Below are 57671 nucleotides of genomic sequence, written 5' to 3' on the forward strand. Positions count from 1 at the left end.
TGCTCGACAAAGCGGTCCGCATGATGAATGCTGATGATCTGATTGAAACATTAGGCCTGACCCACCATGTGACAGCACCCTATTTGCCTGAACACTATGTCGAAGATATTGGCCATTATCAGATAGAACAAGTGGTGCATGTCGAAGCCAGCTGGCATAAAAATAAAGGTAAAGGCGTGATTGGTGAAACCCGTTTTATTGAATCACTGCCCTTTAACGCAGAAACAGTCAAACTCGGTGGCATTGTTGCAACTGCCGATCCACGCGACAGCAATTTCAAGAAGATTTTGCAACTGCATAAAAAAGCTTCGCCGCGCTTTAAGGGCATTCGTAAAATGGCGGCAGTACATGAAGATAAAGGAATTCGAGCCTGGGCAGATGAACCACATTTATACCGCAATAAAAATTTTTAAAGGGCTTTGAAGCCCTCGCGCAAAACAATTTAAGCTTTGATGCCTGGGTGTATTCCACACACTTAAGTGATGTGATTGCATTAGCCCAGCAGTTTCCGGAAACTTCTATTGTGCTGGATCATTTTGGCACACCTGCCGGTCTTTTTTGGCCATGTCGGTGCTCTGACCGGCTTAACCAAAGTCGCGCGGGAAAACATTCTGGTACGCTGGCAGGAAGATATTGCCGAGCTGGCCAGCTGTCCGAATGTTTATACCAAGATGTCGGGCATGTTTATGCCTGTGCTGGGTCATCAGTTCCATAAACAAAACCGACTGGCCAGCAAACAGGAAGTGTATGATCTGGCCTTTCCAATGATCGGCCATGTATTGCAATACTTTGGTAGTTACCGCGTGATGTTTGCCTCCAACTTCCCGATGGATCGGGTCAGTACCGCACTGCTGAACATTATTGATGCCTTTAGTAATGCGGTTGTGGCCTATAATCCTCATGGATTGGAACAGGTATTCCATCATAATGTGAAGCAGTTTTATCGGCTTTAATCACCTCTCCCTGGCCCTCTCCTGAATGGAGAGGGAAATTGAAAAAAGCGGATTAAGAATCATGACTTGTTTTGTGGCTTTCCATACTGGTCCGCCATGACTTCTACCAGCTGATCCAGTTTAATGTATTTCTTGATGACAGCGTCTACATCGGCTTTGCTGAGTTTTGCAAAAGCCTGATCACGTTTTTCACGGTACAGTAAGTCGCGGTTATGTTCCAGTTGTGGCATAAGCATTGCGTGAATATTGCGCTCATCTTCCAAAGCAGTTACCCGTTTTTTCAAAATATTGGCTTTGGCTGCTTCCAGCTCCTGTTCAGTCACCCCTTTAGTGAGTAAATCATTCAGCACTTTATGCACAGCTTGTGATACTTGCGCCGACTTCGCTGCCGTATAATTGGCTTCTATGCTGAGTGCCCCTGAATCAATCCATTCATCCAGATCCAGATTGCTGCCAAAACCGTACACCAGGGCATTTTTCTCACGGAGTTCCTGGGCTAAACGTGAAGACAGTTGCGAATCGCCCATAATATAGCCCAACACTATGAGTGCTGGTGCATCGGCATGATTCGAACCCACTGGCAAGGTCAAAATGGCCTGATAATTCCCAAATTCACGTTGCTCCGATAAGGCATGAATTTTTTGTGCCTGATATGCCTGATAATCAGCACTTAGACGCTGATAAGGCAATTGCGCTTTCCATCCTGAAAATTCTTTTTGCAGCAGTTTTAGCATGGGCTGAGCCTGATAATCACCCGTAATGGCAATTTGCGCATGATGACTGACAAAAAAATCTTGATATAACTTTTTCACTTGCTCAACCGTTGCCGCTTGAAGCTGCTGTTTGGACAGGTTCGGTTCAAAATGGTAACGTAAATCCCCTGGCTGATAGGTTTCCAATAAACGGGTCATCGTCAATGCGGCAACCGTTTCAGGTTCCGTATATGGACGATCCAGACTCGACAAGCTCTGTGATTTAATCAGGTCAAACTGCGATTGTTCAAACTTCGGTGTTTTCAGAACATCAAGCATAAATTTGAAATAATCGTCAAATTTGTCTTTTTTCGCCACAATCTGAATGGTAATGCTATTTGCAGATGCAGTAGCCGTTGCGCCACCACCGGCCTCAATCGACTTGTCGGCAATATCCTGCAAGCTGTATTGATCTGAGCCGCGCAGCAGTAAATAGGCCATCAAATCCAGCACTTCACCTTTATTAAACAAAGATTTGTTCGTACCAAAGTCCACAGAAATGGTGGCATAGGTTTTATCATCACGGGTTGAGGTCGGATATAAAGCGTATGCAATACCGTTTTTCAACTTTCCGCGCTGGATTTTCTTTTCAGTATCTACCAAATACTGCTTCGAGCTTTTGACGTATTCCGCAACCTCCTGCTTATACACCCTGCTGTCTTTAAGCGGTTCTTCTTGCACACTGGCCTGATCTAAGGTTTTAGGCTGCTCGGCGGCCTGTTGTTGTAATGCTTTTTTCTGATCTTCCGGGGTCGGTTTAATATCTCCAGAAATGCGATGTTCTGGTACTAAAAACCGGGTCAGGGTTTGATTGACATCGTTCAGCTTAAGCTGCTTTACATTATTCAAATCGCTAAAGTACTGCGCCCAGTCTCCCTGATACGCCACATAATAATCACTTAATCTTCCACCCAAGGCGGCAGCATTGCTGAGCACGCTGTCTGCCTGATTCTGAATCAGGTTTTTTACCCGGTTCAGTTCGGTCTCATTAAATGGCTGACTCTTTTCCACCCCTGCCACCAGTTCGGATTGCACTCTTTTTTCATCATGATTCGGGGCATAAATGGCGCCCATAAACACCAGATTAAAGTCCTGATCCAGCCAGGTGGTGGATTGAACGCCGGTACTTAAACCGGTTTCCACCATACTTTGATAAAGATGCCCACTCGGCTGCATGGTATATAAATAAGGTGTCAGTGCCAAAGCAGACTTGATCTTTTCATTTTTGCCATTCAGGTAAATATTGAATTTAGCCAGATCACTGCCCTTTTCCACGGCAAAATTTCTTTGCTGAATTTTGGCCGAATCCAGCACAGGAACCTTGGTCTGTGCTGGAACCTGGCGAGCTGCTATAGGGCTAAACTGTTGATCAATCTGTTTTAACACAGCGGCTTTATCAAACTTACCGGAAATGATCATCACCGCATTATTCGGTGCATACCAAGTTCGATAAAATTTATTCAGCTCATCCATTTTGATGGACTGCAATTCTTTTAAATCGCCAATCGGCAAACGTCCCAGATACTGGTTACCATAAGCCGATTTCCACATCTGGTCCATCATCACTGCAAAAGGCTGATCCATACGAACTTCACGTTCGCGTTTCACAATGGCAATTTCAGAAGGCACAAACTTTTCCTGCAGCACCAGCTTGTCCATACGTTCAGCTTCAAGATGAATCACTTGATTAATCGCATTCTGTTCAGGACGAATAATATTAGTATATTTAGTGGAATAATAATCGGTACTGGCATTGGTCATTAAGGTGTATTGATCCAGGCGGCGCTGAAATTCTTCACCCTTGATATTCTGTGTTCCCTTAAATGCCAGATGTTCGAGCAAATGCGCCAGACCGCCTTTGCCCTGCGGATCATTGAGCGAACCAGTCAGATAGACGGTGTTCATAAACACTTTATTTTCTTTATCGTTTTGCGCCAGCACCACACGAAAACCATTGTCTAATGTATATTCTTCAATCTTCTGCTCAGATTTAACCAAAATCGGTTGTGCCCAGGCAGTTGCACTAAAACCAACAAATAATAATGAGATAGTAAGTTGTTTGAACCGCATGAGCATAATTATTCCAATTTATTCAGTCATATGAATTTTTAAGCATCACATCTTAGAAAATGATCATGATGTTGAGTAGTCACTTTTTGCAAGCATTGCCGTTTATTTCAACAGCTTTGTCGTTCATTTATATCCATATTTTACAGATGTAGCTCTGCCTGCATATATAATTTTGCATAACCCGAAATTTCAATCCGTTCATTTTCAAGCAATTCACAATATAATTTTCCCCCACGCGCGGATGCCTGATAAGCCAGAATGTCTTTTTTGCCCAGTTTCTCCGCCCAAAGCGGTGCAATCGCGGTATGAATTGAACCGGTAACCGGATCTTCCTGAATGCCATTCGCGGGAGCAAAATAGCGCGATATACAATCATAGGGCGCAGCAGCCTGAGCAGTAATGGCCAGATCCAGGACACACTTGGGTTGGGTTTGCCCAGCTTGATGGAGTGTCCATTGTTTGAATAATTCCAGATTGGGCTTTTCATCCCGTACATCTTCCGGATTTGCATATTCCATAATGTAGGCTTGATGATTTAAATAAACATTTTTAAATGGCTTGCTTAAAATTTGCTTTAAAATTTCAGGATAATCGGTAATTTTTTTTGCACGGCGAATCGGAAAATTCATCTTGATTTTGCCATCAGCCTCCTGGCTTACCACAAAAATGCCGAGCTCTTTAACATGAAACCGAAGGGTTTTTGCAGCAGTATAATCTTTAAAGAGTACAAAACTGCTGGCTAGCGTTGCATGGCCACAAAAGTTCACTTCTGTGGTTGGGGTAAACCAGCGGATTTCATAGTTTTCTGCATCAAGCATTTTTACAAAAGCAGTTTCTGCCAGATTATTTTCCAGGGCGATATTTTGCATCAAAGCTTCATCCAGCCACTGTTCAGTCACAATCACTGCCGCAGCATTCCCTTTAAACAGTTCCGTAGTAAAGGCATCCACCTGATACATTTTCATCTTGCTTACTTCCAATAATTTAATCTCTGTTGCACTTCATTTGATAATTTAAAAAAACAAAAAGCCGATCTAGAAAGACTGTTTTTATATCCAACTACAGATCAGCAACGTTATGTATAAATACTGGCCTATTAATTGCGATTTTCCCCTGGAAAAAACCTGGCTTTAAGGCTAGCTTATTCATATCTATATCATTGATTTCTATCTCATGAATTTTCAAGTCCATATGATTGATGTGAAAAATCAATTACAGAACTATATCTGGTTATTAGAACATATCCCAAGCAAAGAAGTAGTTGCAGTGGACCCCACTGAAGCCCATCTGGTCGAAGAGTTTTGTACAGCGAACGGTTTAACGCTGGCTCAGATCTGGCTGACGCACTGGCATAAAGACCATATTGGCGGTGTACCGGAGCTTTTACAAAATCGTCATATCCCCGTTTATGGTCCCCGGGAAGAATTAAGCAAAGTTCCTTTTATCACTCATCCCCTGCAACATGAAGATCATCTTAATTTTCATGATTTAAATATTGAGATTATTGCTGTACCTGGACATACGCTGGGTCATATCGTTTATTTTATTGATGCGCTGGATGTGCTTTTCTGTGGCGATACGCTGTTTGCCATGGGTTGTGGCCGCGTGTTTGAAGGCACCTATGAGCAGATGTACCATTCGCTCAATCGCCTGGCTGCTTTGCCTGCACGCACCAAAGTCTACTGCACCCATGAATATACGCTGGCCAATGCCAAGTTTGCGTTACATGTCGAACCTGACAATCTGGCAATTCAGCAGCGCTTCGAACAGGTGGAAGCACTGCGTATGCTCGGTCAAAGCACCTTGCCAAGTAGCATTGAACTGGAACTGCAAACCAATCCCTTTTTAAGGGTGGAAAGCGTGGAAGAATTTCGGAACATACGCCAGTTAAAAGATAACTTTTAACTGATTTTATGTTAATTACGGCAGGTTTATAAAATTTGATGGGTTTCGGTATAAGCATCCAGCTCATTTTGCGTCACCACTTGGGTGACCTGCATGTCGTCAACACGAACTAACAGTAAACCGCCCAAAGCGGGTTGATAACGACGGGAGCTGCCAAAAGGCGTATAGGACACTTTGGATTGTTCTGCAAAAAATAGCCAATCCTCATGGCCCAGCATGACAGCAACAGGTACCAAGCCTTGTTGCTGCATGTGCTGAATTTGCTTGAGTACGTTCTGTTCAATGGTTTCTGTGATCATTGCAATCCAGTCTTCATCTTAATCAACATTTTACACCGACCAGAATTCAAAAAATTCCTCGGTACGGCAGTCTATACTTTATCTGTTTTTTAAATCCGAAGCAGCGTCATTTTTTGATGGCTATTGCATGGAGCATTGAGTGAATAGATCATTAACCGAGAGAGATGCTCACTTCACTTCGCTATCGAAATATCCCCAAAACAACTCCAAGATAAGAACATATCTGCAACACCGAAAATTGTGTTTAAATATTTCCATTTCAATAAATCAAAAACACCCAGATTAAAATAAATAAAAATCAATAATATATAAAATTATTTCTTTCAATACCCGATGATTTTCCATCCAAAATTCACTTATTATTTATGCATTTCCTGCATAAAAAAAATACAAAATATTTATTTTATAAAAAACCTGTTCAAGCTACCCTTTAAAAAAATACCTGCATCCCTATTAATTATTTAATTGCAGTCAGTATCTAATATACACAAGGAGTTTTTTCGTGAAGAAAGTTGTTAAGGCAAAAAATTTAATTGCATTTCGTATCTGGTTAGAAAAATTGGGCTATTCAGTAAAATCATTGACTGATAATCGTGGGTTTACCTTTAGCTTCAAAAAAGAATATGGTCTGGTCACATGTGATTTAGCAGGTAATGCGCTTGCCATGCAACTTGGTGAAGAATTCGAAGATCATTTAAAAGCTTAAAAGAGTATCGGTCATTTTGGATTAGGAAAAAACAATAATAATTTTAAATCTATTTTTAAAAGCCCATTTTTTGGGCTTTTTATTTATGTTCACTTTTTACAGGCAATAAAAAAAGCAAGGTCTATTTACCTTGCTTTAATATGGTGGGGATAGAGAGACTCGAACTCTCACGCCCAGAGGGCGCTGCGACCTGAACACAGTGCGTCTACCAATTCCGCCATATCCCCATCAGGACCAGCTTAGTGCTGGATTTTTCTTACAACAAAAAAGCAAGGTAGCTTACCTTGCCTTAATATGATGGTGGGGACGGAGAGACTCGAACTCTCACACCTTGCGGCGCTGGAACCTAAATCCAGTGCGTCTACCAATTTCGCCACGTCCCCATCAGGGTACCAACTTGATGTTGGATTTTTTAAAGCTTGGCAGAGGATCAAGGATTCGAACCTTGACGAACGGTTTTGGAGACCGTCATGCTACCATTACACCAATCCTCTATAACCTAATTATCAAACTATGCTGATAGTTAAGTGGTGGGGACGGAGAGACTCGAACTCTCACACCTTGCGGCGCTGGAACCTAAATCCAGTGCGTCTACCAATTTCGCCACGTCCCCAATGGCTGTGTATATTATAGAGATAGATTCCTCATGACAAGACCTTTTTATGAAAAATCCACTTGTTTGTTTAAATAAAAAACAAAAAACGTTTTTCTGTATTTTTCTTAAACAATTTCAGTAAGTAAGGCCTGTTTTATGGTGTAAATATCAGTAAATCGCTGTTCTTTTTGCTTCGCCAGCATTCCACGCAAATAGCGTTCAAACGGCAAAAAATGTTGTGGCAGTTCAATCGTTAACTGCTGACAATGTAAATAAGCCCAGTCCCGGTAATTTTTTGCCCTCAAACGCTGCCCGTTGAGCCATTCATAAAGAATAATGCCGAGAGCATAAATATCGGTTTGTACGGTTTTATCGGCACCCTGAAAAAGTTCGGGTGCCATATAGCGCGGTGTGGCAGTCAGACTTTTCAGAGGGTGGACTGCATTGATTTTCTGTACCTGCTCAAAATCGATTAAACATGCACGGTTTTGATATTCAACCAAGTGCTCGCGTTTTAAATCGCCATGAATCCAACCGAGCTGATGCAACTGCTCCACGGCATCCAGCAGCTTTATGAAAGTCTGTTTGATCTGCTGCAGTGACATCCCGGCACAATCATCCAGCAATAAGTCTGCATCGCTTAGAATCAGTGCTGCACTGCCCGACACGCTTGATTCAGCCAGGTTTTTAAAATGAGAAATGATTTGAAACGGCAATAAAAAATCAGGCACGCTGTTGGAAGAACTGGCTTGAGCTGAAAATTGCTGATAAAAAACCAGTTCATTCCAGAACCCGGCTTCAACGCTTGGATGGCTATTCAAGCTTTGGGTTTTTAGCCAATAGCGTTGCTGCTGATATTCAAAGGTATATAAACAACGCCCAAAAGTTAAACTTTTGGGCTTGGTCTTTAACATTAAATGGATGTTAGAAAAATCCACATCTTTAAACTGCAATAAATTCTGCGGTTTTTTTCTCTGGATCATGCTGATAACTTAAAAGTTCTAAACAGTGCTGGATGGTTTTACCTACACGGGCATGGGTTTCAATCGAGGATATTTTCGGCCAGGTTGCCCGCTCACCTTCTCTTTGCAATAACTTGAATAAATATGGCCGTGGATTCTGAAACATATAGGTATAATGGCGTAAACTATAATCCCCCACAATATTCAAATCACCATAATAACCCTGATCAATCACCCCATAGCCATGATCGAGCAAACGGCGTACAGGCGGAAACATGCCAACCCGACCGCGGGCAAAATCCATAATTCCTTTGGTAATGACTTTACCCTGCCGACGAACAATCCGTTCTGGCCAACTCATCATATCTTGACGGTAGCGCTCTACATCACTTTGCATGAATGGCACAATATGCGGATTCACCTGACTGGCAATGGTGTAATTTAAATTATACAGTCGCGCCATTTTTTCTTGCGGGAAATCACTTCTTACACTGCCGTCCACCCAACGGGTATTGGACATATAAGGGGTCAATTTACCATCATAACGCTTACTGGTGAGCTTAACCGGTGGAAACAGGATAGGCACAGCACAGGAGGCCAACACCGCACTCCAGACCAGTAAATCTGGCGAAGTATAAGTATTCATAATGCGGGCTTGTTGTGAGGTATCATAAGGTGCTACAGCGACATTAATATGTAAGCCGGAAGTTTTAAAGGCTTCTTCAAAAGTCACATCACCCAAATTTTCAATCAGGAATTTTTTCAGATATTTGACATCTGCAAAACCGCCATTACCTTTTAAAATGTCGCCAAGTTTTCGAAAATGAAAAGCTTCCGTAAAAAAGTTTTCACCGTTTAAAAGACTGGTAATATCTGAAGGTTTTGAGGTACCCAGCATGGTGGTCATGATTGCCCCGGCACTCGAACCGGATAACACCTTAGGCATTAAATCCTGTTCCAGCAGTGCTTTACATACACCAGTATGAAACAGTCCTAAAGTTGCCCCACCAGAAAACATGATTGCAGGCTGCCCATAAGCCTTTTTACACTGCTGAAAGAACTCTAATTTTTTTTCCATAGACAAGCAAATACAGCTGCTCGAAGCAATGTAAGCCAGACTTTCACTGACTTCTTCCACATAATCTTCAATGATTTTTTTAGTCCCCACATAAGTGGCATTAAAAAGCATGGGATGTGCAATATTCGCGATATCGTAGCTTAGCCCTTCACGTAATATATACATGAGATCGTGAGTACGTTTTTGAAAACGGTAGCGTTTTAACCTGTTTAACCGCTCAGAAATAATTTCCGCATCAAAATAAGGTGAACAGTTATCAAATTTCCATTCTTGAGCGCCAGATTCTTCATCTATTTTTAGGGCGATGCTCTTCCATTCTTCATATGTTTCAGCCGAGGCGAGCTGACTTTTTAATTTTTTTATACGATACGCTTGATGTGGATTAATATTTGTCGCGAAATTATTAAATAACATATTTATCCCTCAAACACTTTCATTATTATTTCCTGTCCCAGATCGGGTATCAAACATCATATTCGCACAATCCACAAATGATGAATCAATCATGATACCCCCTATTCAATTGGCAAACTATGACTATTTGATATACAGTTCCCATATAAAATGACCTTTTTTCACTTTATCCGTATAAGCTGAACCATCATGGCAACAATTGATTTACCTGACAATATCTTACAAGTTCTTTCTACTGTACTCCAACAGCTACAGCAAAACCTCCCTGAACTGAAACAAGAAACCAACTTTGAAGCTTCGGCTTATAAGTGGCAAAATCAACAATTAAAGGCCATTCAGCAGCCCAAAAAAATCTATTTGGACGATTTAAAGGGTATAGAAAAACAAAAAGAAAAAGTAATTCAAAATACCCGGCAATTTTTAAAAGGCTTGCCTGCCAACGATGTGCTACTGACTGGCTCACGCGGTACAGGAAAATCATCCATTGTACGTGCACTGTTAACCGAGTATGAATCGGAAGGCCTGCGTTTAATTGAAATTGAACGTGATGATTTGGCCGATCTGCCGATGATTCAGAAATTGATTGAAAATCGCCCGGAAAAATTTATTGTCTACTGTGATGACCTGGCTTTTAACGCAGAAGATGAAAACTATCGCAGTTTAAAAAGTGTCCTGGATGGTTCATTACAATCTGGTTCAAGCAATTTTATTATTTATGCCACCAGCAACCGCCGTCATTTATTGCCTGAATTTATGCATGAAAACACGCCCGTAACGCGTATGGATGTACCGCAATATACGGAGCTGCACCCGCAAGAAGCCATTGAAGAAAAAATTTCACTGTCTGACCGTTTCGGCATGTGGCTGTCTTTTTATCCCATGGATCAAAATTTGTATCTGGAGATCGTGCAGCACTATTTAGCCAAAGCCGGCATGTCCATGACAGATGAAGTACGCGCCGAAGCCTTAAGATGGTGTCAGGCACGTGGACAGCGTTCAGGGCGTGCAGCGTATCAGTTTTCGAAGCACTGGATTGGTTCTCAGCAGTTAAAAGCCCTTTAAAAACAGAGTGATTAAGCTAGTATAAAAAGCTCCGTCATAGCGAAGCTTTTTATATTTGAGCTTATTTCTTGTCGTTCCATAATGGTTAACCAGAGCAGATCGGAAATTTCGCTACCATTACAATAAAAAGTCGCCTTAAGTATCTCCGGCTGAAAAATAGATGATGACTTTCTCATGGAATTAAAGATGAAAAATCATCACAAAAAAACGATATCCCTACACGGGCTTCCAGAGGTTTCTTAAAAAACTTTGGCGCTGTTCCTGACGATAAAAAAGCTTAAGCGGCCCGCATGGACGTGCTGAATTACCGTATAGTCCAGAAAATCAAGAAAAGGCTGCCGCTGCGCAAAGTTTCAAGCAAAATAAACAGAGGCCAAGACACATCGCAAGTATCTTGAATTAAAAGACCAATTTAATCAGCTTATTAAGAAAAACAGTTCAAAGTCATCCTAACCAATTTTATGCTTCAGACTTGAGTTGCCGTTTATGCTCAAACATTCTTCTATCTGCTTCAGCAGCTGCTTTAAACAGTCCTTGAGCAGGATGACGCATGGCCACACCAATCGCCGCAGCAATTTTTTCCTGCTTCAAGGCTTGCATAAGGCGACTCAAGAGTACTTCTGCTCCTGCCTCATCATTTTCTAAACTTAAAATCACAAATTCATCACCACCTAACCGCGCCACAATATCATTACTGCGTGCGGTATTTCTGAGCACATTCGCCGTTTGTTGGATCAGCTCATCGCCCCGATCATGTCCCAAACTATCGTTTACTTTTTTAAGATCATTCAAGTCAATAAAAAAAACGGCTGCCGGATGTCCATAACGCTTACAGCGTTCTTCCTCTGTAGTAACCAATTTTTCCCAGGCCCGGCGGTTGTATAAGCCCGTCAATCCATCTCTTAGAGCTTCAGCTTCTAAACGCTCATGCTGACGGATTTGTTCATTTTGGCGCAGTTCAGCTTGAAGGATATTACTTAATAAATTACCGAATAATTCGACTAATTCCACCTCCTGCATAATTGCATCAGATTTGATTTGCGGATCAATGGCACAAAGGGTACCGAACAAGCTGCCGTCTTCATGGATGAGCGGTTGACCGATATAAGACTTAATATTGACTTGCTGGTTAATCGGTGCAGTCGCATATAATGGAATGTCTTCTGAACGCGGAGCAATTTTAGGACCTTTACCGGCAATCATGTGAAAGCAAAATGAATCCGCCCACTGAAATACCTGTCCGGGCTGAACATCATAACCATGGTCTTCGCTTTGCAGCACAATCCAGTCTTTACCTTCTACCCGGGTAATCATCCACAAGTTAAATCCGAAGCGTGAATGGAGAAACTTTAAAACCGCTTGCCCCGCCTCTTGAAAACTTCTGAAATTTATATGGTCCATATGAACAAACCTATGATGATGATCATAAAATAAATATTTTTTTGATTTACTTTAAAATATATTTTAATTGAGCAAAACCGATTCTAAATATAAACGCGCATATATCAAATTATATTTTGCTGCAACCGCTTCAGCTGATTATTAAAAAAGAGACGCTAAGCACCTCTTTTTTAATTCTTTAATATTTAAGCTTCGCTTGGATTGGTCAATTCCGTCATTGGCCAGCGTGGCGTCGTCGTCACAGACAAACCATCATGCTGACCTGCTTTTAAGCGCTGATAACCGGCAAAAGCAATCATGGCACCATTATCGGTACATAAAGCCGGTTCTGCATAATAAACTTGGGCTTTAATTTTAGCCAAATCTGCTTCCAGACGCTCACGTAAACGTTTGTTGGCACTTACCCCGCCGGCAATGACCAAACGCTTTAACCCAGTCTGCTTCAAGGTTTTTACCGATTTTTTAACCAGTGTATCTACCAGTGCTTCCTGGAAGGATGCAGCGATATCCGCCTCACGGTTCTGACCTTCCACTTTTTTCAGCTGAATCGAAACAGCAGTTTTTAAACCGCTAAATGAAAAATCCAGACCTTGATGCAGCATCGGACGTGGAAAATCAAAAGCTGTGGCATCACCCTGCTCTGCAAGACGTGAAATATTCGGACCACCCGGATAAGGCAAGCCCATCATCTTCGCGACTTTATCAAAAGCTTCACCGGCAGCATCGTCGATCGATTCACCCAGCAATTCATACTGACCGATGCCGTGCGCTGCCATGAGCTGGGTATGCCCACCAGAGACCAATAAAGCGACAAACGGAAACTCTGGCGGCGTTTTAGACAATAAGGGCGCCAACATATGACCTTCCATATGGTGCACACCAATGGCCGGTTTATTCAGTGCAAATGCCAGGGTACGCCCAAACAATGCACCAGTCATGAGGGCTCCCATCAAGCCGGGACCACGTGTATAGGCGACTGCATCAATGTCTGATTTTTTAATCTTGCTTTGTTCAAGCAACTGATTGATTAAAGGAATGAGCTTGCGCACATGATCACGTGAAGCCAGTTCCGGGACTACGCCCCCATATTCGGCATGCAGTTTAATCTGACTATATAACACCTGTCCTATTAAGCCGACTTCACTGTCATAGAGTGCTAACCCGGTTTCATCACAAGAAGTTTCCAAGCCCAGAACGATCATTAAACTGCCTTTTACCCGTATCTAAATATTGCTAAAGCTATTATAGACTTGTGATATGAGATGTAAATGAGTAAAATACTGTCCTTCACTTGTGATCTAAGGCAATCGTGCTATAGATCTTATCCATAACTTAATGAGGATTCTTCATGCCACAAGTTAAATTGAAAGAAGGCGAACCAGTAGACGTAGCTATCCGTCGTTTCAAACGTTCATGCGAAAAAGCAGGTGTTTTAGCTGACGTTCGTAAACGTGAATTCTACGAAAAACCAACTCAAGAACGTAAACGTAAAAAAGCTGCTGCTGTTAAACGTTACCAAAAGAAATTGGCTCGCGAATCAGTTCGTACTACTCGCCTTTACTAAGATTAATTTGTGATTGACTGCTTGGACTAAATAAATGACTACTTTAAAAAACCAAATCACTGAAGTTTTGAAAGCAACAATGCGTGCTAAAGAAATGGATAAGTTGACGGTTATTCGTAGTCTGCAGGCAGCAATTAAGCAAATCGAAGTCGATGAGCGCAAAGAGCTTGACGACGCTCAAGTTCTTGCGGTCATTGAAAAACAAATTAAACAACGTAAAGAATCGGTTAAAGCCTTTGAAGGCGCTGGCCGAGATGATTTAGCTAGTAAAGAGCAAGCCGAAATTGAAGTGTTATCTCAATTTCTACCAGAAGCTATGACTGAGGAAGAGCTTGATTCTATCATTGCGCAGACAATTACTGCACAAGAAGCTACTAGCATGAAAGATATGGGTAAGGTGATGAATTCTCTGCGTCCGCTCATAGCCGGGCGCGCCGATCCTGCACAAGTTTCAGCTAAAATTAAAGCAAAACTGAGCTAATTCCCAACTCCAGAATCATTCTTTAGCGTTGAACTGCCTTTAAGCAAAGACAGTTCAAATATTTCCCCTAATCTCTCATAAACATTTCCGATTATTTCAGATCACACTGAATATTATATTTTCTCAAAATCAGCATTTCTTTTGATGACATCACTTTATTAATGACGTCTTGCCTAGTCATTTGTCTAAATTGACGATCCAAAGCTTCCCTGTTCTGATCTGCCGCCTGATATAACCGATCAATATAACTGCCCACTATTGCACAGTACTGTGTTTGTTGCTGTGGCGTAAAGCTCGTCTGTTGCGCATTTAGACTGCTAAAAAAGTTTCTGCTCTCCTGCTTGTACTGCTCAGAGATTTGATCCACTGCTGCGACATATTGCTCCACGCCTGCAAAAGCCGTATTTAACCCCACATACCCCAATACCAATAAAGCCAATAATATTTTTTTCATAAATCGATTCTGTTCATTATTTAAAATTCACAAGGCATAAAGATTATCACAGGCCTCATCATTTCAGCTGCAGATTTTATTCATCGATATGCAAAAAATCAGGTTTATATTGGATATAGGCTTGCTCGGAAGGTACAGGTAAATGCCCTTGCGTTACCGTTCCCAAACGTAAACGAATAATATCCGGCACATCGACCCGATATGAATAAATCGGACTACCGCATTCCTGACAAAAAACCCGGGCTTTATTCGGAGTATGGAAATATTCTTTTAAAAATTTAATACCGTGGGTAATCTCAAATTCTGATTTCTGTAATGGACTATTCCAGCCAAAGATGGAACCTTGAGCCATTTGACAATCCTTGCAGTAACAGATGATGGTTTTTTCAATTTCACCCTCATAACGATACTTTACTCTTCCACACAAGCATTGACCTTCTAGCATGCGTCACTCCTTATTTTTATTATCATTGCAGCATAATCATATCCGGCTAAATTCTGAGCTGTCGCTCTTTTTGCATTTCCTGAATCCGTGCTTTTAATTTTGCCGCCAGCATCTCATTACCTTTAATCAGGCGCTGGGCATGCAATAAGGATTTAATCGCATTTTCTTCCAATCCTGACCAGTATTCCACTTCTGCCCGGTAACGCAGCACATTCACCGTTCTAAACGGTGACTGCCGGTCTATATTGGCCGCTTGCTGCATCAGGCGCCAGGCCTGAATATCGCGCGGATTTTTATTGATAAAACGCTGAATCAGACTGAATCCCTGTACAGGCTCTTTTTGACGGATATAGACTTCTGCCAGCTTAAAAGCCAAAGCCCGGTTTTCCGGCATGATCCGTGCTGCCGATTGAACAGCCTGATAGGCTTGCTCGGTTTTATTTTGTCCCAAATAAATATCGGTCTGAATTAAAACCAATAAGTTATTTGGACGCTGCTGTGCTTTCGCCTGATTCAAAACCTGCTGTGCCAGAACATAATCGCCCTGTTTTAAATAAAATGCGGACAAAGCCAGCTGGCCGGCAAAATTATTGCGATTTGCCAAAACCTGGAGTTGCTGTTCCGTCGCCTGATTTGAAATGACCCGGCTATACCATTTCAGGATTTCAAAATCTTCATCATGTAAATTTGATTTTATACGCGGAAATTGATTGGCCCTTAAACGTGCCTCACTCATCCGCTCGGTGCTGAGTGGATGGGTGAGCCAGAAATCAGGCAGAAAACTGACTTTACTGGTTGCCCGGTCCATCACTTCAAAAAAATCCGCCATACTTTGCGGATTATAGCCTGCGCTATACATATACTGCATGCCAATCCGGTCCGCTTCACGCTCCTGATTACGGCTATAATTCAGCTGTTTATCCATCATCGCTGCCTGAGAACCCAACATCACTGCAGTTCCGGCATCGCCATCCGCTTGAGAAGCAATCAGCGCACCGACCAGCAATCCCGCCAAGGTTAACAGGCCCTGCCCCTTAAAAGCTTCCTGTGAACGACTGTAATGACGTTGTGACACATGCGCCACTTCATGCGCCATCACTCCAGCGACTTCATCCATATTTCGGGCAGATATCACCATTCCCGTGTTGATGGCAAATAACCCACCCGGAACAGCAAAAGCATTGATTTGCGGATCATTGATAATCACCAGACCTATGGGCTGACCCAGCTGGGTCTGGCTTAAAATATGTGAAAATACACTCCCCAACTGATCTTCCAGCCATGGATTCTGCAAAACGGGCATTTGATGCTGTACTTCACGAAAGACTTTTTCACCAATCATTCTTTCTTTTTGCTGGTCAATCAGACCAACCCCACTGCCAATTTCAGGAACATTCAATTGCGGCGTTGAATTGAAATTTGCACTGTGCGTTAATGCCATGGCTGAAATCAAAGTGATGTTGCAAGCCCATAAAAACCGTTTCAATGTGATGTACTCAAACTGCTTTTTTTCAATTTATCCGAATATAACATTGAAAATTGGAGCAATTTGCAATGAAGTGTTATCAAATTTTAAGAAAAGGCAGGATTCACCAAATAAGGAGGTGTACGTCCTTCCAGGGCCTCAACCAGGTTACGATAAGCCAGTTCAGCCATTTTTTTACGCGTTTCCGCAGTCGCAGAACCCACATGTGGCATAGTCACCACATTTTCCAGAGCAAAAAGTTCTGATGCCTGTAAAGGTTCTTTGGCATAGACATCCAGTCCGGCAGCAAAAATTTTACCTGCTTTGAGCGTATCAATCATTGCCTGCTCATCCACCACGGAACCACGGGCAATATTGACAAAAACTGCATGTGGCTGCATTTGATCGAACTCGTGCTGCCCAATCAGAGCTTGGGATTCTGCATTTAAATCCACAGCGACCACCACAAAATCAGACTGTTTCAACAACTCATTCAAGGCACAGTAGCGGGCGTTTAAGGGCTGTGCCAGTTCCAGTTTTTCACGGCGGTTATGGTAAAGAATGTTCATGTTAAAACCATAAAAACCACGCCGTGCAATCGCAGCGCCGATATTGCCCAAACCGATGATGCCGAGCGTTTTACCAAAAATATCCTGCCCGAATTGTGCCGTCCCCACAGTGCGTTGCCAATTGCCCTGCTTGGTCCATTGATCCAGGGCAGGAACTTTACGTGCTGCGCTCATCAGCAGGCTAAAAGCTAAATCGGCCGTGGTTTCGGTTAATACATGCGGGGTATTGGATAACCAGATTTTTTGCTGGTTTAAATAGGCCAGATCATAATTGTCATAACCCACACTGACACTGGAAATAATTTTAAGCTGTTGTGCTGTCGCCAAATTATCTGCATTGAGCAAACGCCCTGCACCAATCATTGCATCGGCATCTTTCACCTGGTCACGTATCTGTTCATTCACATCACCCTGTTTCGGGTTGATGATGACCACCTGATATTGTTGTTGTAATCGCTGAAGGATATCCCGATCTAACTGGCTAAAAACCACGACTTTCTTGTTCATGTTCCATCCGTGTTGTGAGGCGATTTTTGCATAAACTGCCACAGGCGTTTTTTTAACAGGGGCTGATCCAGCATTTCCTGCAAACCCGCCAGATTGATGCTTTTTGAATGTTTAAAATAAGCACATTGTCCGAGAAAAATAATGTTTTTATCTGCACTGATTGCGTCTAAAAAGCCTTGCACATAACTTTCCGCGCCATGACCATCCTGAAAGCTCATTAAAGGAAATGGCCACTGCAATTCATAATATTCAGCCAGCACCGCATGCTGGATATTATTCCAAAGCTGCTGCTGCTCGGCGGTGATTTCGGTTGCATCAATCACAATGACACAATGCGACAAACTCAAGGCCTGCAACTGGAACGCTGCTATTTGTAGTGCTGCACGCTCTGCAATCACTTCAGCAACAAATTCAGCTTTTTCTACACTTGCTGTAACTGGAGCATTCAACGGCTCGACATGTTCAAATGCTTGATTTTGATTTTCTTGAAGCTCTAATGGCAATACAGCTGGCGTTTTTTCCAGCACAATTTCAGTCTGATATTCAGCTGCAGCCTGATCTCGCCACAGCGATGAAGATGGCATTTTTTGACATGCAACATCCCGAGGAATCCAGATATCGATCCCCAATGTTGCCAATATGTCACGCTGATGCCCGATCATCTTTTTTCATCACCAATTGAATACTGGGTATTCTAACGAGATTACTGATTTTTTGCTGTGCTTTTATTGAATCATCACCCATTTTATCGCAGCTTGTTCAGACAATCATTAAACTGTTTTTCTTCTGCATCAACTCGACAATTTCATCGGTTTCAAAACCAAAACGCCAATACAGCAGCTGCAGAACATCAAGCTCGTCCTGGGTAATAATCCGGTCATTCCACAAACATAACTCGGCAACCCCTAAAATACTTAAACGGTCACGAAGCAGCAAACCTGCAATATCATTTAATATTTCTGCCAGATCAATCGGCTCATCCGAAATTTCGGCATACATTTCCAGTTCCTGTACCGTCAATACCCGGTGGAGAATTTTTTTCCGCACATCGAGCTGATTCTGGCTATTAATCTGTTGTACATGCAACAAAGCATCAATCAGGCGTACGATCTGCGGCTTGACATCTTCCAGTGAAGTCGGGGTATGCAATGGCAGCAGATTTAATTCAAATTTCACACACTCCAGCAATAAAGCATCCAGCAGACCAATTTCCCCATCTTCCTGAATAATTCGCGCCAGTTTCATTAAAAACTGGCGTGCAATGGTCGCAGGCATCGTGCCGATATTTTTACAGGCTTCGTAAAAGATGGAGATATGCACCCGACCATCCAGATGCAGCAATGAATCGACAATGGCGCGACTGACTTCTGCCTCGGCAGGAATAAATTCACGGTATTGGCGAATCATTAAAATCGCCACCATCACCTCGCGTGAACCGGTTGCAGTCTGCAATGCCCGCTGGATCAGTTCAGGACGTTGCATGTTGTCGCGAATTTCTGGTTTTAAGGGCTTGATGGCATCATTAATCGCAAAACTGATTGGTGATAAACGCAGCAATGGCAACGGCTGTGGTGAACTCCACGGCGTATAGACTTCACTGTTCAGCTCATCAAGCGAACGAAACAGACTGAATAGTGGCTGATTACGCAATTTTTTTAAATTTTCAAGCTGCAAATCCTGCACCAGACCAGGGTTCAATTCATAAATACGCTGTTCGATGCTGGGATGAATATTCATCCAGTTTTGTGGACTTAAAGAGTTGGCAAAACACATGTGCGAAATGGATTCGGCATATTCACTGTGAATTTGCGAACCTGAATGATGGACATAAATTCTGAGTAAAGTTTGCACATTGGCATCGTTTTGAATCAGGCGCCTGGTTTTCTGGTCATTTTTAAAGGTCCGGCTACCCAGCGAAATATATTTAATCAGACGGGTAATCAACACCCCCAGGCTTCCAATCAGCCAGATTATTCCTCCCAGGGCCACGAAAGAAGTGGCAAATTTATGTGTATGTGCCTGACCATGCTTGGTAAAACCCAGTTTGGCAATTTTACTGCCCCACTGGCTTAAAGTGGTCAGACTACTGTAGAGAATTTTTAAGCGTGTGTTTTCAGCGGTTTCACCAGACAGAATTTTATTAAACTCATGACTGAGCAAACCATAAAGTTCCAATTCATCCAGATTCTGTAAAGCGCCCCAAGTCAAAATAATCACAATATCGCGCGGATAAAACCCTGCGGTCAGTGCATTCACGCCAACCTCATCGGGAAGCACATAGATTGCCGGTGCCTCAATTAAAAAAGTATCCGCCAGTTGTTCAGTAATTTTAAGGGCAATGCTTTCTTCAGGAATACTTTCGATAAGACTTAAGCGGCGAGCCCCCATCTGTTTTGCCAGTGAGTGTCCGCCTGAACGAAAGACATAAAACTCATACAATACAGAAATAGCCATTACGCTCAGCAAAAGCACAATCAGATAAGGGCTCAGTACATGCCAGAAGATGGATTGAGTCTGGTCAAAATAGAAAACGTTCAATCCGACAATAGTATTTAAAATAAATAACGAAAGCAGCACCGCAAGCAGACAAATACTTGCAGACCAAACCATATTTTTATTTTTTATGAACAAATAACCCGCACTTTTCAATGTAAATTTCCTGTATTACATTGTATTTATTCACACATCATAAATTAAAAAAGCGGGAATTTCCCGCTTTTCATGGTATGCCAGAAGAATTTATTCTTCTTTCACACCAGTCAAGTCTACTGATGCTGCATCAATATTGACATCAATATAACCATCTTGAGCCTTTTTAGCAGAGTCGTTACGCTTGCTTTCCAGTTCATCCAGATAAGCTTCATCGATACCGCCCGCTACATACACACCATCAAACACCGAACAGTCAAATTCCTGTAATGCCGGTACCTTGTTAGTACGAACTGCACCTTTTAGATCTTCCAGATCCTGGAAAATCAAACGGTCTGCACCAATAATTTCACGGATTTCCTCAACACTGCGGTTCGATGCAATCAGTTCCGCTTTTGCTGGCATATCAATACCGTACACGTTTGGATATTTCACCATCGGTGCAGCCGAAGCAAAGAATACTTTTTTCGCACCCGAATCGCGAGCCATTTGAATGATTTCGTTACAGGTGGTACCACGTACAATCGAGTCATCTACCAGTAAAACGTTTTTGCCTTTGAACTCCAGTTCAACCGGGTTGAGCTTTTGACGTACTGATTTCTCGCGTTGTTTCTGGCCAGGCATAATGAAGGTACGCCCGATATAACGGTTTTTCACAAAGCCTTCACGGAATTTAACACCCAAAGTATTTGCAAGCTCTAAAGCTGAAGTACGTGAAGTATCTGGAATTGGAATCACCACGTCGATGTCGTGCTCATCTCCCCATTCACGGATGATTTTGCTGGCAAGCTTTTCACCCATTTTTAAACGTGCTTTATACACTGAAATGCCGTCAATAATGGCATCTGGACGTGCAAAATACACATATTCAAAGATACAAGGACGATATTCAGGATTAACCGCACATTGCTTGCTAAACAACTCACCCTTCGAGGTAATGAAAATGGCTTCGCCTGGCTCGATATCACGTTCAACCCTAAAGCCTAGAGCGGTAATCGCCACAGACTCGGAAGCAATGATATATTCAGTGCCGTTTTCAGTTTCACGCGAACCATAAATCAGTGGACGAATACCATTTGGATCACGGAAACCCACCAGACCATGTCCGGTAATCATGGCAACCACACCATAAGCACCTTTGCAGCGCTCGTGTACACGTGACACCGCATTAAAGATATCTTCCGGTGTTGGATTCAATTTGCCACTTTTCTGCATTTCATGGGCAAAAACGTTCAACAATACTTCAGAATCCGAATCGGTATTCATATGACGAAGATCTGTTTTAAACAAATCTTCATGAATTTCTTCAGCATTGGTCAAGTTACCGTTATGCGCCAAGGTAATCCCGTAAGGCGAGTTCACGTAAAATGGCTGTGCCTCTGCACTGCTTGAAGAACCCGCTGTCGGATAACGCACATGACCAATACCGTAATTGCCTAGCAGTGCACGCATGTGACGCGTATGGAAGACATCTCGTACCATACCGTTGTCTTTACGCAGGAATAGCCGCCCGTTATGACAGGTTACTATTCCGGCTGCATCCTGACCACGATGCTGTAACATCGTCAATGCATCAAACAACATTTGGTTAACGGGTGACTTACCAGCTATACCAACTACTCCACACATAGCAACCTCGCAAACAAGCTAGGATTAATAAAAAGGATTATTTGTTGATTCGCCTGTACGCACTGCATGTTTCTGCGTTTTTTCAGACGATGTGTCGGAAGATGACGCTGCATCTTCAGACTTGATATGAGAAAGTGCCCCTTGCGCTGCTTCTTTAGAAAGTTCGGTCGCCCAGGGTGCATACGGAATAAGGAGTTGTACAAATTTAGACTGTTTCCAGTGCGGAGAACTTTCCACCCAGGGGCCCAGGCCCTGCATGGTGATGAGTACAATCAATAAACCTTTTAAAGAGCCAAAAGCGCCACCCGCCAAACGGTTTAACGGGCCGAGTTTCAGGCTTTTTAATATCTTGTTGAGTAAGGCAGTAATAATCCAGGTTAAAACCACCATCAGCAATACAATAAATGCAAAAGCTGCTATTTTTTGTACTACCGGATCTCCACTGAGTGAGACCATCGAAGGTGCCAGGATGGTTGCGTATTTTGCACCGACTATGAGTGCAAAAACCCATCCTACCAAGTTCGCAAAGGCTGAAACCAATCCTTGTCGCAAACCGTTGAGCCCTCCAATGAGCAAAATAATCAGTATGAAGATATCCAGCGTATTCATGGCGTGTTTAAAGCATCAATACAGTCTTTAATCAGGGCTGGACCTGTATATATGAGGCCACTATAAATTTGTACAAGGCTGGCACCTGCCTGCTGTTTCGCAACGGCCTGTTCGCCAGACAAAATCCCGCCTACCCCGATCAATGGAATCTGACCTTGTAATACTTTAGCAAAAGCGGCAAGACAAGCGGTACTTTTTTCAAATACAGGAGCGCCAGACAAGCCACCCGCTTCATTGCCATATTTCAGGTTTTCCACCCCTTCACGAGACAAGGTGGTATTGGTCACAATCAAACCATCAATTTTAAACTGGATTAACTGTTTGGCAATGAACTGAATATCTTCATTGGTCAGATCCGGCGCAACTTTCAGCACCAGAGGCACATAATGCTGATGCTCTTCCGCCAGTTCAAGCTGACGCTTTTTCAAGGTTTGCAGCAACTCGGTCAAGGCATCGCCGCTTTGCAGGCTGCGCAAATTTTTGGTATTCGGCGATGAAATATTAACCGTGATATAGGAAGCGTAGTTATATACTTTTTCCAGGCAAATCAGATAATCATCAACGGCATTCTCAACGGGAGTATCGGCATTTTTACCAATATTAATACCCAAAATGCCCTTGAATTTTGCTGCCTTGACATTTTCAATCAGCTTGTCTACCCCGTCATTATTAAAGCCCATACGGTTAATAATGGCCTTGGCTTCAGGCAAGCGGAATAAACGGGGATGCGGATTGCCCGATTGGGGACGTGGTGTAATGGTTCCAATTTCAATAAAACCAAATCCCAGTCCAGCCAGGGCATCAATATAAGCGCCATTTTTGTCTAAACCGGCCGCCAAACCTACCGGATTGGGAAATTCAATTCCCATACAGGTCACAGGTTTAGACGCTACGTTTTGACGCATCATGCCCATGCGATGAGCTGATTTCAATAACGATAGTGTGAGCTCATGTGCACGCTCCGGTGCTAAAGAAAACAACAAAGGGCGGGCAAGAGAATACAACATATCTATAAAAGTCTACTGCTTTTTAAGTCGCCATATTATAGGCATAGCCCGGAGAAAACACCATGCTTAGCAGATCTTTATTTTTACCCTTTATTGCACTGTCGCTGTTAATTTAATCTGTCCCGCCTCGGAAATTAATTCTATTTTCTCAAGACTTAGACCCATCTGCGCCAATTGGGTTAAAAAATTTGCCAAAATGGCATAATTTTCATGTGCCGCGACAATCTGGATTTGCTCGCCTGTTTGTTGGGATGCCACAGACAATCCCTGCTGCTGGGCAACGCGCTGGACTTTATCTGCCGCACTTAACTGCACATCATCTGCAGCTTTCATGGTCACTGCATTGCTTTGCATCCACACGATCATGTCTTTAAAGTCATTGACCCGATTCTGCTGTTTATTCGCAGCGGCATGCATATACCAAAGGGCTGAACCAATAGCCGCAACCAGCACAAAAATCGTGGTAAAGATCACCAGATAACGTTCACGTTGCGACAGCTGATCCAGATAATCCGTGACTCGCTCAATGAATTGGTCAATCGAGTTTTGCAGTTTTTCTGATGTATTCATTATTGTATTTTCACCAATCCAATTGCACCTGCACCATTGGGCTGAATATTGCCTAATTCTGCCTTAAAGCCTTGCTGATTGAGCTGCTGGGTCAAGTTTTGCAAAGCAGTCGCAGAGTTGGCTTTCAATTCCATATTTAAAATAGAAGCATCATAATTGATCCGATTAGCCACAATCTGATTTTGCATCAGTACCGGACCAATCCGGCTCAGTAACTGTAAAGCTTGAGTGTTGGCACTTTTATTCAAGCGTACATGACTTTCAAACTGGCTTTTTAAATTCTGCTCGGTCACACGGCTGCTCTGACCAAACCAGTACTTATACTGATCAATGGCTTGTAATGCAGTCTGATCCGCCACCTTTTTATATTTATACCAGCGTGTTGCGTCATAGCCAAACTGGACCACAACAGCAGCAACCAAGACCGCAGCACAGGCTTTCCAATAGCCCGATATACCCTGACTGTTTTTAGCTTTAGGCAAAATATTAAAAGGATGATGTTGCGCTTTTTTTAATACCGGCACTTCATAATGAAAAGATTCAATCCGTTCATGCGTCACCATGGCTTCAAGGCTTTGCATTTGTTCAGCAGTAAAATTGCTGATTTTATAAGATTGCCCCGGAGTCTGATAATCTAAAAAAAGTGCCAGATCATCTACCGAATTGCCCATAAATTCGCTTTCACGGACCAGCAAGCGTCCTGACAGATTCGCAATGATGGTTTGCCCCACCTCTGGAACCGGTAAAATAAGAAAATCCGGTAATAAGGAAACAACTTTGACCGGGATTAAGTTCAAGGCATGCTGTAAGGTTTCAACAGTGCTATTGGCTACACCTAAAATGATCAATTGATCTGGATGTTGAAAATGATGCAATATTTTCATTGAATCGATGGGCAAAACCACAAATTCTTCTAATAAATATTTGACCCCATCCGCACCCAATTTCTTGTATTGGGGCCTGGATAGACTTTGTTGCAGCATTTGTACATCGCGACTGGGAAAAAATACAATCGCTTCCTGTCCATGATAGCCTTGAATATCTTGAATTAATTGTTCAAGACTAGAGGCCTGAGACCAGCTCTCTCCAGTCGACCATTGCCAAACCCCATTGGCTTCAGGCATCCATAAATACAACATTAATGTTTTTCTGCCGTTTTAATTAATATTTTATGCGTTTGGAATAAAACTTTTTAACTGTGTTGATAAACCAGTTGCAATCACTGCCTGTTCATATATCCGCGCTTCAGCCAGAGCATACGGATGAAAAGGTTCTGCTGTCAACAATGCTGCAATATGCGCCACCACATTCATATGGCACACAACCACAATAGACTCATAAGGAAGCTGTGACAGCCAGTCCACTGCCAATTTTGCATCATCATCCGGCTTAATCTTATTGCATACCAGCACGGGTACATCACGAAAATAATGTTGCAAATGTGCCAGGGTTTCCTGCGCACGCAATAAAGGACTCACCACAAAGGCATCAGGCCGGATGATATCCTTTAAATATTCTGCGGTAAGTTGGGCCTGCGTATGTCCACGCTCGGTCAAAGGACGCTTGTCATCATTGCCATGCACCGCAGGAGCGGCTTCACCATGACGGACTAAGGTAAGTTGCATAAAAATTCCTTATTTTCAAATATGCAGCAATTATAACCAAGCTTTATGAACGCAATAAGATGATTTAAAAATTACACTTCATTATGAGGTAAAACAAACTCCACATCACTACGGTGGCCATTTTTCATGAGTGAAAGTGCAATGCTTAAAGGTGGCGCACCTTCAAAAATCACATCATATAAAGCACTGGTAATTGGCATATACACACCCAATTCTTCCGAACGGCTGCGCACCTGCACAATGGTATTGATCCCTTCCGCAGTTTGACCCAATTCTTGAGTGGCCTGTTCCAGGGTCTTACCTGAACCCAAGGCAAAACCCACCTGATAGTTACGGCTGAGCGGACTATTACAGGTAGCAAACAAGTCACCTACACCAGACAATCCCAGGAATGTCAGCGGGTTTGCACCCAGTTTCACTGCAAAACGGCTCATTTCTGCCAGTGCACGGGTCAGAATCATGCTCTTGGTGTTTTCACCCACCTTATAAGCAGCAGCCATGCCCATGGCAACCGCATAGATATTTTTTAAAGCTCCACCCAGTTCCACACCATGCACATCATCGCTACCAAAAACCCGGAACAATGCACTATGCAGCGCTTGCTGTACGGCATAACGTACCAGTTCAGATTGACTGGCAATCACCGTTCCTGCAGGTTGCCCGGCCATAATTTCCTTGGCCAGATTCGGCCCGGAAAGCACACCATAGGGAACCTGAGGCAATTCTTCACGAATAATATCGCTCATGAAATGGAAAGTTTTCGCCTCAATGCCTTTGGTTAGAGAAATGACGGCCTGCGAGCTGATAAAAGGCTTGATTTGTTTCAGTACATCTCGAAAAGAATGGCTAGGAATAGCCACCAGAATAATGTCACGATTACAGACAGCCGTTTCTAAATCCGATACCGCCTTTAAACCCGGCTCCAAAACAAAATCGGGTAAATAGCGTTTATTGATATGGGTCTGATTAATTTCTGCTGCTGCTGCCTCATCACGAATCCAGATCATGGTGTCACAACCATTGCGTACAGCAGTATTGGCCATTGCCGTACCGAAACTGCCACCACCCAACACGGTTACACGCAAGGCCGTTTTTTGATCAATTGCAACCGGTTCAACAAGATCTGAAAATTTCAACTCTGACATTATTTTTATATCTCAACTTATGATTCAATACAGTTACTTATTCCAATAACTGACATAGTTTTGTGTATCCACTGCTGTACGCGCTGGAATCGCTTTCGCTGCGGTTCCAATATAAATAATTCCAGAAATTAAATCATCTTCTGACAGCCCCAAGATTCGTTTAAACAATGGCGACTCAACCACTGCCCCGCTACGCCACATGGTTGAAAAGCCCTGCACTTGCAAAGACAACAAGAAGTTTTCAATTGCTGCGCCTGAACTTAAGGTCTGTTCAAAATTAGGCACTTTCGGATGGGGCTGAAATTGGGTTAAGGCCAAAACCAGTAATGGTGCACGAAATGGATGATTTTTTACCCGATCCAATTGAACAGGATCAGTTTCACCTAAATCCGCCAAAGCTCTGGAAAGCAACTCCCCAAAAGCTTCACGCTGATCACTCGGAATAACAACAAAACGGGTGGGCTTTAACCGATGATGGTCCGGCGCAGTCAAAGCCGCCTGAAAGGCTTTCTCCAGTTGCTCTGCATTCGGAGCAGGCTCAACCAAATGCCCAATCGACTGACGCTGATGAATATTCTGATGAACCGTATCTACCGCTGAATCCGTCATTGACTTTGATATCTGTTTACTAAAATATTTCACCAAGATTAGCATAATCTTGTTCCGTTACTCTAGAGCGTTAAGTGAATGTCTACTCCACAATGGCCGACTGAACTAAGCTTCAGTCACAGAGAGTTCATATAAAGCTGCATATTTCATACAAGCCCTTCAAAAATCATTCAAAAAATCATGTTCAAATAGCTTAAATTCTCTTTAAAACAATCCAGGGGGAAAAAGATGAAACACGTCTTTGCACTCGCTTCAACAGTTGCCGTTGCTCTCGCCTTAACTGCCTGTGCATCCAATCCGACCACATCTTTAGCGATTCAAAAAGAAAATAATCAATATGAAGTGACGGGAATTGGTAAAAGCAGTTTAATTTCTAAAAATAACGCGATTACTGCAGCAAATAATGCCTGTGGTAAAAAAGCCACCCCTGTCATCGTGAATGAAAAAACTGAATACAACGGTGCCTTAAAAGGGGTAGTCGATGAGCAAACCGGACAAATGATTCAGGCTGCAACCACGGTCCTTGGTACCTTGGCTGGCAAAAGTGGCAGTCTGGCACGCGATGAAGACTATCAAACCGTACTGACCTTCACTTGTCGAGCCAACTAGCATCTAAATAGTGGCCTGTTTCATCTTTCATTGAATAAAGCTGTCTAAAGCCCAAACAAAAAAGCCGCTTATTGAAGCGGCTTTTTGTTTTATCTATTCTTAATGCTGAAATAAATTTCTTAAAACTAGCAATAGCCTTCCAGACGGGTCAAAGGTAATTTCTGGCCAATGGCTTTTTCAATTTCCGGAAGATAGAACGCATCATCTTCAGACAGGAAACTGATACTTACCCCACGCGTTCCCGCACGACCGGTACGACCTATACGATGAACATAGTCATCTGACTGTTCAGGCAAGGTAAAGTTGATCACATGTGAAACGCCGTCCACATGAATACCACGACCTGCAACATCGGTTGCGATCATAATATTATGCTGACCGTTCTTAAACTGATCCAGCATTTTCAGGCGCTTGTCCTGTGCAATTTCACCTGAAAGCATCACCACCTTATAACCGTCTTTTTTCAGGTGATCATAAAGCTTGCGTACCTGGTCACGACGGTTGGCAAAAATCATGACTTTTTCAATCGGCTCATCCCGCAGGATTTCTTGCAACAACTTATATTTATCTGTTTTGGCAACCATATACACGCGCTGTTCTACATCGGCATTGGTTTTCTTTTCCGGCTCAATTTCCACAGTCACCGGTTCGAACAACCACTGTTGCGCCAGATTCAACACATCATAGCTAAAGGTGGCAGAGAACATTAAGGTTTGACGTTGTTCTTTACGTGGAGAAAAACGCACAATACGTTTTACCGATGGAATGAAGCCCATATCCAGCAAACGGTCTGCTTCATCAATCACCAAAAATTCAATCTGGTCCAGCCAGACTTCTTTTTGTTCTACAAAGTCGATTAAACGACCTGGTGTCGCCACAATAATATCGACAAAATTTTTATCCAGCTGGGCTTTCTGCTTATCAAAATCTACCCCACCCAGCAAAGTCACCAGATGCAGGTCGGTAAATTTGGTCAGCTCTTTGGCATCACTTTCAATCTGTAAAGCCAGCTCACGTGTAGGTGCAAGAATCAGCGCACGCGGCTCGCCACGAAAGCGTTGTTCTTTAATCGGATTATTCAGCAAATCATTAATGACACTGACCAGGAAAGCCGCTGTTTTTCCTGTACCGGTTTGTGCACGGCCAATGGCATCATGTCCAGCCAAAGTGAATTTTAAAACCTTTTCCTGAATAGGTGTCATTTCTTTGAAACCTAAAGCATCAATCGCCTGTTTCAGTTTCGGATGTAAATTTAAGGTTTCAAAACCAGATGACATATAAAGGTGCTCTAACTTAATGATCAGGAAAAATAGGAATCTATTATAAACAAAAACGCCCCAAATTACATTGGGGCGTTCTCATGAATAATCAGGCGATTAGTCTAAAGGTTGTACTTCTTCCGCTTGGAAGCCTTTTTGACCTTTAACTACGCTGAATTCAACACGTTGACCATCACGAAGTGAACGGTGGCCGTCACCTTGGATAGCGCGGAAATGAACGAATACGTCGTCGCCGCCGTTACGTTGAATAAAGCCGAAGCCTTTAGTGTCGTTGAACCATTTAACTACGCCTTGTTCACGAGCTGTCATAAGTTAATCCTCATTGTATTTAATTAAAGGACCACCCGGTGTTGCAAACAGCAGAGTAAACAAGGTTTAAAAATAATTATTATTTCTAAGCTTGTAATCATTCTGTATTACTATTAACAAAATCCCGGTTACATCCATTGCAATATTCATTTTAAGGCAGCTGAAATAGCGTCATTAATTTTGAATACGCAACGAGCTTAACACGGGTTTATGACAATTCATACTGTTTTTTTTGATTAATCTTCTTTTTGATTCCGCTTCTTTTTTACTAATTATTTCCTTATTTTAGATAAGTACTTTTATGTTTAAGTTATATAATTTTATTGGGCTTTGGCACCAAATTTGCTAAGATTTAACTAAATTGAATTAGATATTGAATGTGATGAATGATCTGGCCAATTCAGCAGTAATCATTGATGCGATGGGCAAGCCTTGCCCCATGCCCTTATTGATGCTTAAACGAGCGATCAAGAATAAATCAGGCGGCATTTTTTTACTCAAATCTTCAGATCCGCATAGTCAGCAAGATGTAACGCGTTATTGTTCCATGCATCAAATGAACTGCAATATGACCAAAATTTCTGATTTTGAGTATCACTACTTAATTGAATCTTAATTATTTTCAATTAAACTAGAACATTTCAAATGTGCATAAAAAATTACATTTCTCTACCCAAATTTCCTAATTTCAGGGAAATATTGGATTAAGATAAATTTATTAAGATGGTTATGTCATCCAACTCTCAAGGAGAACACATGAGTGACAGCAGCAATCAATTGATGCCCCTGTCATTATCGGCACCAGGGGTAAATCTCGGTGCTTATATTAGTACTGTCAATCAGATTCCTATTTTAACGGCTGAACAAGAAAAAGAGTTGGCCGAACGCTACTTTTACGACCAAGATTTAGATGCTGCGAAAATGCTCGTGATGTCTCATTTACGTTTTGTGGTGCATATTGCCCGCAGTTATGCCGGTTATGGTTTGCCGCAAGGCGACCTGATTCAGGAAGGCAACCTCGGCTTAATGAAAGCCGTGAAACGTTTCGACCCCAATATGGGCGTGCGTTTGGTATCATTTGCCGTACACTGGATTAAAGCTGAAATTCATGAATACGTGATTCGTAACTGGCGTATTGTTAAAATTGCCACCACGAAAGCCCAACGTAAATTATTCTTTAATTTACGCAGCTTAAAAAAGTCCAGTAAAAAACTTACCCTGGACGAAGCACAATCCATTGCCAATGACTTGAATGTCACGCCTGAACAGGTGCTGGAAATGGAAGGCCGCCTGACTGCCTATGATGCTGCTTTTGAAGCACAAGGTGATGATGACGATGAAGGTTCAACTCACGTCGCTCCAGCCTTGTATCTAGAAGACAACCGCTACGATCCGGCACGTTTGGCTGAAGAAGAAGACTACGAAGAACAAAGTACTTCTGCCCTGCATGATGCGATGGATCAACTGGATGACCGTTCACGCAATATTTTACAGCGTCGCTGGCTGGATGATGAAAAATCGACACTGCATGAGCTGGCTGCAGAATATAACGTGTCTGCCGAGCGTATTCGCCAGCTTGAAAAAAATGCCATGGAAAAAATTAAAGTGGCTATGTCATCCAACTAAGTGGTCGAATACATGTAGGGTATTTTGAAAAAAGGGCTGAGTGCTCTTTTTTCATCTTTAGGCTGCGGTAATGTTGCTTTTTGCCTTTCGTGCAAGTGCCAGAATATGCTAAGTTATGCGCAAATTTATTCAGGTGGTCATTGCTTATGTGGATTGCAATTTCAGCCCTCAATTTAGCTTTTGCCGTCATGCTTGGTGCTTTTGGTGCCCATGGCTTAAAAACACGTGCTACTGAAGCTCAATTGGCCTGGTGGCATACCGCAACTGATTATTTTTTCTATCATGCGCTTGGACTTTTGGCGCTTGCCATTTTAGCCAAAGTGCTTCCCCAGCTTCCCATTAAAGCCAGCTTTATCCTGATTCAGGTCGGTATTTTCTTTTTCTGTGGCTCACTGTATGTCATGGCCTTAGGCCTACCCCGCGTTTTAGGTGCCATTACTCCAATTGGCGGTGCTTTGATGATTGCTGGCTGGCTGGTTCTGGCGTGGAATGCCTTTAAATACGTGAAATAAATAAAGGGAATGAATGATGCAGATTTATTTAAATGGCGAAGCAAAAAATACCACATGCAGCAATTTATTAGAACTAATTCAAGAGCTTGAACTTGAAGGCAAACGCTTTGCTGTAGAAAAAAATGAAATGATCATTTCCAAAAGCAAACTGGCACAAACCCCGATTTGCGCTGAAGATCATATTGAAATTATTCATGCCGTCGGTGGCGGCTAATTCGGAGCTCCCATGGAAGACACCCCGCTTATAATTGGTTCTCGTACTTTTAATTCACGTTTGTTGGTCGGTACAGGTAAATATAAAGACTTAACTGAAACCGACTTGGCTATTCAGGCCAGCGGCGCAGAGATCGTCACGGTTGCCATCCGTCGGGTCAATATCGGCCAGCATCCTGATCAGCCGAATCTGCTTTCTGTAGTGCCACCAGAAAAATACACCATTCTGCCCAATACAGCCGGCTGCTTTGACGCCAACAGTGCTGTGCGTACCTGTATGCTGGCACGTGAACTGCTGGATGGGCACAACCTGGTGAAACTGGAAGTACTGGGCGATGAAAAAACACTTTATCCGAATGTCACTGAAACCTTAAAAGCAGCTCGCACCTTAATTGATGATGGTTTTGAGATTATGGTGTATACCTCGGATGACCCGATTATTGCACAAGAATTAGAAAGCATGGGCTGTGTGGCAATTATGCCTTTAGGTAGCCTGATTGGTTCAGGACTTGGCATTTTAAATCCGCATACCATTTCCATTATTAAGGAAAATGCCAAAGTTCCGGTACTGGTGGATGCCGGTGTCGGTACTGCCAGTGATGCAGCCATCGCAATGGAACTGGGCTGTGACGGTGTACTGATGAATACCGCAATTGCCGCTGCGCAAAACCCGATTTTAATGGCATCTGCAATGAAAAAAGCGGTTGAAGCAGGTCGTGAAGCCTTCCTTGCAGGCCGTATGCCACGTAAACGCATGGCCAATGCCAGCTCGCCTGAAACCGGTTATTTCTTTAAATAAAATTAAAGATCTTAAAAAGGACTCATTTGAGTCCTTTTTTTATATTCTAAGATTTCAAAATGTACCTAAGCACTTAAACCCTTTTGCATAATCCGGATTTTTACATCCAGCACGTCATCTTTAACTTGTTGCTGATAGGCTTGCATATGAGGTGTTTGTAAATGCGCATTTAAATGTTCAATACTTTGCCATTGTTCTAACATGGTAATTGAATCAGACACTTTAGTCTGATAATGAACATTTGAATCATGATCTACCAGTAATTCATAACCGTGACAGCCCTCTTCCTGTAAAACAACAGGTGTTATATTCCTAAAGGCATTTAATACATTTTCACGATGTTGAACACCCGGGCGAATCTGAATATCTGCAATCACAATCAACATAACCTACTCCCTAAACAACCCATCAATTAAGCAAAAATATTCATCAGATGTTGACGATAGTCATGTTCATATTGAGCAACATTGGGCATCTTAATCACATCATTCACAATGAAAGTTTCTAAACTTTGCATACCCAAAAATTGATTGGCTTTATGAAAGGGCAGATAAACCCCGTCGACCCCGACACCCTGAAAAAATTGCTCAGGATCATTAAACGCTTCGATAGGTGCATTCCAGGTTAAGGACAACATATACTTTTTATCGTGAATGAGACCACCCGAACCATATTTTTTCGATGCGTCCGAACGCGATCGGCCATCACTGGCATATAAAGTGCCATGCCCTTCGGTAAAAATATCATCCATATATTTTTTTACTGTCCACGGCGCACCCATCCACCATCCAGGCATTTGATAAATAATGACATCTGCCCATACATATTTTTGAATCTCTTCCTGAATTTCATAGTCACTATCTGCACGGGAAATTTTAACGCGATGCCCCAGCTCGCCAAGCACAGTATTTGCCAACTCAGTCAAGGTGTCATTTAACTCGCCATTTGAGTGTGCAAACTGTTTGGCCCCATTCACGATCAGGATATTACTCATTTATTCGCCTTGAATCATATATTTTCATGAGGCCAATATACTTAAATACCTTATTGATAAAAATTCATGTATTTGCAAAATACTATTGATAAAAAATCAATAATAAAATTATTGATCAAGCAACTTCCAATCAATTTTTAAACCTAAAAAAAGCACCCTCAGGTCACTGCTGTCCCACAATTTTTACAAGAGGAAGCTCACATGAGCTTCCTCTTGTTTGATGGGGATTTTATCGGGTGAGAATAAAGCTTTTAAAGTTTTTCTTTCAAATAAATTCACTTGAATTATTCTGAGTAAGCGTTGAACTGTCCAACCCGCTTCCCCTAAATGTTGAGCGAAACTCACCAGTAAATAGGCGATCATCGCAATCCAGATTTGCGTCTGAATCGCGTTCCTGCTTCGGCCTAAAAAGGCTTTTAATTTCAGATTCTGTTTAATCGCTTTAAAGAACAATTCTACTTTCCAGCGGTCTTTGTAAATCGCTGCAATGGTAGAGGCGGCTAAATGAAAGTTATTGCTGAGAAAGCTGAAGTGCTTGCCACTTTGACGGTCTCTATATTCAATTCTTCTGAGTACTGGTGCTTTTCTTTTTAGGGCATGTGCGCTATTCAGCTGAATGGTTTCATCTTTTAGAATGCCTTTGGACTCAAGCACGGAATGTTGCTGGATCACCTGATACACAGCCTTGGGCCTCAGACGTGTGACAAATCCAACGTTTTGAGCAGTAAGACTTGCATACCATTGGTAATCGACATAGCCTTTATCAAAGACCACAATGCTGCCAGAAGGAAACTGGAATTTTCGGCCTTGTACCATGTCATTTTCTTTGCCATTTTCAACTGCAACAAACTCAGGAATATGATTGCTGTGATTCAATCCTGTGCTGAGTTTCATACTGGCTTTTGAGTCATGAACTTTGGCCCATCCACATAAGGAAAGCGAGAGGTCAATGTGACTGGCATCAAGGGAATATAGAGGATTCTTAAAGCGAAATTTATGAGCGACTTTTGAATGTTCATAGTATTGAAGCAACTTGTAAAACAGCTTTTCATACAAGGCAGCCGGCTGCTGCTCGTTGATTCGTGCCAGCGTGCTTCGCGGAATAGATTTTGCTCCGAGATGATGAAGCTTCTCCTGTTGGCACTCCAGATTGGATTGAATATCCCGCAGGCTTTGCCGGCAGGAGAGTTGAGACATCAATATGGCAACAAACTGATCCCATCGGGAAGCCGATCTAAATTTCTGTCCAACATGATATTTTTTCACAAGGTGTTCAAAATCCTGTCGTATGACAGGTTTAATCAGCTGATGAAATACGGTATTCTGATGTGACAAAACCTGAGTCCTTGGTAGTTAAAGTGTTTGTTCGCACTTATATTTTAACTATTCGGACTCAGGTTTTTTTATTTAAAGTAAACTATGGGACAGCAGTGCCCTCAGGTGCTTTTTCAAATCAATGAAGAGAATTAAGGAATCAAGCCTTCATCTCGCATGGCAATCTGTACTGATTGACGTTCTGCCACTTTATTACGCAGGGCAATAATATTTTTATACGGCGTAAGATCATGACCAATACCATTCGACCAGTTTGTGAGTACAAACAGATAAGCATCTGCCGGACCAAAGTTATCATCTACCAGATAATCGTTATCTGATTCGCCAATTGCTTTATCGATATAAGTCAATAAACGGTCGATTTCGGCATAAGCTTTTTCTTTCGCTTCTTTTTCTAGGGGAGCCCCAAAGAAAACTGCATAAGCATCATGTAATTCTGAGTTTAAATATCCTAACCATTCCAGAACTTTGGCACGTCCTAGTCCTGATGGTGGAATCAAATCTTGTTTAGGGTCGTGCTGAGCAAGGAAAGGTAAAATGGCAACGTTTTCAGTAAGAATCAGACCCGGATTAATTTCTAAGGCAGGAACATAACCTTTAGGGTTAATCTCGTAATAATCTGTTCCTTTTTCAGTTTTATGTGTTTTTAAATCAACGCGCTCCAAGTCAAAATCAACATTAATTTCATTTAAAATAATGTGTGATGCCAAAGAACATGCACCTGGAGAATAATAAAGCTTCATACCTGATCCTTGTTATATATCTATTCACTGTTTTAAATTGCTTCTAACAAACTTTCAAGTGATCAAACCTGTAAATTGCAAAAAAGCGTAAATGTATAAAAATCACTTACTCTTTGAATATTGTATAAATCACGCATATTTTCAAGTCAAACTCGTATGCTTTTTTGACTGAACTTGTTTTACCATACGCATCTTTAAAATTTGTGAAATCAATTAGCGTGATTAACCTGAAAAAAGAACAATGGTTTTCCAATATCCGTACCGATGTATTGGCGGGTCTGGTGGTAGGTTTAGCCTTAATTCCCGAATCCATCGCTTTTTCGGCGATCGCAGGTGTTGACCCGCAAGTCGGCTTATATGCCTCTTTTTGTATAGCCGTAACGATTGCTTTTTTTGGCGGTCGCCCTGCCATGATATCTGCGGCTACGGGTGCCATGGCATTATTGATGATTACCCTGGTGAAAGATCATGGGCTGCAATACTTATTGGCTGCCACGATTTTAACCGGGATCATTCAGGTGATTGCAGCCTACTTTAAAGTGGCAAAACTGATGCGTTTTGTTTCGCAGTCCGTAGTTTATGGTTTTTTAAATGCCCTTGCCATTTTGATTTTTGCCGCACAACTGCCGGAAATGAGCAAAATGGATAGCTTAGGCTATTTATTTATGGCACTGGGTCTGGGCATCATTTATCTGTTTCCTTATTTGCCCAAAATTGGCAAAACCCTTCCCTCACCTTTAATCTGTATTGTGGTACTGAGTGGTTTAGCTATTTTACTGGGTGCCGACATGCGTACCGTCAGTGATTTGGGACAGTTTCCGGATACTTTGCCAATTTTCCTGATTCCAGGCATTCCGCTGAACTTCGAAACGCTGCAAATCATCTTCCCTTATTCCATCACTCTAGCCACGGTCGGTTTACTGGAGACCATGATGACCACCACAGTAATTAATGAGGTGACTGAAACGGAATCCGACCGTCATCAGGAATGTCGCGGCCAAGGGATTGCCAATATTGTCAGTGGCTTTATGGGCGGTATGGCAGGTTGCGCCATGATCGGCCAGTCCATCATTAATGTATCTTCAGGTGCACGTACCCGACTGTCAACTTTAGTGGCTGGCGTGTTCTTGCTTTGTCTGGTTGTTTTTTTTAAAGACTGGCTGGCTTATGTGCCCATGGCAGCATTGGTGGCGATTATGGTGATGGTAGCCTTCACCACTTTCCAATGGGACTCGGTCAAACAGTTCCGTCAGCATCCTGCTGCATTTAATGTGGTGATGATTGCTGTGGTGATTGTGGTACTGGCAACGCATAACCTGGCTTTGGGCGTGTTGACTGGTGTGCTGCTGTCTGCACTGTTCATTATCAACAAGCTGGAAAGTGAAGTGAAAGTACAATCGACCTTGCACAATCAGCAACGCCACTATGTGATTACCGGGCAAATCTTCTTTAGCAGTTCAGAAAAATTCTTCCAGTTTTTTGACTTTAAAGAAAATGTTTCCAAAGTTGTGATCGATCTGAGTCATGCCCATGTTTGGGATATTACTTCAGTGAATATGCTGAATAACGTGGTGCAGAAATTTAAAGATCAAGCTATTGAGGTTGAAGTGATAGGCTTGAACGAAGCCAGCAGCACCTTGATTGCTCAATACAATCAATCTTCATAAAAGATAAACAGCTTTCGGGTTCTTTTATTTTTAAAGCTACTTTTAGCGACCGAAAAAACCGAGAAAAGTTTGACTTGTCAGGCTCAGGACTTAAAATACCGCATTCGTATTTTTTACATTTGCCAAAATTATGTCGAACGATCCATTAGACCAGCAAGTCGTAGAGCTGGACAACTTGAATGAACATCGCGAAATTGTCACTTTTATGCGTCGTTCATCTCCGCTGAATACCTCTCAACGTACTGCGCTTGAACAATATGGTCACCTAATTTTGGAATATCCGGTGGGTGATTTACGTCAGCAGTTTGAACATCCAGAACGTCCGCTTACTGTAGAAATCGGTTTCGGTATGGGACGTTCACTGGTGCTGATGGCGAAAGCCAACCCTGAGCGTAACTATGTCGGTATTGAAGTGCATGTTCCGGGTATTGCGCAATGTGTGTATGAAGCGGGTATGGCAGGCTTAACCAATCTACGTTTGCTTGATGCCGATGCCATTCAGGTACTGCGTGAAATGCCTGACAACAGCATTAACGCGATCCAGCTGTATTTCCCTGATCCATGGCAAAAGAAACGTCATTTCAAACGTCGCTTTGTATCGCACGACCGTATGCCGCTGGTTGAACAGAAACTGGAAATGGGCGGTACCTTCCACTCGGCGACCGATTGGGAACCGTATGCTGAATGGATGCTGGATGTTTTGGATAACCGTCCAAACCTTGAAAATATGGCCGGCAAAGGCAACAGCTACCCTCGCCCGGAATGGCGCCCGCAAACCAAGTTTGAGCGTCGCGGCTTAGAGGAAGGTCATAAAATCAATGATTTTCTGTTCAAGAAAATCAAATAACCTTAATTGACAGCATAAAAATGGCTCATATCAATGAGCCATTTTTTATACTCAAAGTTTAAGCTTTTATCGCCATATAACCTTGATAGAACAAAATCTGGGTAAACCCCTGCACAGCTTCAAAACCACTCGCTTTCAGTTGTTCAAAAGTTTCCTGCTCCGATAACGGATAAAAATCATCTTCTAGACGCTCCAGCATGACCGCAGCCTGTGAAGGCGTTAAGCCATTGGCCTCACATAGATATTTGAGGGTCTGCAACTCCTGCTCCGACTTGATTTTGGTCAAGTCAAAAGTGATGAATATGCCTTGAGATTTTAAACGTGAGGAAATGGCTTTAAAGAACTTGGGCTTCTCTAGATAAGCCACAAAATGCGTAACCAGAATGGACAGTGCCGCATCGTAAGACTGGTCCGTTTTTAACTGGTCTACATCGCCCAATACGAACTCCACCCGATGCGAGGCATTCAAGGCGTGGATATGGTGTCTGGCCTTATCCAGCATGTTTTGTGACAACTCTGTGGCGGTAAAGGTCCAGTCAGGAAACAACTGGACCAGATGACCCAGCTCATAGCCAGTACCACAACCGACAATCAGCACATGCGCATATTCATCTACATACGTTTTCAATAAAGCCCGGATCTGTTGATGTACGATTTCATAGCCGGGAATTAATTTGCGGATATGTTCATCATAACCATCTACAACATACTGACTATTAAAATCTTTTGCCATCGCTGCCTCCTTTTGCAATACAGGGGCTAAATTTTTTAAGCTTAGTTCACGCTTTAGTCTGATGTGATTGCAGAATCTGTTGACTCATTAAATTGTAAACTTTTTTCAAATCTTCACGTTTAGCATCCTCCAGCATCTGCTGATGCCTGTTTAAGATATTCTGATCTCCCCGCATGGCTGGCCCGGTCTGCATCTGCTTAGGGTCATACTGTACGGCTTTCTGGGCTGTCTCCAAAATTAACGGGTAAAGCAGCGAGAAATCGACTTGCTGCGCATCGACCACCTGTTTTGCCATGTCATAACAGTAATTGCTAAAATTACAGGCAAACACTGCCGCCAGATGTAAACTTAAACGCTGTGCCGATGTATAGGCATACACGTGTGAACTTAGGCTATTTGCTAACTGGATCAATTGCGCCTGATCCTGCGGCTGGACTGCCTCTACAAACAAAGGCGTGGCCTGCCAGTCTACTTCACGGGCCAAGCTAAAGGTTTGCAAAGGATAAAATACCCCAGCGCGTGCATGAACCTCTGCCAGAACCTGAATATCGGTACTGCCTGATGTATGCACAATCAACACATCTGTGAATTGTGCATGCAGCTGTTGAATGACCTCTGCAATCGCCTGATCGCTCACCGCAATAATCACCAGATCTACATCTGGTTCAAGTTCTGCAATATTGGCTGTGGCTTTTGCAGCGACCTGACTCGCCAGGGCCTGGGCATGTTCTAAAGTCCGGCTGTAGATCTGTACAATCTGATGATTCTGGCTTAAAACAGCAGCCAGATGATGTGCCACCCGTCCTGCACCAATAAAACTGATTCGCATAGCTAAGTTCACGTTTTACAATTCAGTCCAAGCATGCCAAGAATAAAAGGACGAATCAATTCGTCCTGATGTTTTTGTTTAAGCGTGAATTAATTTTAGAATTGACGCAAAGTTAAAATCTGCTCACTACGTCCAAATGGACCTTGGGTATCGTGCAAAATTCCGCTGGTCAGCCCGATTCCATCTTCACCATATTGCTGTGTCACTTCCAAACCCAACCACTCACCTTGCGGTAAACGGTGTAAATGGATTTGTAAATCCAAATTTGGAAACCCCCAACCTTCATTCGGGTCTAGGCGTGGTACGACCCCATTGGCGGTATCTACCATGCCCATTAAACGAACAAAACTAGATGTGGCTTGATTTTTAATCATCTCTAATTGATTTCTCAGCCAGACAATGCCCTTACCTGCACGACGGTCTAAATGTGCTCGGGTTTCAATACTTTGGATATAGCCCCCTGGCCAGCAGCGCATGCCATCCCAATCGGGCAAATATTCAGGGTTTTCTACAGGTAAGTCTTCCAACCCTGCAATTGCACGTGTGTCTGAGGTTTTCATTTTCCATGCGCGCGCCACAATACAGGTTTTTCCTTCAGCACACATTTCCGCTTCAATCAGTTCAATGGTTTTACCAGGCCGGATCATGCGAGTCGTGATGCTGAACTCCCCAAAGGCGATCAAACCAAAAATATCTAAACTGACCCGACCAATTCGCATATCATCACGTGGCATAAACTGTTCAAGTTCTGCACATAAAATACCCGTTGCAGGTGCCATGTGTTGCTCATGCGGATTCCATGCGCCCTGTGCATGAATGTTGGAACGATAGTACGCAGTACAACCACCATCGGCATGTTGTTCACGTTTGAGTAAAGTGTAATAGGCTGACATTTTTTCTCTTTCCCTGATCTGACTTTTTATACTGATACTTTTACTACAAATATTTGTTGACTTAATGATGTTATTAATAGGGTCTATTGACAATTCGTCAATGTTTGCGGCGACGCATATTTTTTAGCTGATATAAGGCATGGGACAGGAAATTTAGTCATTCTAAATGACTGGCACATAACGCAATAGCAGCAAAAAATATGCTCGCCCTGAAAGGCTGTGGCTAAAACTTTCTCAGATTGCGTTATGAAACTTAGCAATAGTCTCGCTATTCCTTGCGTTTCATGCCTGATCTGCTCAGTTTTAACCTACAGCGCAAGCCATTTATGAAATATCAACAGACCCTAAACTATTTCTGAGCAAAAAAACCATAATAATTCATGAGTTGGCAATATGTTTTACACTGGTGAAAACCGACTTGAGTAAGCAATGCTGCCTGCACATCGACAGTAATTAAATGAAAATCATCGGCCAAGCGTGCAAGCATTTTTTCCGCTTGTACCGTGGTTAAACCACAATCCAGAGCCAAATTCTGCATCCAACGCAGTTCTATATTTTCAGTCTGCTGCATCAGATCATAGCTTAATAAAATCGCTGCAGGTTTTAATGTTTGGTAAATATCCTGAAAAAATAATATTTTTTCTGCCACAGGTACAAAATGCGCCACCAAAATCGCCAATGCGGCGTCAAACTGCAAGTTTTCAACCTGCGCTTGCTGAGCAAATTGATGTGTATCGGCCTGTATAAAACGCACTCGCTCATGCCCTGCCACAGACTGAATATTTTTTTCTGCCTGCTGCAACATGCTTAAAGATGGGTCGATGGCAGTGAATTGCCACTGTGGATGTTGCTGCAGTAAATACTGCAACTCATAACCTGTGCCACAACCCACCACCAAAAGCTGTGCTGTTTCGGGCAAATGGCTGCTTAAAATTGCGTTGATGTGTTGATGTACCAATTCATATCCAGGAATGAGTTTCCGAATATGACTGTCATAGCCTGCAACCACGGTTGCACTGTGAAAATCTTTTGCCATATCACATGATTCTTATTTAATTTACTGACATCCAAAGTTAAATTATTTTTGAGATCTGCTTAGGCCACTGCCATCGCATCTACCGATAATTCTTCAACGGTTGGTTTGGCACGTTCTGGCACTAGGCCTAGCTTTTGGAACAATTGTTTGTCTTTGCCTTCGCCTGCATTTGGTGTAGTCAAAAGCTTTTCGCCTGAAAATAACGAGTTCGCACCTGCCATAAAGGCCAAGGCCTGATCTGAATCAGACAACGATTCACGTCCTGCAGATAATCGAATATAGCTGTTTGGCATGATAATACGTGCAACTGCAATGGTACGAATCCATTCAATCACATCCAGTTTTTCGACTTCAGCCAAAGGCGTGCCTTCAATCGGAACCAGCATATTGATGGGCACCGATTCAGGGTGTAACGGCAAAGTTGCCAATTCATGCAATAACCCAATACGGTCTTGAGTATCTTCACCTAAACCGACAATACCACCACTGCAGACTTTCATGCCTGTTTGACGCACAATATCCAAGGTATGTAAACGATCGTCAAAGCTACGGGTACTGATCACATTGGGATAATATTCACGCGAAGTATCGAGGTTATGGTTGTAATAATCCAAACCTGCATCTTTTAAACGTTCTGCCTGAGATTGGTTTAACATACCCAAAGTCATGCAAGTTTCTAAGCCTAATGCTTTGACTTCACGCACCATTTCCAGAACATACGGCATATCACGTTCATGCGGGTTACGCCATGCAGCCCCCATGCAAAAACGAGAAGAACCAGACTCTAAAGCTTCTTTGGCTTCCTGAATGACTTTTTCAACCGCAATGCGTTTTTCAGCTTCAAGCTGTGAATCATAATGCGCAGACTGCGAGCAATATTTACAGTCTTCTGGGCATTTGCCTGTTTTAATCGACAATAAGGTACTGACTTGTACGGTATTGGCAGAAAAATGTTGGCGATGCACGCGCTGTGCTTCAAAGACCAAATCCAGAAAAGGCTGTTCATATAACTGCTGAATTTCTTCTCGGGTCCAATCATTACGTACGGTCATTATTTTCATCCTTGATGATCACGCATCGCTCTTATAATTAGGGTAATTTTTCACAGAATGAGCGAGCACTTATTGGGGTGTTTTACCCTTTATCTCTGCGCAAGAAATAAAGGGTGTGTACTGAATTTAAAGGTCAATCTCGTAACAATGTATGCCAGAAATACGACTTTAAGCAATTTCCTTTAAATTTAACTCTTCACGCATAAATTCACGTAATTTAAATTTCTGTGCCTTACCTGAAGCGGTCATTGGAAATTCACTAAAGAAACGCACATAACGTGGGACTTTATTATGTGAAATGTGTTCTGCACAGTATTGGCGAATCGCCTCTTCGGTACATTCATGATGTTCATGCAAAATAATACAAGCACACAGTTCTTCACCATAACGATGATCTGGCACGCCAATCACTTGCACATCACAGACCGCATCGTGGGTATATAAGAAATCTTCAATTTCTTTAGGGAACAGGTTTTCTCCACCACGAATTACTACATCTTTAATGCGACCTTTGATTTTCACAAAGCCTTCATCGTCCATTTCTGCAATATCGCCCGTGTGCATCCAGCGTGCGGCATCAATGACTTCTTGGGTTTTGTCGTGCTCATCCCAATAACCCAGCATCACCGAATAGCCACGCACACACAATTCACCCAACTGTCCGCGCGGTACGACCTTGCCATCTTCATCGACAATTTTAACTTCCAAGTGTGGATGCACACGACCCACTGTACTGACACGGCGTTCCACCGAATCATCCGTCGAACTTTGTGCGCTCACAGGCGCTGTTTCGGTCATACCATAACAAATGGTGATTTGTGACATGTGCATACGGTCTATCACACGTTGCATAATTTCTTGCGGACATGGACTGCCTGCCATAATGCCTGTACGCAAGCTAGACAAATCAAATTCATCAAACTGCTCATGCTCTAAAATGGCAATAAACATGGTCGGTACACCATAAGCAGCCGTGCATTTTTCTTGCTGAATGGCTTTTAAGGTATCGAGTGGATTAAACACTGCAGATGGATAGACCATGGTTGAGCCATGTGTGATACAGGCCAAATTACCCATCACCATCCCAAAACAGTGGAATAACGGCACTGAAATACAGACACGATCTTGCGGACTTAAATGAATCGCCTCGCCTACAAAGTAACCATTATTTAAAATGTTATTGTGGGTCAGCATGGTACCTTTCGGATTGCCCGTCGTGCCCGAGGTAAATTGAATATTGATGGTTTCATCAAATTGCAATTCACTGGCAATTTGATCCAGCTTTTTCAGCATGTGTGTGGTTGGACTTGGCAGCAAATCCTGAAAACGATGCATTCCTGTCTGGGCTTGATCATCAATTTTAATCACATGCTTTAAATGTGGTAAGCGCTTAGCATTGAGCACTTTGTTGTCTGCCTGACACAGCTCTGGAGCAATTTTGGTTAAAATTTCCTGATAATTGGTGCTTTTAAACTGCGATGCAATCACCAAACCCTTACAAGAAACTTTATTGAGCACAAATTCAAGTTCATTGCTTTTATAGGCAGGGTTTAAATTCACCAAAATCACCCCTGCCTTAAAGGCTGCGAATTGAGTGATTGTCCATTCCACACAATTCGGAGACCAAATGGCAAGGCGGTCACCTTTCTTAAAACCGAGTTTTAATAAGCTACAGGCAAAGGCATTGACCTGTTGCTGGAGTTGCTTATAGGTCAGACGCACATTTTGATGTATGCTAACCAAAGCATCCTGATCTGCATATTGCTGGCAAGCCTGATCAAACTTTTCACCAATAGTCATACCTAACAAAGGCTGATTACTGGTGCCATAGGCATAACTTAACCGTACTTGTGTCATTGAATCGATCTCCTTGATTCTTTGTAATTTTGTTTTCCAACACTATTAATTGTTCTATGACGACGATTACTTTTTGCCTATTTTGTGCGTTGTTCTTATTTCCCTCCTTCCTGTTTCCGCACTGCATTCACACAAAAATCGGCAATTTGTTTGACAAAGTAATCTTTATAATTTTGATCAAACATCACATTGCGAGAAGGATTTAAAGGCTCAATCACCACAAAGGTCATGGATCCAACCACACCTAAAGCTGCAGTGTTTAAATCTTCAAAATCAAACTCACCATTGACTTTTCCTTCAGCCAAAATTTCCTTGATGCTTTGTTTGATCAATTGTTTACTGCGAAAACGCTCATGTTCCATTTCTGGGTCTACAGGCTCGAACATTAACGAATACGCCAATTGGGGACTGTTCATCGCACGCTTCACAAAAGTTGTAACAGATTTTTGCAATTTTTGTTTTGGCGTTAAATCTGACTTCGCAATGTGGTCCAAAATTTCAACTTCACGACGAATGGCAGCCGATAAAACTTCAATCAGAATCTGACTTTTATTTTCAAAGTAGCGATACACCAAACCTGTAGAAACACCAGCGCGTTCTGCAATGGCTTGTATAGACGCTTCTTTAAAGCCCCCATGAGCAATAAGTTCACGAGCAGAATCTAAAATCGCGTTGCGATTTTGTTCCATACGTTCCTGCATCAATGATGATCTTTTATAACTCATATCTTATTCTCAACCAGATAAAATGAATTGTAAATCATTTTGTGAATTTCAGTTCACTTTTTTAAATTTTCGATGTATGTTAGAACCTAAGCACAACAACAATGCTTGTTTTAGGAACAACAAATATAACCTCAGGATGAATGAATACATGAATTTACAAAGCTTAGACTTCGGTTTGGATGAAACCTTAATCGCACTGCGTGATTCAATCGCTGCTTTTTGTAAAAAAGAAATTGCACCCATTGCACAACAGGTCGATCGTGATAACGAATTCCCTGCCCAGCTTTGGAAAAAATTTGGTGATATGGGCTTACTTGGCTTAACCGTAAGTGAAGAATACGGTGGCACCAACTTAGGCTATTTGGCTCACATCATTGCCATGCAAGAAATTTCTCGTGCATCAGCATCCATTGGTTTGTCTTACGGTGCACATTCTAACCTATGTGTGAACCAAATTAAGCGAAATGGGACAGAAGAACAGAAGCAGCGCTATTTGCCAAAACTGGTTTCAGGCGATTATGTCGGCGCTTTGGCAATGTCTGAACCGAACGCAGGCTCAGATGTCGTCAGCATGAAGCTAAAAGCAGAAGACAAAGGCGATCATTACTTGCTTAACGGCTCAAAAATGTGGATTACCAATGGCGGTGATGCCGATGTGTTGGTGGTGTATGCCAAAACTGATTTGCAGGCGGGCGCCAAAGGCATGACTGCTTTCTTGATTGAAAAAACCATGCCAGGTTTTAGTCATGGCAGCCATTTAGACAAACTGGGGATGCGCGGCTCAAATACCTATCCACTATTCTTTGACAATGTTGAAGTACCAAAAGAAAACGTCTTGGGCGGTGTGGGCAATGGTACAAAAGTGCTGATGAGTGGACTGGACTATGAACGTGCAGTTTTAAGTGCAGGACCGCTCGGCATTATGGATGCCTGCATGGACACCGTGATTCCTTATATTCATGAACGTAAACAGTTTGGTCAGGCATTGGGTGAATTCCAGCTCATGCAAGGCAAAATCGCCGATATGTATTCAACTTGGTTGGCATGTAAAGCACTGGTTTATGCCGTAGGCGCAGAATGTGACAAAGCTGAACACAGCCGCAGTTTACGTAAAGATGCAGCCAGTGCCATTTTATACGCTGCCGAAAAAGCCACATGGATGGCAGGTGAAACCATTCAAACTTTGGGTGGCAATGGCTATATCAACGAATTCTCTGCAGGACGTTTATGGCGTGATGCCAAACTCTATGAAATTGGTGCAGGTACTTCAGAAATTCGCCGCATGCTGATTGGCCGTGAACTGTTTAACGAAACTGCCTAAAAATAAATCACAAAAATTAGACAAGGATGTTGGCATGAATCAATTACAGAGCAAAATTAATATTCGCAGCGATGAGTTTAAAAACAACCAAGCTGCGATGCAAAACCTAGTCGATGACCTCAGAGAAAAAGTCCAAAAAATTGCTTTGGGTGGTGGTGAAACGGCACGCCAAAAACATTTAGACCGTGGCAAATTGCTGCCACGTGAACGGATTGACCACCTGATTGATCCTGGCACTGCATTTATTGAAATTGGTCAGTTGGCCGCTTATCAGGTCTATCAGGATGACGTGCCTGCTGCAGGTGTGGTGGCGGGTGTCGGTCAGGTGAATGGCGTGACCTGCATGATCATTGCCAACGATGCCACAGTAAAAGGTGGAACCTACTACCCGCTGACTGTGAAAAAGCATTTACGCGCACAGGAAATTGCCGAACAGAATCACCTGACTTGTATTTATCTGGTCGATTCAGGCGGTGCATATTTGCCGCTACAAGATGAGGTCTTTCCAGACCGTGATCATTTCGGACGCATTTTCTACAACCAAGCCCGCATGTCGAGCATGGGTATTGCCCAAATTGCCGTTGTGATGGGAAGTTGTACCGCAGGCGGTGCTTATGTCCCTGCCATGTCAGATGAAACCATTATTGTGCGTAATCAAGGGACTATTTTCTTGGGCGGCCCACCACTGGTTAAAGCCGCAACAGGTGAAGTCGTTAGCAGTGAAGACTTGGGTGGTGGCGATGTACACACTCGCCTTTCAGGTGTGGCCGATCATCTTGCAGAAAATGATGAGCACGCCTTAACCATTGCCCGCAACATCGTGGCGAACTTAAACAAAAAGCCGAATCCGTTACCAGAAAATGTCGAAGCGCCGTTATTTGATGCCTCTGAATTGTATGGCATTGTACCGACTGATGCACGTAAACCGTTTGATGTACGTGAAGTGATTGCCCGTATTGTCGATGGTTCACGTTTTGACGAATTCAAAGCACGCTTTGGCACCACATTAATTACAGGTTTTGCCAAACTCTATGGTATGCCTGTCGGCATTATTGCCAACAATGGTATTTTATTTTCCGAGTCGGCACAAAAAGGCGCACACTTTATTGAACTATGCACCCAACGCAACATTCCCCTGTTATTTATTCAAAATATCACAGGCTTCATGGTTGGACGCCAATATGAAAATGAAGGTATTGCCAAAAATGGTGCCAAACTGGTCATGGCGGTTGCCACAGCCAATGTACCTAAACTGACTTTGGTGATTGGCGGTTCTTTTGGTGCTGGTAACTACGGCATGTGTGGCCGTGCTTATTCACCACGTTTTATGTGGACATGGCCAAACTCACGTATTTCGGTGATGGGTGGCGAACAGGCATCGAGCGTACTATCTACCTTAAAACGTGATCAAATTGAAGCCAAAGGCGGCAGCTGGTCTGCAGAAGAAGAAGATCAGTTCAAACAGCCTATTCGTGACCAATACGAACGTCAGGGTCATCCATATTATGCTTCTGCACGTTTATGGGATGACGGTGTGATTGACCCGGCGCAGTCGCGCGAAGTTTTGGCATTAAGTTTAGCCGCTGCCCTGAATGCACCCATCCAACCGACCAAATTTGGCGTGTTCCGCATGTAAGAGGTGACACAATGGATTATCAATTTTTACAACTCGAACAGCACAACCAGGTGGCGACGGTTTGGATTAATCGTGCAGAATTGCATAACGCCTTCAATACTCAAGTAATTGAAGAATTACACGCCTGCTTTCAAGCCCTCAATACCCGCAATGACATTCGTGTGGTGATTTTGGCAGGACGCGGCAAAAGTTTTTCTGCAGGTGCAGATTTGAACTGGATGAAACAGGCAGGTCAAGCCTCTGAGGCAGAAAATCAAGCCGATGCCCTAAAACTGGCGAAAATGCTGCAAAGTTTAGCGACTTTAAAGCAACCAACCATTGCCCGTGTACATGGCATTGCCTTTGGTGGCGGTATGGGTTTGGCCTCTGCCTGTGATATTTGCGTTGCCAGCACCGATGCAAAGTTTGCCACTTCAGAAGTACGTTTAGGACTCGCCCCTTCTACCATTAGTCCTTATGTCATTCGTGCCATTGGTGCACGTCAGGCATCACGTTACTTTTTAACGGCTGAGCGTATTTCTGCAGAACAGGCACAGCAAATTGGTTTGGCACATGAAGTCACTTCAGCCGAAGACCTAGACAGCAAAATTGATGAAATTGTGCAAGCCTTATTGCTCGGTGGCCCAGAGGCGCAACATGCCTCTAAGCAACTGATTCAGATGGTCAATCATCAAGTTTTGACCGAAGATTTACTCCAACAAACTGCACAGCATATTGCGCATGTTCGCCAAGGAACTGAGGCGAAAAATGGCTTAAATGCTTTTTTAAATAAACAAAGCCCGGCTTGGATCAAGACCACGGCATAATAAAAGAAGGATCGCACTATGTTTGAAAAGATTTTAATTGCCAACCGTGGTGAAATTGCCTGCCGTGTGATTCGTACCGCAAAAAAACTCGGGATTGCTACAGTTGCGGTATATTCAGATGCCGATGCACAGTCACAACACGTCAAACTGGCAGATGAAGCCATTTATATTGGTGAATCCCCTGCGGCACAAAGTTATTTGCAAGTTGAACGTATTATTCAGGCAGCCAAAAGCACAGGTGCGCAAGCCATTCACCCGGGTTATGGTTTCCTGTCTGAAAATGACCAGTTTGCCCTTGCTTGTAAGGACAACAATATTGTCTTTATTGGCCCACCAGTAGAAGCCATTTTAGCAATGGGTCTAAAGGCCACCTCTAAAGCCTTGATGGAAAAAGCAGGTGTGCCGCTAACTCCGGGCTACCACGGCAGCAATCAAGATGCGGCATTTTTAAAACAACAAGCCGATCAAATTGGCTATCCTGTCCTCATTAAAGCCAGTGCTGGCGGTGGTGGTAAAGGCATGCGCTTGGTGGAACGCAGTGAAGACTTTCTCAGCTTACTTGCTTCATGTAAAAGTGAAGCACGTTCCAGCTTTGGTAATGAAGATGTGCTGATTGAACGCTATGTGATTCAGCCACGTCATATTGAAGTACAGGTTTTTGGAGATACCCATGGCAATTACGTGCATTTATTTGAGCGCGATTGCTCAGTGCAGCGTCGTCATCAAAAAGTACTTGAAGAAGCACCTGCGCCAAAAATGCCAGAAAATAAACTTGAAGCCATGCGCCAAGCTGCCATTGATGCCGCACGTGCGGTCGATTACGTCGGTGCGGGTACGGTAGAGTTCATTGTCGAACAAGACGGTACGGCTTATTTCATGGAAATGAATACCCGTCTTCAAGTAGAACATCCTGTCACTGAAATGATTACAGGGCAAGATCTTGTAGAATGGCAGTTGCGGGTTGCCTTTGGTGAAGCATTGCCAAAACAGCAGCATGAATTGCAGATTCACGGTCATGCACTCGAAGCACGTGTCTATGCCGAAGAGCCAGAGAAAGGCTTTATTCCTGCCATTGGTCAAATCAGCTATTTGCATTATCCAGAACAAAATGACGCAGTGCGGGTTGATAGTGGGATTGTCGAAGGTGATGAAATTAGTACCTACTACGACCCAATGATTGCCAAACTGATTGTCTGGGGCAAAAACCGTGAAGCTGCATTAACACAAATGCACCATGCTTTGGGTCAGTTCCATGTCGATGGTTTAGGCAACAATATTGCCTTCCTGGATCGCTTGGTACTGTGTGATTCCTTTAAAAATGCCAATTTAGACACAGGCCTGATTCAACGTGAAGAAGAGTTTTTACTGAAGCCTTCTGCAGAAATCAATGCTGAACTGGTGGTCAGTGCTGCACTAATTGAGCTGCTAACACGCCAGGCTCAAAACCCGGTTGCAAATAATTCAGTCTGGCAGCAGAAGTCTTTCTGGCGTCTGAATCAGCAAAATGCACATACAGTACAATTACAACGTAATAGTATTACGCTTAAAGTTCAGTTCAATACTCAAGATCAGGGCTTTATTGCCCACTATAACGGTCAGCAATTTCCAGTTCAGGGTCAGTTTATTGATGCGCACACTTTAGCGCTGCAACTGAATGCAAAACAGCAAAAACTGACTTTTAGTCAGAATGAAAATGGCATTACCCTGTTCCATAATGGTCAAACGCATAGCTTCGATTACATTAAGCCAGATTATCAGCAGCAGGATGAACAAGGCGCAGAAAATAACCTGACTGCGCCAATGCCGGGTGTGATTACCCAAGTCCTGGTGGCGGCCAATGCCCGCGTGAAAAAAGATGATGTGCTGATGACCCTTGAAGCCATGAAAATTGAATATTCAATTCGTGCGCCTTTCGATGGCATTGTGGCAAGTTCATATTTCCAGGCAGGCGATCAGGTCAAAGCTGGCGATGAACTGGTTGAATTTGAAGCATTGACGGAGGAAGTTGCATGACTGAATTTGTCAAAATTGTAGAAGTCGGCCCACGTGATGGTCTGCAAAATGAGAAAACACCACTCACTTTAGCAGACCGCAAAAACCTGATTCTGGATTTAATGCAAACGGGTTTGAAAAACATCGAAGTTGGTTCATGTGTTTCAGCCAAATGGGTTCCGCAAATGGCAGACAGCGACGTGCTGTTTGCCAGCCTGCCACAAGATCCAAACATTCAATTCAGTTTACTGACTCCAAACTTAAAAGGTTTTGAGTCGGCTTTGGCGGTGGGTTGCAAAGAGGTTGCAGTGTTTACCGCAGCTTCAGAAAGCTTTACCCGAAAAAACATCAACTGCTCGATTGATGAAAGTCTGGAAAAGTTTAGTGATGTGATGCGCCTAGCCAAAGCACATGATATTCAAGTACGTGGTTATGTGTCTTGTATGGTGGACTGCCCTTATGAAGGTGCAATTGACCCGAAACAAGTCGCTAAAGTCACACAGCAGTTATTGGATATGGGCTGTTATGAAGTGTCGTTGGGTGAAACCATTGGCACCGCAACGCCTGACCGTGTGCAAAAAGTCTGGGAAGCGTGCTTAGCGCAAGTGGATGCCAAAGTTCTGGCAGGTCATTTTCACAATACCTACGGTATGGCGATTGCCAATATTTATCAGTCTTTACTGCAAGGCATTCGGGTATTTGATTCATCCATTGCAGGTTTGGGCGGTTGCCCCTATGCCAAAGGTGCTTCGGGCAATGTCTCGACTGAGGATTTGTATTACCTACTCTCCAATATGGGCTTTGAAACGGGTATTCAGGTCGATGCTTTAATGCAGGCAAGCCGTAACATCAGCGAAGTATTACAGCGCAACAATCCATCTAACTATGCCAATGCCTACTGGCAAAAGGCCTGTGCCTAAAGCGGCGTAGGCCTAAATAAGCTTGGGCACACAGGTAACACGTATTACAACAAATTCAACGGCAAGTGAATGCCAGGTAGAGAATAAATAGAGGTGACAAATGTCCAATAAGGTATATGACAGCGCACAAGCTGCATTAAATGGCGTGGTTCAGGATGGACAGACCTTGGCAGTTGGCGGTTTTGGTTTATGTGGTATTCCTGAATCCCTGATTGCTGCGCTAAAAGCTACAGGTGCGAAACAACTGACCTGTATTTCTAATAACGCTGGTGTCGATGGTTTTGGTTTAGGACTGTTACTCGAAACCAAACAAATCAAAAAAATGATTTCATCTTATGTCGGTGAAAACAAAGAATTTGAACGCCAGTTTTTAAATGGAGAATTAGAGGTCGAACTCACTCCGCAAGGCACATTGGCAGAAAAATTACGTGCTGGCGGTGCGGGCATTCCGGCTTTCTTTACCCAAACCGGTGTCGGCACCTTAATTGCAGAAGGCAAAGAAGTCCGAGAATTTAAGGGCAAAGAGTATATTTTAGAAGAATCTTTAACGGCAGATGTAGCACTGGTCAAAGCCTACAAAGCCGATACAGCCGGCAATTTGATTTTCCGTAAAACCGCCCAAAACTTTAATCCAGTCTGTGCCATGGCGGGCAAAATCACCATTGCAGAGGTTGAGGAAATTGTAGAGATTGGTGATTTAGACCCGGATGAGATTCACCTCCCAGGGATTTATGTGAATCGTATTGTACTGAATGCAACTCCAGAAAAACGTATCGAACAAATGACTTTAAAGGCGGAGGCTTAATCAGATGGCTTGGACGCGTAATCAAATGGCGCAGCGCGCCGCACAAGAGTTAGAAGATGGTTTTTATGTCAATTTAGGCATTGGCTTACCGACACTGGTAGCCAACTATATTCCTGAAAATATTAATGTCTGGCTGCAGTCTGAGAATGGCTTGCTTGGCATTGGTGAATTTCCGACTGAAGCAACAGTAGATGCCGACCTGATTAATGCAGGCAAACAAACCGTGACTGCGCGTAAAGGTGCGGCTTTTTTCTCTAGCGCAGATTCCTTTGCCATGATTCGTGGCGGGCATGTCAATATCGCCATTTTAGGTGCAATGGAAGTTTCAGAAACTGGTGATCTGGCCAACTGGATGATTCCAGGTAAGAAAGTTAAAGGCATGGGCGGTGCAATGGATTTGGTTGCAGGCGTACAAAAAGTCGTGGTCTTGATGGAACACTGCGCCAAAGATGGTACACCTAAAATTGTATCGCAGTGCAGTTTACCGCTCACGGGTAAAGCGGTGGTCCATCGCATCATTACCGACTTGGGTGTGCTCGATATTACTCCACAAGGCGTGCAACTGGTCGAACTGGCACCCGATGTCAGCTTTGATGAGATTCAAAAAGTCACAGGTGTGGCTTTACAGAAAGTAGCTGCTTAAACACTACGTTTATTCTGCAAATAAAGAAGGACGAATCTTCGTCCTTCTTTCGTTACGCAGTCATCTTAGTTTATTTTCTTTTCAACCACACCTTCATTATCCACTGCACGTACAATTCCCGTTTCGGTATTTAATACTTCAAACTCAATACGGCGGTTTTTAAACTGTCCTTCAGGCGTTGCATTATCCGCTACAGGTTGTTGCGAACCATACCCCACCGCTTGCAACTGCGCAGGATCCACGCCCTGTTTGACCAGGTAATCTACAATGGCTTGAGCACGCTTTTGCGACAATGCTTTATTCTGTTCAGCACCCCCTACGGCATCTGTATGCCCTTTGACGGTTAAATGCACCTGTGGCACGCGTTTAATCAAAGCAGCAGCTTGATCCAGAATAGATTTATTGGCATCTGGAATCTCGGCACTTGCGGTATCAAAATTAATAATCTGCATATTCAGTGCAGTTGCAATATCCAGTGCACGAATCTGATCCGGATTAATTTCCGCCAATGCCTGTTCTGCATTGCTATTGCCGGTAGCAATGGCAGTATCGGGATCTACAACTGCGGATGCACTCTGCATTCCAGCCGGAGTCAGCACAGTCATGTTTTTTACCAGGGGACGAATTTGAGCTGCAAGCTGCTCAGCATCCGCCGGATGAGCGGTCTGAATAGCAAGCTGATCCCCCATCCAGGTTAATGAAGCATTTGGCACACCTTTGACCATTTTCAATACAGTTGGAATGACATCCTGATCGATAAATTCTGAATGATAGCGGGCATTGTTTTCCACACCGCAACCGGTGTTGTGATTAAAAATCTGTTTAATCTCTTTTTGCAGAATCTCAATATAGCTGGCATTGCCGGAATATAATTGACATGTAATTAAATCTCCTGTCGAACCGGTACTGAGTTGCAGTTTTGCCGGCTCACTACTCGCGGTTTCAGCAGGTATACCACTGGCTGGAGTACTTTCTGTTCTATCTGCACATGACTTGAAAATAAATGCCAATAATGCAGCTAGAACAAGGAAAACAATCAAGGGAATTAAAAAACCTGATTTTCTTTTTTCTTCGGGTACCCGATCAGGGTCAATCGGTGGTGCTTGATGTAAAGTTTGCCCCGATGCCGTATTCATCCCCAAAGCGCTGAGTAATGCGGGAGCCCAGTGTGGCAAAGCACTGGATACGGCTGGCCAATGGTTTTCAATCAGATGGGTGATCGCACTGGAATCGGAAGATCCAGCCTCATCTTCCAGTACGCCCAAGGTGGGTGCTATAGAATGATTCAGCGTTGATTCGATTATTTCGGTCGGCACCGTGCCGGAAATCTGTTGTAAAAATTCCTGCTTTAAAGAAGGGTTGATGATGAAGATATCGCCCAGTCTTGGATTTAATTGTTGCTGTAAATTTGTAATAAACTCGGGTTTAGATTTAAAGATAGATAATAAAATGGGGATAAAATTGCTTAAGGCCTGACTCTTTTCACTTAAGTATGCTGTTTCTCCCTCAAGAACCGTGGCAGACACTTTCTGCTTTAATAAATCAATCAAATTAAGATGCATGGCTTATTCCTCTTATTGTCTTCTTATCATGTCTTTTTTTAGTCTATTCGCTCGTTTTTTAGACAGTGTAATAAATTGTATTATTTGAATAGTATTATTTTTCAACAATAAAAAAGCCAGCCGAAGCTGACTTTCTTATATTTTAAAAACAATCTGATTGCTTAAGCCGCAAAAGTTTTAATCACTTTACCAACCACTTTTTGGTTAATTAGTGGCGTATTTTTGCCTTGAGAGATAATGCTCTCTTTGCTGACTGTCCATTCCAGCTGAGGATCAAGCAAAGCCCAACCCGCTTCTTCAGTCCAGCGCTCTACCATATTGGCCACTTTTGCCGGTGCAACGGTGACTTTTTCCACCCATTCCAAAGGCTCGAACAACCCTTCGTTAATGAGCTGAAGTCCAAATGGCACAAATGTATCAAATGCAGTAAAGCCCGGTTGGGTTTCAGCAAATGGTGCCATTTTTGCAGAACTGCTGAGCGGCTCATGATGGGTCGAAATGGCATCAATGACGCCCTCTTTCAAACCCTGACGCAGCAATTCTTTGTCTTGCTCGGAACGTAATGGCGGACGCACATGTGCGAGTGAATTGAAGCCGTCAATCAGTTGATCAGTTAGATGTAACTGGTGCATTGCCACATCACAAGTCACCGGCAAGCCTTTTTCTTTTGCAATTCGAATCAGCTCCACAGAAGCACCACATGACAGCAAACCGAAATGGGCACGCACCCCAGTGGCTTCAATCATGAGCAGATATTTTGCAATGGCGACGGTTTCAGCCAAAGCTGGAATCATTGGCAAGCCCTGACGTGAAGCGATAAAGCCTTCATGTACACAGCCATCTTTGGCAATTTGTGGTTCTTCTGCATAGAACACCACAGTCATATTCAGCCCTGCAGCATATTCCAAGGTCCGAATCACCACATCATCGTCGGCAAATGGTGCATTGGCATTGGAAACTGCGGTACAGCCACCTTTTTTCAGACCCGCCATATTGGCAGGCTGATTGCCTTTCAAACCTTGCGTTTGCGCACCAATGACTTCTAGGTAAATGCCGCCATCCAGCATGGCTTTTTCAACCAGGCCGTGAATGAGTGCGCCATTGTCTTGTACGATCGGTTTTGAGTCTGGCGGAGTAAACACATGCAAAATACCGTTTTCACGTGCAGCCTTCCCTTCAGATTTTAAGGTCCCATGCTGCTGCTGACCCGGTTCGCGTAAACGCGCACATAGATCCACCATGGTAGGCATCAGCCATTTACCTTGACCGTCAATGGTTTCAGTCACATTGCTTGATTCAGCAACCCGTTTGCCGTGTTCAAGATAAACCGTTTGTACGCTGTCAGTTTTGTTGATGGGATCCAAGACACGTACATTTTCAATTTTTACAATACTCATGACTTTCCCTTATCCCGCAACTGCTTCTAACAAACCTTTTTCTTGCAACTGACCTTGCATCGCCAACGCCAGTACCGCCATACGCACAGCAATACCATTAGTCACCTGATGCAGAATCACTGACTGAGTACCATCAGCAATACTGGAATCGATTTCCACACCGCGGTTCATTGGACCCGGATGCATCACGATGCAATCCGGTTTCGCCAGGGCCAGACGCTCTTTGTTCAAGCCGTACATTTTATAAAATTCAGCTTGTGAAGATAGCGCTGGCGAATCAATACGTTCGTTTTGAATACGCAGGGTAATAATCACGTCACAATCTTTAATACCCTCTTCCATGTTGTTAAATAGACGGACATCTTCGCCATATTCAGCAAAACCATAAGGCAGCAAGGTATTTGGCGCAATCACGCGGATATCTTTACAACCTAGCGTTTGCAGTGCCGCAACATCTGAACGTGCTACACGTGAATGCTTGATGTCACCAATAATGGCAATGCTGATATCTTCAAAATTCTTTTTGGTTTCACGGCGAATGGTGAGCATGTCCAGCATCGCCTGCGTTGGATGTGCATGACGGCCATCGCCAGCATTAATAATCGCGACATTCGGGCACACATCTTTGGCAATAAAATGTGGCGCACCTGAAGATGAATGACGCACCACAAAAATGTCGGTTGCCATGGCTTCCAGATTCCACAGCGTGTCACGCAGGGTTTCACCTTTTGACGTACTTGAACGGGCAATATCAATGTTAAGGACATTGGCAGACAGACGCTTTGCTGCAGCTTCAAAAGTGGTACGGGTACGGGTAGAGTTTTCAAAAAACAGGTTCATTACCGTACGACCTTCCAGCAGGTTATTTGTAATCAGCTGATTTTGGTCATTAAAAAAGGACTGCGCAGTGTCCAATATTTTTGTGAGGGTTTCTTTGGAAAGGCCTTCGATGGTGAGGAAGTGTTTTAAGTTACCATCTTGGTTGAGTTGAATCTGGCTCGGAGT

Annotated in this window: 57 protein-coding genes, 4 tRNA genes and 1 pseudogene (2 of these 62 running past the window's edge); 21 read left to right on the plus strand and 41 right to left on the minus strand. The window is 43.1% G+C overall.

Going from position 1 to position 57671, the window contains the following annotated elements; genetic code table 11:
- Positions 1-953 (plus strand): annotated as a pseudogene (locus BLP85_RS01720) (amidohydrolase family protein); it begins 112 nt to the left of the window's first position.
- 59 nt (positions 954-1012) lie between these two features.
- Here the strand turns inward: BLP85_RS01720 and BLP85_RS01725 are convergent.
- Positions 1013-3781, minus strand: coding sequence for a M16 family metallopeptidase (locus BLP85_RS01725; protein ID WP_092818424.1), 2769 nt, complete (start codon positions 3779-3781; stop codon positions 1013-1015).
- A gap of 134 nt (positions 3782-3915) precedes the next feature.
- Positions 3916-4740 (minus strand): PhzF family phenazine biosynthesis protein, encoded by an 825-nt coding sequence (locus tag BLP85_RS01730; protein WP_092818425.1) that lies wholly within the window; start codon positions 4738-4740, stop codon positions 3916-3918.
- A 208-nt stretch (positions 4741-4948) separates the two neighbouring features.
- Here BLP85_RS01730 and gloB point away from each other — a divergent pair, with 208 nt between their 5' ends.
- Positions 4949-5680, plus strand: a complete 732-nt coding sequence (gloB, locus tag BLP85_RS01735; RefSeq protein ID WP_092818426.1) for a hydroxyacylglutathione hydrolase — start codon at positions 4949-4951, stop codon at positions 5678-5680.
- A gap of 26 nt (positions 5681-5706) precedes the next feature.
- Here gloB and BLP85_RS01740 read toward each other — a convergent pair whose 3' ends face one another.
- Positions 5707-5979: a hypothetical protein gene (locus BLP85_RS01740; RefSeq protein WP_092818427.1), complete on the minus strand. Its 273-nt coding sequence runs from the start codon at positions 5977-5979 to the stop codon at positions 5707-5709.
- A 502-nt stretch (positions 5980-6481) separates the two neighbouring features.
- Between BLP85_RS01740 and BLP85_RS01745 the strand changes: the two genes are divergently transcribed.
- The gene (locus tag BLP85_RS01745; RefSeq protein WP_086176023.1) at positions 6482-6685 is read left to right on the plus strand and encodes a hypothetical protein; all 204 of its coding nucleotides are present in this window, start codon (positions 6482-6484) and stop codon (positions 6683-6685) included.
- A gap of 141 nt (positions 6686-6826) precedes the next feature.
- Here BLP85_RS01745 and BLP85_RS01750 read toward each other — a convergent pair.
- From BLP85_RS01750 to BLP85_RS01775, 6 genes are all read right to left on the minus strand, one after another.
- A tRNA-Leu gene (locus tag BLP85_RS01750) sits at positions 6827-6912 on the minus strand.
- Between the two features lie 71 nt (positions 6913-6983).
- Positions 6984-7068: transfer RNA gene (locus tag BLP85_RS01755), tRNA-Leu, on the minus strand.
- Positions 7069-7105: 37 nt separating this feature from the next.
- A tRNA-Trp gene (locus BLP85_RS01760) sits at positions 7106-7179 on the minus strand.
- 34 nt (positions 7180-7213) lie between these two features.
- Positions 7214-7298, minus strand: a tRNA-Leu gene (locus BLP85_RS01765).
- Between the two features lie 107 nt (positions 7299-7405).
- Positions 7406-8263: a protein kinase domain-containing protein gene (locus tag BLP85_RS01770; RefSeq protein ID WP_092818428.1), complete on the minus strand. Its 858-nt coding sequence runs from the start codon at positions 8261-8263 to the stop codon at positions 7406-7408.
- Positions 8223-9734 carry a DUF3336 domain-containing protein gene (locus BLP85_RS01775; protein WP_092818429.1) on the minus strand — a complete coding sequence of 504 codons (1512 nt, stop codon included), beginning with the start codon at positions 9732-9734 and terminating at the stop codon, positions 8223-8225. The genes BLP85_RS01770 and BLP85_RS01775 overlap by 41 nt, the downstream gene beginning before the upstream one ends.
- Positions 9735-9923: 189 nt before the next feature.
- Between BLP85_RS01775 and BLP85_RS01780 the strand changes: the two genes are divergently transcribed.
- Complete coding sequence (locus BLP85_RS01780; protein WP_092818430.1) at positions 9924-10796, plus strand: ATP-binding protein; 873 nt, start codon at positions 9924-9926, stop codon at positions 10794-10796.
- 459 nt (positions 10797-11255) lie between these two features.
- Here BLP85_RS01780 and BLP85_RS01785 read toward each other — a convergent pair whose 3' ends face one another.
- The gene (locus tag BLP85_RS01785) at positions 11256-12197 is read right to left on the minus strand and encodes a sensor domain-containing diguanylate cyclase (protein WP_092818431.1); all 942 of its coding nucleotides are present in this window, start codon (positions 12195-12197) and stop codon (positions 11256-11258) included.
- Between the two features lie 185 nt (positions 12198-12382).
- Positions 12383-13399 (minus strand): tRNA (adenosine(37)-N6)-threonylcarbamoyltransferase complex transferase subunit TsaD, encoded by a 1017-nt coding sequence (gene tsaD, locus BLP85_RS01790; RefSeq protein ID WP_092818432.1) that lies wholly within the window; start codon positions 13397-13399, stop codon positions 12383-12385.
- Positions 13400-13545: 146 nt separating this feature from the next.
- Between tsaD and rpsU the strand changes: the two genes are divergently transcribed.
- Together rpsU and BLP85_RS01800 are read left to right on the plus strand one after the other, a co-directional pair.
- On the plus strand, positions 13546-13761 hold the full coding sequence (gene rpsU, locus BLP85_RS01795; RefSeq protein WP_001136722.1) for a 30S ribosomal protein S21: 216 nt from the start codon (positions 13546-13548) through the stop codon (positions 13759-13761).
- 34 nt (positions 13762-13795) lie between these two features.
- Positions 13796-14242, plus strand: a complete 447-nt coding sequence (locus BLP85_RS01800; protein ID WP_092818433.1) for a GatB/YqeY domain-containing protein — start codon at positions 13796-13798, stop codon at positions 14240-14242.
- Between the two features lie 91 nt (positions 14243-14333).
- On the opposite strand, the gene BLP85_RS01805 is transcribed toward BLP85_RS01800, so the two are convergent.
- The 14 genes from BLP85_RS01805 to BLP85_RS01870 all read right to left on the minus strand — a co-directional run bounded on the left by BLP85_RS01805 (position 14334) and on the right by BLP85_RS01870 (position 27525).
- A complete protein-coding gene (locus BLP85_RS01805; RefSeq protein WP_092818434.1) occupies positions 14334-14696 on the minus strand; it encodes a hypothetical protein in 363 nt (120 codons plus the stop codon).
- Between the two features lie 76 nt (positions 14697-14772).
- On the minus strand, positions 14773-15141 hold the full coding sequence (locus BLP85_RS01810) for a GFA family protein (protein WP_092818435.1): 369 nt from the start codon (positions 15139-15141) through the stop codon (positions 14773-14775).
- A 46-nt stretch (positions 15142-15187) separates the two neighbouring features.
- Positions 15188-16627, minus strand: a complete 1440-nt coding sequence (locus BLP85_RS01815; RefSeq protein WP_092818436.1) for a M48 family metalloprotease — start codon at positions 16625-16627, stop codon at positions 15188-15190.
- 86 nt (positions 16628-16713) lie between these two features.
- Positions 16714-17682 carry a 2-hydroxyacid dehydrogenase gene (locus tag BLP85_RS01820; protein WP_092818437.1) on the minus strand — a complete coding sequence of 323 codons (969 nt, stop codon included), beginning with the start codon at positions 17680-17682 and terminating at the stop codon, positions 16714-16716.
- Positions 17679-18344, minus strand: coding sequence for a hypothetical protein (locus BLP85_RS01825; protein WP_092818438.1), 666 nt, complete (start codon positions 18342-18344; stop codon positions 17679-17681). Before BLP85_RS01825 ends, BLP85_RS01820 begins: the two co-directional genes overlap by 4 nt.
- Positions 18345-18441: 97 nt before the next feature.
- Complete coding sequence (locus BLP85_RS01830) at positions 18442-20292, minus strand: M48 family metalloprotease (protein WP_092818950.1); 1851 nt, start codon at positions 20290-20292, stop codon at positions 18442-18444.
- 129 nt (positions 20293-20421) lie between these two features.
- Positions 20422-21960, minus strand: a complete 1539-nt coding sequence (purF, locus tag BLP85_RS01835) for an amidophosphoribosyltransferase (RefSeq protein WP_092818439.1) — start codon at positions 21958-21960, stop codon at positions 20422-20424.
- Between the two features lie 24 nt (positions 21961-21984).
- Entirely contained in the window at positions 21985-22569 is a 585-nt protein-coding gene (locus BLP85_RS01840; protein ID WP_092818440.1) for a CvpA family protein, read from the minus strand.
- Positions 22566-23576 carry a quinone-dependent dihydroorotate dehydrogenase gene (locus tag BLP85_RS01845; protein ID WP_092818441.1) on the minus strand — a complete coding sequence of 337 codons (1011 nt, stop codon included), beginning with the start codon at positions 23574-23576 and terminating at the stop codon, positions 22566-22568. Before BLP85_RS01845 ends, BLP85_RS01840 begins: the two co-directional genes overlap by 4 nt.
- 90 nt (positions 23577-23666) lie before the next feature.
- Positions 23667-24146, minus strand: a complete 480-nt coding sequence (gspM, locus tag BLP85_RS01850; RefSeq protein WP_092818442.1) for a type II secretion system protein GspM — start codon at positions 24144-24146, stop codon at positions 23667-23669.
- The gene (gene gspL / locus BLP85_RS01855) at positions 24146-25285 is read right to left on the minus strand and encodes a type II secretion system protein GspL (protein ID WP_092818443.1); all 1140 of its coding nucleotides are present in this window, start codon (positions 25283-25285) and stop codon (positions 24146-24148) included. Before gspL ends, gspM begins: the two co-directional genes overlap by 1 nt.
- A 30-nt stretch (positions 25286-25315) precedes the next feature.
- Positions 25316-25771: a phosphohistidine phosphatase SixA gene (gene sixA / locus BLP85_RS01860; protein ID WP_092818444.1), complete on the minus strand. Its 456-nt coding sequence runs from the start codon at positions 25769-25771 to the stop codon at positions 25316-25318.
- Between the two features lie 71 nt (positions 25772-25842).
- Positions 25843-26916: an NAD(P)H-dependent glycerol-3-phosphate dehydrogenase gene (locus tag BLP85_RS01865; RefSeq protein ID WP_092818445.1), complete on the minus strand. Its 1074-nt coding sequence runs from the start codon at positions 26914-26916 to the stop codon at positions 25843-25845.
- 33 nt (positions 26917-26949) lie between these two features.
- On the minus strand, positions 26950-27525 hold the full coding sequence (locus BLP85_RS01870) for a nitroreductase family protein (protein ID WP_092818446.1): 576 nt from the start codon (positions 27523-27525) through the stop codon (positions 26950-26952).
- A gap of 228 nt (positions 27526-27753) precedes the next feature.
- Between BLP85_RS01870 and BLP85_RS01875 the strand changes: the two genes are divergently transcribed.
- Positions 27754-28134 (plus strand): hypothetical protein, encoded by a 381-nt coding sequence (locus BLP85_RS01875; RefSeq protein ID WP_092818447.1) that lies wholly within the window; start codon positions 27754-27756, stop codon positions 28132-28134.
- Between the two features lie 125 nt (positions 28135-28259).
- On the opposite strand, the gene rhlB is transcribed toward BLP85_RS01875, so the two are convergent.
- Positions 28260-29411: an ATP-dependent RNA helicase RhlB gene (gene rhlB, locus BLP85_RS01880; protein WP_092818448.1), complete on the minus strand. Its 1152-nt coding sequence runs from the start codon at positions 29409-29411 to the stop codon at positions 28260-28262.
- A gap of 99 nt (positions 29412-29510) precedes the next feature.
- On the minus strand, positions 29511-29723 hold the full coding sequence (locus BLP85_RS01885; protein WP_004648643.1) for a cold-shock protein: 213 nt from the start codon (positions 29721-29723) through the stop codon (positions 29511-29513).
- 382 nt (positions 29724-30105) lie between these two features.
- Here BLP85_RS01885 and BLP85_RS01890 point away from each other — a divergent pair, with 382 nt between their 5' ends.
- The 5 genes from BLP85_RS01890 to BLP85_RS01910 all read left to right on the plus strand — a co-directional run bounded on the left by BLP85_RS01890 (position 30106) and on the right by BLP85_RS01910 (position 32873).
- Positions 30106-30339 carry a sulfurtransferase TusA family protein gene (locus tag BLP85_RS01890; protein WP_092818449.1) on the plus strand — a complete coding sequence of 78 codons (234 nt, stop codon included), beginning with the start codon at positions 30106-30108 and terminating at the stop codon, positions 30337-30339.
- 140 nt (positions 30340-30479) lie between these two features.
- Positions 30480-31349: an RNA polymerase sigma factor RpoH gene (rpoH, locus tag BLP85_RS01895; RefSeq protein WP_092818450.1), complete on the plus strand. Its 870-nt coding sequence runs from the start codon at positions 30480-30482 to the stop codon at positions 31347-31349.
- Positions 31350-31495: 146 nt separating this feature from the next.
- Positions 31496-31861 (plus strand): DUF423 domain-containing protein, encoded by a 366-nt coding sequence (locus tag BLP85_RS01900; protein ID WP_092818451.1) that lies wholly within the window; start codon positions 31496-31498, stop codon positions 31859-31861.
- 16 nt (positions 31862-31877) lie between these two features.
- Positions 31878-32075, plus strand: coding sequence for a sulfur carrier protein ThiS (gene thiS / locus BLP85_RS01905; RefSeq protein ID WP_092818452.1), 198 nt, complete (start codon positions 31878-31880; stop codon positions 32073-32075).
- Between the two features lie 12 nt (positions 32076-32087).
- Complete coding sequence (locus BLP85_RS01910; protein ID WP_086200191.1) at positions 32088-32873, plus strand: thiazole synthase; 786 nt, start codon at positions 32088-32090, stop codon at positions 32871-32873.
- Positions 32874-32938: 65 nt separating this feature from the next.
- Here the strand turns inward: BLP85_RS01910 and BLP85_RS01915 are convergent, their stop codons facing one another.
- The 4 genes from BLP85_RS01915 to BLP85_RS01930 all read right to left on the minus strand — a co-directional run bounded on the left by BLP85_RS01915 (position 32939) and on the right by BLP85_RS01930 (position 35945).
- Entirely contained in the window at positions 32939-33259 is a 321-nt protein-coding gene (locus BLP85_RS01915) for a putative quinol monooxygenase (RefSeq protein ID WP_092818453.1), read from the minus strand.
- 26 nt (positions 33260-33285) lie between these two features.
- Positions 33286-33867 carry an NAD(P)H-dependent oxidoreductase gene (locus tag BLP85_RS01920; RefSeq protein WP_092818454.1) on the minus strand — a complete coding sequence of 194 codons (582 nt, stop codon included), beginning with the start codon at positions 33865-33867 and terminating at the stop codon, positions 33286-33288.
- A 183-nt stretch (positions 33868-34050) separates the two neighbouring features.
- Positions 34051-35202: an IS4 family transposase gene (locus BLP85_RS01925; RefSeq protein ID WP_092818455.1), complete on the minus strand. Its 1152-nt coding sequence runs from the start codon at positions 35200-35202 to the stop codon at positions 34051-34053.
- 131 nt (positions 35203-35333) lie between these two features.
- A complete protein-coding gene (locus BLP85_RS01930; protein WP_092818456.1) occupies positions 35334-35945 on the minus strand; it encodes a glutathione binding-like protein in 612 nt (203 codons plus the stop codon).
- Between the two features lie 218 nt (positions 35946-36163).
- Here BLP85_RS01930 and BLP85_RS01935 point away from each other — a divergent pair, with 218 nt between their 5' ends.
- Both BLP85_RS01935 and trmB read left to right on the plus strand, forming a co-directional pair.
- The gene (locus BLP85_RS01935; protein WP_092818951.1) at positions 36164-37612 is read left to right on the plus strand and encodes a SulP family inorganic anion transporter; all 1449 of its coding nucleotides are present in this window, start codon (positions 36164-36166) and stop codon (positions 37610-37612) included.
- A 130-nt stretch (positions 37613-37742) separates the two neighbouring features.
- Positions 37743-38459 (plus strand): tRNA (guanosine(46)-N7)-methyltransferase TrmB, encoded by a 717-nt coding sequence (gene trmB, locus BLP85_RS01940; RefSeq protein ID WP_092818457.1) that lies wholly within the window; start codon positions 37743-37745, stop codon positions 38457-38459.
- Between the two features lie 58 nt (positions 38460-38517).
- Here the strand turns inward: trmB and BLP85_RS01945 are convergent, their stop codons facing one another.
- From BLP85_RS01945 to BLP85_RS01975, 7 genes are all read right to left on the minus strand, one after another.
- Positions 38518-39192 (minus strand): class I SAM-dependent methyltransferase, encoded by a 675-nt coding sequence (locus BLP85_RS01945; protein WP_092818458.1) that lies wholly within the window; start codon positions 39190-39192, stop codon positions 38518-38520.
- Positions 39193-39238: 46 nt separating this feature from the next.
- A complete protein-coding gene (locus BLP85_RS01950) occupies positions 39239-40021 on the minus strand; it encodes a Rossmann-like and DUF2520 domain-containing protein (RefSeq protein WP_092818459.1) in 783 nt (260 codons plus the stop codon).
- A 95-nt stretch (positions 40022-40116) separates the two neighbouring features.
- Positions 40117-40914 (minus strand): thioesterase family protein, encoded by a 798-nt coding sequence (locus BLP85_RS01955; RefSeq protein WP_092818460.1) that lies wholly within the window; start codon positions 40912-40914, stop codon positions 40117-40119.
- A 349-nt stretch (positions 40915-41263) separates the two neighbouring features.
- Positions 41264-41950, minus strand: a complete 687-nt coding sequence (locus BLP85_RS01960; RefSeq protein ID WP_092818461.1) for a class I SAM-dependent methyltransferase — start codon at positions 41948-41950, stop codon at positions 41264-41266.
- 59 nt (positions 41951-42009) lie between these two features.
- On the minus strand, positions 42010-43002 hold the full coding sequence (gene bioB, locus BLP85_RS01965; protein WP_092818462.1) for a biotin synthase BioB: 993 nt from the start codon (positions 43000-43002) through the stop codon (positions 42010-42012).
- Between the two features lie 168 nt (positions 43003-43170).
- Positions 43171-44859, minus strand: a complete 1689-nt coding sequence (locus BLP85_RS01970; RefSeq protein WP_092818463.1) for an AMP-binding protein — start codon at positions 44857-44859, stop codon at positions 43171-43173.
- A gap of 95 nt (positions 44860-44954) precedes the next feature.
- Positions 44955-45584, minus strand: a complete 630-nt coding sequence (locus tag BLP85_RS01975; RefSeq protein ID WP_092818464.1) for a TetR/AcrR family transcriptional regulator — start codon at positions 45582-45584, stop codon at positions 44955-44957.
- Between the two features lie 148 nt (positions 45585-45732).
- Between BLP85_RS01975 and BLP85_RS01980 the strand changes: the two genes are divergently transcribed.
- The 7 genes from BLP85_RS01980 to BLP85_RS02010 all read left to right on the plus strand — a co-directional run bounded on the left by BLP85_RS01980 (position 45733) and on the right by BLP85_RS02010 (position 53707).
- Complete coding sequence (locus BLP85_RS01980; RefSeq protein ID WP_092818465.1) at positions 45733-46905, plus strand: isovaleryl-CoA dehydrogenase; 1173 nt, start codon at positions 45733-45735, stop codon at positions 46903-46905.
- A 34-nt stretch (positions 46906-46939) separates the two neighbouring features.
- A complete protein-coding gene (locus tag BLP85_RS01985; protein ID WP_092818466.1) occupies positions 46940-48541 on the plus strand; it encodes a carboxyl transferase domain-containing protein in 1602 nt (533 codons plus the stop codon).
- Between the two features lie 11 nt (positions 48542-48552).
- A complete protein-coding gene (locus tag BLP85_RS01990; protein ID WP_092818467.1) occupies positions 48553-49347 on the plus strand; it encodes an enoyl-CoA hydratase/isomerase family protein in 795 nt (264 codons plus the stop codon).
- Between the two features lie 18 nt (positions 49348-49365).
- Positions 49366-51360 carry an acetyl/propionyl/methylcrotonyl-CoA carboxylase subunit alpha gene (locus BLP85_RS01995; protein WP_092818468.1) on the plus strand — a complete coding sequence of 665 codons (1995 nt, stop codon included), beginning with the start codon at positions 49366-49368 and terminating at the stop codon, positions 51358-51360.
- Positions 51357-52259 (plus strand): hydroxymethylglutaryl-CoA lyase, encoded by a 903-nt coding sequence (locus tag BLP85_RS02000; RefSeq protein WP_092818469.1) that lies wholly within the window; start codon positions 51357-51359, stop codon positions 52257-52259. Before BLP85_RS01995 ends, BLP85_RS02000 begins: the two co-directional genes overlap by 4 nt.
- Positions 52260-52359: 100 nt before the next feature.
- Positions 52360-53064 (plus strand): CoA transferase subunit A, encoded by a 705-nt coding sequence (locus BLP85_RS02005; RefSeq protein ID WP_092818470.1) that lies wholly within the window; start codon positions 52360-52362, stop codon positions 53062-53064.
- 4 nt (positions 53065-53068) lie between these two features.
- Positions 53069-53707 carry a CoA transferase subunit B gene (locus BLP85_RS02010; protein ID WP_092818471.1) on the plus strand — a complete coding sequence of 213 codons (639 nt, stop codon included), beginning with the start codon at positions 53069-53071 and terminating at the stop codon, positions 53705-53707.
- A gap of 65 nt (positions 53708-53772) precedes the next feature.
- Here the strand turns inward: BLP85_RS02010 and BLP85_RS02015 are convergent, their stop codons facing one another.
- The 3 genes from BLP85_RS02015 to BLP85_RS02025 all read right to left on the minus strand — a co-directional run.
- Positions 53773-55269: an OmpA family protein gene (locus BLP85_RS02015; protein WP_092818472.1), complete on the minus strand. Its 1497-nt coding sequence runs from the start codon at positions 55267-55269 to the stop codon at positions 53773-53775.
- A 161-nt stretch (positions 55270-55430) separates the two neighbouring features.
- Positions 55431-56666, minus strand: coding sequence for a dihydroorotase (locus BLP85_RS02020; RefSeq protein WP_092818473.1), 1236 nt, complete (start codon positions 56664-56666; stop codon positions 55431-55433).
- Between the two features lie 9 nt (positions 56667-56675).
- Positions 56676-57671: the 3' portion of an aspartate carbamoyltransferase catalytic subunit gene (locus tag BLP85_RS02025; RefSeq protein ID WP_092818474.1), read on the minus strand. It continues 21 nt past the right edge of the window; 996 of the gene's 1017 nt are visible here — the last part of the coding sequence; its start codon lies beyond the right edge, outside the window — the gene reads right to left on this strand; it ends in the stop codon at positions 56676-56678.

It is taken from the genome of Acinetobacter kookii (genome assembly GCF_900096895.1).
GTDB classification, from domain to species: domain Bacteria; phylum Pseudomonadota; class Gammaproteobacteria; order Pseudomonadales; family Moraxellaceae; genus Acinetobacter; species Acinetobacter kookii.

What these genes read in the sequence shown, in the direction of transcription:
- BLP85_RS01725 (WP_092818424.1), bottom strand. Translation starts at nt 3,781, where the DNA reads ATGCTCATGCGGTTCAAACAACTTACTATCTCATTATTATTTGTTGGT.
- BLP85_RS01730 (WP_092818425.1), bottom strand. Translation starts at nt 4,740, where the DNA reads ATGAAAATGTATCAGGTGGATGCCTTTACTACGGAACTGTTTAAAGGG.
- gloB (WP_092818426.1), top strand. Translation starts at nt 4,949, where the DNA reads ATGAATTTTCAAGTCCATATGATTGATGTGAAAAATCAATTACAGAAC.
- BLP85_RS01740 (WP_092818427.1), bottom strand. Translation starts at nt 5,979, where the DNA reads ATGATCACAGAAACCATTGAACAGAACGTACTCAAGCAAATTCAGCAC.
- BLP85_RS01770 (WP_092818428.1), bottom strand. Translation starts at nt 8,263, where the DNA reads ATGATCCAGAGAAAAAAACCGCAGAATTTATTGCAGTTTAAAGATGTG.
- BLP85_RS01775 (WP_092818429.1), bottom strand. Translation starts at nt 9,734, where the DNA reads ATGTTATTTAATAATTTCGCGACAAATATTAATCCACATCAAGCGTAT.
- BLP85_RS01780 (WP_092818430.1), top strand. Translation starts at nt 9,924, where the DNA reads ATGGCAACAATTGATTTACCTGACAATATCTTACAAGTTCTTTCTACT.
- BLP85_RS01785 (WP_092818431.1), bottom strand. Translation starts at nt 12,197, where the DNA reads ATGGACCATATAAATTTCAGAAGTTTTCAAGAGGCGGGGCAAGCGGTT.
- tsaD (WP_092818432.1), bottom strand. Translation starts at nt 13,399, where the DNA reads ATGATCGTTCTGGGCTTGGAAACTTCTTGTGATGAAACCGGGTTAGCA.
- rpsU (WP_001136722.1), top strand. Translation starts at nt 13,546, where the DNA reads ATGCCACAAGTTAAATTGAAAGAAGGCGAACCAGTAGACGTAGCTATC.
- BLP85_RS01800 (WP_092818433.1), top strand. Translation starts at nt 13,796, where the DNA reads ATGACTACTTTAAAAAACCAAATCACTGAAGTTTTGAAAGCAACAATG.
- BLP85_RS01805 (WP_092818434.1), bottom strand. Translation starts at nt 14,696, where the DNA reads ATGAAAAAAATATTATTGGCTTTATTGGTATTGGGGTATGTGGGGTTA.
- BLP85_RS01810 (WP_092818435.1), bottom strand. Translation starts at nt 15,141, where the DNA reads ATGCTAGAAGGTCAATGCTTGTGTGGAAGAGTAAAGTATCGTTATGAG.
- BLP85_RS01820 (WP_092818437.1), bottom strand. Translation starts at nt 17,682, where the DNA reads ATGAACAAGAAAGTCGTGGTTTTTAGCCAGTTAGATCGGGATATCCTT.
- BLP85_RS01825 (WP_092818438.1), bottom strand. Translation starts at nt 18,344, where the DNA reads ATGATCGGGCATCAGCGTGACATATTGGCAACATTGGGGATCGATATC.
- BLP85_RS01830 (WP_092818950.1), bottom strand. Translation starts at nt 20,292, where the DNA reads ATGGTTTGGTCTGCAAGTATTTGTCTGCTTGCGGTGCTGCTTTCGTTA.
- purF (WP_092818439.1), bottom strand. Translation starts at nt 21,960, where the DNA reads ATGTGTGGAGTAGTTGGTATAGCTGGTAAGTCACCCGTTAACCAAATG.
- BLP85_RS01840 (WP_092818440.1), bottom strand. Translation starts at nt 22,569, where the DNA reads ATGAATACGCTGGATATCTTCATACTGATTATTTTGCTCATTGGAGGG.
- BLP85_RS01845 (WP_092818441.1), bottom strand. Translation starts at nt 23,576, where the DNA reads ATGTTGTATTCTCTTGCCCGCCCTTTGTTGTTTTCTTTAGCACCGGAG.
- gspM (WP_092818442.1), bottom strand. Translation starts at nt 24,146, where the DNA reads ATGAATACATCAGAAAAACTGCAAAACTCGATTGACCAATTCATTGAG.
- gspL (WP_092818443.1), bottom strand. Translation starts at nt 25,285, where the DNA reads ATGTTGTATTTATGGATGCCTGAAGCCAATGGGGTTTGGCAATGGTCG.
- sixA (WP_092818444.1), bottom strand. Translation starts at nt 25,771, where the DNA reads ATGCAACTTACCTTAGTCCGTCATGGTGAAGCCGCTCCTGCGGTGCAT.
- BLP85_RS01865 (WP_092818445.1), bottom strand. Translation starts at nt 26,916, where the DNA reads ATGTCAGAGTTGAAATTTTCAGATCTTGTTGAACCGGTTGCAATTGAT.
- BLP85_RS01870 (WP_092818446.1), bottom strand. Translation starts at nt 27,525, where the DNA reads ATGACGGATTCAGCGGTAGATACGGTTCATCAGAATATTCATCAGCGT.
- BLP85_RS01875 (WP_092818447.1), top strand. Translation starts at nt 27,754, where the DNA reads ATGAAACACGTCTTTGCACTCGCTTCAACAGTTGCCGTTGCTCTCGCC.
- rhlB (WP_092818448.1), bottom strand. Translation starts at nt 29,411, where the DNA reads ATGTCATCTGGTTTTGAAACCTTAAATTTACATCCGAAACTGAAACAG.
- BLP85_RS01885 (WP_004648643.1), bottom strand. Translation starts at nt 29,723, where the DNA reads ATGACAGCTCGTGAACAAGGCGTAGTTAAATGGTTCAACGACACTAAA.
- BLP85_RS01890 (WP_092818449.1), top strand. Translation starts at nt 30,106, where the DNA reads ATGAATGATCTGGCCAATTCAGCAGTAATCATTGATGCGATGGGCAAG.
- rpoH (WP_092818450.1), top strand. Translation starts at nt 30,480, where the DNA reads ATGAGTGACAGCAGCAATCAATTGATGCCCCTGTCATTATCGGCACCA.
- BLP85_RS01900 (WP_092818451.1), top strand. Translation starts at nt 31,496, where the DNA reads ATGTGGATTGCAATTTCAGCCCTCAATTTAGCTTTTGCCGTCATGCTT.
- thiS (WP_092818452.1), top strand. Translation starts at nt 31,878, where the DNA reads ATGCAGATTTATTTAAATGGCGAAGCAAAAAATACCACATGCAGCAAT.
- BLP85_RS01910 (WP_086200191.1), top strand. Translation starts at nt 32,088, where the DNA reads ATGGAAGACACCCCGCTTATAATTGGTTCTCGTACTTTTAATTCACGT.
- BLP85_RS01915 (WP_092818453.1), bottom strand. Translation starts at nt 33,259, where the DNA reads ATGTTGATTGTGATTGCAGATATTCAGATTCGCCCGGGTGTTCAACAT.
- BLP85_RS01920 (WP_092818454.1), bottom strand. Translation starts at nt 33,867, where the DNA reads ATGAGTAATATCCTGATCGTGAATGGGGCCAAACAGTTTGCACACTCA.
- BLP85_RS01930 (WP_092818456.1), bottom strand. Translation starts at nt 35,945, where the DNA reads ATGAAGCTTTATTATTCTCCAGGTGCATGTTCTTTGGCATCACACATT.
- trmB (WP_092818457.1), top strand. Translation starts at nt 37,743, where the DNA reads ATGTCGAACGATCCATTAGACCAGCAAGTCGTAGAGCTGGACAACTTG.
- BLP85_RS01945 (WP_092818458.1), bottom strand. Translation starts at nt 39,192, where the DNA reads ATGGCAAAAGATTTTAATAGTCAGTATGTTGTAGATGGTTATGATGAA.
- BLP85_RS01950 (WP_092818459.1), bottom strand. Translation starts at nt 40,021, where the DNA reads ATGCGAATCAGTTTTATTGGTGCAGGACGGGTGGCACATCATCTGGCT.
- BLP85_RS01955 (WP_092818460.1), bottom strand. Translation starts at nt 40,914, where the DNA reads ATGTCAGCCTATTACACTTTACTCAAACGTGAACAACATGCCGATGGT.
- BLP85_RS01960 (WP_092818461.1), bottom strand. Translation starts at nt 41,950, where the DNA reads ATGGCAAAAGATTTTCACAGTGCAACCGTGGTTGCAGGCTATGACAGT.
- bioB (WP_092818462.1), bottom strand. Translation starts at nt 43,002, where the DNA reads ATGACCGTACGTAATGATTGGACCCGAGAAGAAATTCAGCAGTTATAT.
- BLP85_RS01970 (WP_092818463.1), bottom strand. Translation starts at nt 44,859, where the DNA reads ATGACACAAGTACGGTTAAGTTATGCCTATGGCACCAGTAATCAGCCT.
- BLP85_RS01975 (WP_092818464.1), bottom strand. Translation starts at nt 45,584, where the DNA reads ATGAGTTATAAAAGATCATCATTGATGCAGGAACGTATGGAACAAAAT.
- BLP85_RS01980 (WP_092818465.1), top strand. Translation starts at nt 45,733, where the DNA reads ATGAATTTACAAAGCTTAGACTTCGGTTTGGATGAAACCTTAATCGCA.
- BLP85_RS01985 (WP_092818466.1), top strand. Translation starts at nt 46,940, where the DNA reads ATGAATCAATTACAGAGCAAAATTAATATTCGCAGCGATGAGTTTAAA.
- BLP85_RS01990 (WP_092818467.1), top strand. Translation starts at nt 48,553, where the DNA reads ATGGATTATCAATTTTTACAACTCGAACAGCACAACCAGGTGGCGACG.
- BLP85_RS01995 (WP_092818468.1), top strand. Translation starts at nt 49,366, where the DNA reads ATGTTTGAAAAGATTTTAATTGCCAACCGTGGTGAAATTGCCTGCCGT.
- BLP85_RS02000 (WP_092818469.1), top strand. Translation starts at nt 51,357, where the DNA reads ATGACTGAATTTGTCAAAATTGTAGAAGTCGGCCCACGTGATGGTCTG.
- BLP85_RS02005 (WP_092818470.1), top strand. Translation starts at nt 52,360, where the DNA reads ATGTCCAATAAGGTATATGACAGCGCACAAGCTGCATTAAATGGCGTG.
- BLP85_RS02010 (WP_092818471.1), top strand. Translation starts at nt 53,069, where the DNA reads ATGGCTTGGACGCGTAATCAAATGGCGCAGCGCGCCGCACAAGAGTTA.
- BLP85_RS02015 (WP_092818472.1), bottom strand. Translation starts at nt 55,269, where the DNA reads ATGCATCTTAATTTGATTGATTTATTAAAGCAGAAAGTGTCTGCCACG.
- BLP85_RS02020 (WP_092818473.1), bottom strand. Translation starts at nt 56,666, where the DNA reads ATGAGTATTGTAAAAATTGAAAATGTACGTGTCTTGGATCCCATCAAC.